The 57,671-nt window shown below is 36.9% G+C and carries 59 protein-coding genes, 1 tRNA gene and 1 pseudogene (2 of these 61 running past the window's edge); 15 read left to right on the top strand and 46 right to left on the bottom strand.

Going from position 1 to position 57,671, the window contains the following annotated elements:
• The 10 genes and pseudogenes from MUW56_RS19120 to MUW56_RS19075 all read right to left on the bottom strand — a co-directional run.
• Positions 1-452: the 5' portion of an SDR family oxidoreductase gene (locus tag MUW56_RS19120; protein ID WP_292014688.1), read on the bottom strand. 337 nt of this gene lie to the left of the window's left edge; the window shows 452 of its 789 coding nt (coding positions 1-452); the start codon lies at positions 450-452; the stop codon falls past the left edge of the window.
• Between the two features lie 93 nt (positions 453-545).
• Positions 546-935 carry a RidA family protein gene (locus MUW56_RS19115; protein ID WP_292014687.1) on the bottom strand — a complete coding sequence of 130 codons (390 nt, stop codon included), beginning with the start codon at positions 933-935 and terminating at the stop codon, positions 546-548.
• Between the two features lie 100 nt (positions 936-1,035).
• On the bottom strand, positions 1,036-1,599 hold the full coding sequence (locus MUW56_RS19110) for a Crp/Fnr family transcriptional regulator (RefSeq protein WP_292014686.1): 564 nt from the start codon (positions 1,597-1,599) through the stop codon (positions 1,036-1,038).
• A gap of 57 nt (positions 1,600-1,656) precedes the next feature.
• A complete protein-coding gene (locus tag MUW56_RS19105) occupies positions 1,657-2,106 on the bottom strand; it encodes an AraC family transcriptional regulator (protein ID WP_292014685.1) in 450 nt (149 codons plus the stop codon).
• Between the two features lie 255 nt (positions 2,107-2,361).
• The gene (locus MUW56_RS19100) at positions 2,362-4,176 is read right to left on the bottom strand and encodes a hypothetical protein (RefSeq protein ID WP_292014684.1); all 1,815 of its coding nucleotides are present in this window, start codon (positions 4,174-4,176) and stop codon (positions 2,362-2,364) included.
• A 119-nt stretch (positions 4,177-4,295) separates the two neighbouring features.
• On the bottom strand, positions 4,296-5,345 hold the full coding sequence (locus MUW56_RS19095) for a hypothetical protein (protein ID WP_292014683.1): 1,050 nt from the start codon (positions 5,343-5,345) through the stop codon (positions 4,296-4,298).
• Positions 5,346-5,430: 85 nt separating this feature from the next.
• Positions 5,431-5,760: a helix-turn-helix domain-containing protein gene (locus tag MUW56_RS19090; protein ID WP_292014682.1), complete on the bottom strand. Its 330-nt coding sequence runs from the start codon at positions 5,758-5,760 to the stop codon at positions 5,431-5,433.
• 87 nt (positions 5,761-5,847) lie between these two features.
• Positions 5,848-6,279: a transposase gene (locus tag MUW56_RS19085; protein WP_292014681.1), complete on the bottom strand. Its 432-nt coding sequence runs from the start codon at positions 6,277-6,279 to the stop codon at positions 5,848-5,850.
• A 486-nt stretch (positions 6,280-6,765) separates the two neighbouring features.
• On the bottom strand, positions 6,766-7,368 hold the full coding sequence (locus MUW56_RS19080) for a TlpA disulfide reductase family protein (protein WP_292014680.1): 603 nt from the start codon (positions 7,366-7,368) through the stop codon (positions 6,766-6,768).
• 46 nt (positions 7,369-7,414) lie between these two features.
• Positions 7,415-7,663 (bottom strand): annotated as a pseudogene (locus MUW56_RS19075) (serine hydrolase); the annotation flags it as partial.
• 498 nt (positions 7,664-8,161) lie between these two features.
• Between MUW56_RS19075 and MUW56_RS19070 the strand changes: the two are divergent.
• From MUW56_RS19070 to MUW56_RS19060, 3 genes are all read left to right on the top strand, one after another.
• Positions 8,162-10,492, top strand: a complete 2,331-nt coding sequence (locus MUW56_RS19070; RefSeq protein ID WP_292014679.1) for a TonB-dependent receptor — start codon at positions 8,162-8,164, stop codon at positions 10,490-10,492.
• Positions 10,493-10,495: 3 nt separating this feature from the next.
• Positions 10,496-11,296, top strand: coding sequence for a DUF4249 domain-containing protein (locus MUW56_RS19065; RefSeq protein ID WP_292014678.1), 801 nt, complete (start codon positions 10,496-10,498; stop codon positions 11,294-11,296).
• A gap of 191 nt (positions 11,297-11,487) precedes the next feature.
• Positions 11,488-11,883 (top strand): VOC family protein, encoded by a 396-nt coding sequence (locus MUW56_RS19060; RefSeq protein WP_292014677.1) that lies wholly within the window; start codon positions 11,488-11,490, stop codon positions 11,881-11,883.
• Between the two features lie 124 nt (positions 11,884-12,007).
• Here the strand turns inward: MUW56_RS19060 and MUW56_RS19055 are convergent, their stop codons facing one another.
• The 10 genes from MUW56_RS19055 to MUW56_RS19010 form a co-directional block, all read right to left on the bottom strand.
• Positions 12,008-12,901: a hypothetical protein gene (locus tag MUW56_RS19055; protein WP_292014676.1), complete on the bottom strand. Its 894-nt coding sequence runs from the start codon at positions 12,899-12,901 to the stop codon at positions 12,008-12,010.
• Positions 12,902-13,329: 428 nt separating this feature from the next.
• Positions 13,330-13,647: a hypothetical protein gene (locus MUW56_RS19050; protein ID WP_292014675.1), complete on the bottom strand. Its 318-nt coding sequence runs from the start codon at positions 13,645-13,647 to the stop codon at positions 13,330-13,332.
• Between the two features lie 60 nt (positions 13,648-13,707).
• Complete coding sequence (locus MUW56_RS19045) at positions 13,708-13,866, bottom strand: ACT domain-containing protein (protein ID WP_292015445.1); 159 nt, start codon at positions 13,864-13,866, stop codon at positions 13,708-13,710.
• A gap of 14 nt (positions 13,867-13,880) precedes the next feature.
• On the bottom strand, positions 13,881-14,105 hold the full coding sequence (locus MUW56_RS19040; protein WP_292014674.1) for an ACT domain-containing protein: 225 nt from the start codon (positions 14,103-14,105) through the stop codon (positions 13,881-13,883).
• A 573-nt stretch (positions 14,106-14,678) separates the two neighbouring features.
• Complete coding sequence (locus MUW56_RS19035) at positions 14,679-15,335, bottom strand: response regulator transcription factor (protein ID WP_292014673.1); 657 nt, start codon at positions 15,333-15,335, stop codon at positions 14,679-14,681.
• The gene (locus MUW56_RS19030; protein WP_292014672.1) at positions 15,316-17,016 is read right to left on the bottom strand and encodes a HAMP domain-containing sensor histidine kinase; all 1,701 of its coding nucleotides are present in this window, start codon (positions 17,014-17,016) and stop codon (positions 15,316-15,318) included. Before MUW56_RS19030 ends, MUW56_RS19035 begins: the two co-directional genes overlap by 20 nt.
• 804 nt (positions 17,017-17,820) lie before the next feature.
• Complete coding sequence (locus MUW56_RS19025; RefSeq protein WP_292014671.1) at positions 17,821-18,585, bottom strand: PoNe immunity protein domain-containing protein; 765 nt, start codon at positions 18,583-18,585, stop codon at positions 17,821-17,823.
• Between the two features lie 28 nt (positions 18,586-18,613).
• Complete coding sequence (locus MUW56_RS19020) at positions 18,614-19,984, bottom strand: PAAR-like protein (protein ID WP_292014670.1); 1,371 nt, start codon at positions 19,982-19,984, stop codon at positions 18,614-18,616.
• A gap of 3 nt (positions 19,985-19,987) precedes the next feature.
• Positions 19,988-20,866 carry a hypothetical protein gene (locus MUW56_RS19015; protein WP_292014669.1) on the bottom strand — a complete coding sequence of 293 codons (879 nt, stop codon included), beginning with the start codon at positions 20,864-20,866 and terminating at the stop codon, positions 19,988-19,990.
• On the bottom strand, positions 20,866-23,043 hold the full coding sequence (locus tag MUW56_RS19010) for a phage baseplate assembly protein V (RefSeq protein WP_292014668.1): 2,178 nt from the start codon (positions 23,041-23,043) through the stop codon (positions 20,866-20,868). Before MUW56_RS19010 ends, MUW56_RS19015 begins: the two co-directional genes overlap by 1 nt.
• A gap of 670 nt (positions 23,044-23,713) precedes the next feature.
• On the opposite strand from MUW56_RS19010, the gene MUW56_RS19005 reads away from it, so the two are divergent.
• Both MUW56_RS19005 and MUW56_RS19000 read left to right on the top strand, forming a co-directional pair.
• Positions 23,714-24,853, top strand: coding sequence for a VWA domain-containing protein (locus MUW56_RS19005; RefSeq protein ID WP_292014667.1), 1,140 nt, complete (start codon positions 23,714-23,716; stop codon positions 24,851-24,853).
• A 5-nt stretch (positions 24,854-24,858) separates the two neighbouring features.
• The gene (locus MUW56_RS19000) at positions 24,859-26,313 is read left to right on the top strand and encodes a sigma 54-interacting transcriptional regulator (protein ID WP_292014666.1); all 1,455 of its coding nucleotides are present in this window, start codon (positions 24,859-24,861) and stop codon (positions 26,311-26,313) included.
• Positions 26,314-26,462: 149 nt separating this feature from the next.
• Here MUW56_RS19000 and MUW56_RS18995 read toward each other — a convergent pair whose 3' ends face one another.
• A complete protein-coding gene (locus MUW56_RS18995) occupies positions 26,463-26,690 on the bottom strand; it encodes a hypothetical protein (RefSeq protein ID WP_292014665.1) in 228 nt (75 codons plus the stop codon).
• A 1,029-nt stretch (positions 26,691-27,719) separates the two neighbouring features.
• Between MUW56_RS18995 and MUW56_RS18990 the strand changes: the two genes are divergently transcribed.
• Genes MUW56_RS18990 through MUW56_RS18975 form a run of 4 tightly spaced genes read left to right on the top strand, consistent with a single transcriptional unit; the run spans position 27,720 to position 29,078 of the window.
• Complete coding sequence (locus MUW56_RS18990; protein ID WP_292014664.1) at positions 27,720-27,908, top strand: hypothetical protein; 189 nt, start codon at positions 27,720-27,722, stop codon at positions 27,906-27,908.
• A gap of 9 nt (positions 27,909-27,917) precedes the next feature.
• Entirely contained in the window at positions 27,918-28,292 is a 375-nt protein-coding gene (locus MUW56_RS18985; RefSeq protein WP_292014663.1) for a hypothetical protein, read from the top strand.
• Complete coding sequence (locus MUW56_RS18980) at positions 28,279-28,710, top strand: hypothetical protein (RefSeq protein ID WP_292014662.1); 432 nt, start codon at positions 28,279-28,281, stop codon at positions 28,708-28,710. Before MUW56_RS18985 ends, MUW56_RS18980 begins: the two co-directional genes overlap by 14 nt.
• Complete coding sequence (locus MUW56_RS18975) at positions 28,701-29,078, top strand: hypothetical protein (protein ID WP_292014661.1); 378 nt, start codon at positions 28,701-28,703, stop codon at positions 29,076-29,078. Before MUW56_RS18980 ends, MUW56_RS18975 begins: the two co-directional genes overlap by 10 nt.
• Before the next feature lie 184 nt (positions 29,079-29,262).
• Here the strand turns inward: MUW56_RS18975 and MUW56_RS18970 are convergent, their stop codons facing one another.
• The 5 genes from MUW56_RS18970 to MUW56_RS18950 all read right to left on the bottom strand — a co-directional run bounded on the left by MUW56_RS18970 (position 29,263) and on the right by MUW56_RS18950 (position 34,049).
• On the bottom strand, positions 29,263-31,932 hold the full coding sequence (locus tag MUW56_RS18970; RefSeq protein WP_292014660.1) for a hypothetical protein: 2,670 nt from the start codon (positions 31,930-31,932) through the stop codon (positions 29,263-29,265).
• A gap of 94 nt (positions 31,933-32,026) precedes the next feature.
• Positions 32,027-32,707: a GLPGLI family protein gene (locus MUW56_RS18965; protein WP_292014659.1), complete on the bottom strand. Its 681-nt coding sequence runs from the start codon at positions 32,705-32,707 to the stop codon at positions 32,027-32,029.
• A gap of 93 nt (positions 32,708-32,800) precedes the next feature.
• Entirely contained in the window at positions 32,801-33,088 is a 288-nt protein-coding gene (locus tag MUW56_RS18960) for a hypothetical protein (RefSeq protein ID WP_292014658.1), read from the bottom strand.
• Positions 33,089-33,240: 152 nt separating this feature from the next.
• Entirely contained in the window at positions 33,241-33,387 is a 147-nt protein-coding gene (locus tag MUW56_RS18955) for a hypothetical protein (protein WP_292014657.1), read from the bottom strand.
• A gap of 577 nt (positions 33,388-33,964) precedes the next feature.
• Positions 33,965-34,049, bottom strand: a tRNA-Ser gene (locus tag MUW56_RS18950).
• Positions 34,050-34,288: 239 nt separating this feature from the next.
• On the opposite strand from MUW56_RS18950, the gene MUW56_RS18945 reads away from it, so the two are divergent.
• Entirely contained in the window at positions 34,289-35,143 is an 855-nt protein-coding gene (locus MUW56_RS18945; protein ID WP_292014656.1) for a hypothetical protein, read from the top strand.
• Between the two features lie 406 nt (positions 35,144-35,549).
• Here MUW56_RS18945 and MUW56_RS18940 read toward each other — a convergent pair whose 3' ends face one another.
• From MUW56_RS18940 to holA, 3 genes are all read right to left on the bottom strand, one after another.
• On the bottom strand, positions 35,550-35,927 hold the full coding sequence (locus tag MUW56_RS18940; RefSeq protein WP_292014655.1) for a VOC family protein: 378 nt from the start codon (positions 35,925-35,927) through the stop codon (positions 35,550-35,552).
• 820 nt (positions 35,928-36,747) lie between these two features.
• Positions 36,748-37,692, bottom strand: a complete 945-nt coding sequence (gene trxB, locus MUW56_RS18935; protein WP_292014654.1) for a thioredoxin-disulfide reductase — start codon at positions 37,690-37,692, stop codon at positions 36,748-36,750.
• A gap of 236 nt (positions 37,693-37,928) precedes the next feature.
• A complete protein-coding gene (holA, locus tag MUW56_RS18930) occupies positions 37,929-38,966 on the bottom strand; it encodes a DNA polymerase III subunit delta (RefSeq protein WP_292014653.1) in 1,038 nt (345 codons plus the stop codon).
• Between the two features lie 7 nt (positions 38,967-38,973).
• Here holA and MUW56_RS18925 point away from each other — a divergent pair, with 7 nt between their 5' ends.
• From MUW56_RS18925 to MUW56_RS18915, 3 genes are all read left to right on the top strand, one after another.
• Complete coding sequence (locus tag MUW56_RS18925; protein ID WP_292014652.1) at positions 38,974-39,402, top strand: type I restriction enzyme HsdR N-terminal domain-containing protein; 429 nt, start codon at positions 38,974-38,976, stop codon at positions 39,400-39,402.
• 131 nt (positions 39,403-39,533) lie between these two features.
• On the top strand, positions 39,534-40,145 hold the full coding sequence (locus MUW56_RS18920) for an HAD family phosphatase (RefSeq protein ID WP_292014651.1): 612 nt from the start codon (positions 39,534-39,536) through the stop codon (positions 40,143-40,145).
• A gap of 129 nt (positions 40,146-40,274) precedes the next feature.
• Complete coding sequence (locus MUW56_RS18915) at positions 40,275-41,018, top strand: dienelactone hydrolase family protein (protein ID WP_292014650.1); 744 nt, start codon at positions 40,275-40,277, stop codon at positions 41,016-41,018.
• 111 nt (positions 41,019-41,129) lie between these two features.
• Here the strand turns inward: MUW56_RS18915 and MUW56_RS18910 are convergent, their stop codons facing one another.
• The 9 genes from MUW56_RS18910 to MUW56_RS18865 form a co-directional block, all read right to left on the bottom strand.
• Positions 41,130-41,510: a PEGA domain-containing protein gene (locus MUW56_RS18910; protein ID WP_292014649.1), complete on the bottom strand. Its 381-nt coding sequence runs from the start codon at positions 41,508-41,510 to the stop codon at positions 41,130-41,132.
• Positions 41,511-41,681: 171 nt separating this feature from the next.
• The gene (locus MUW56_RS18905) at positions 41,682-42,053 is read right to left on the bottom strand and encodes a cupin domain-containing protein (protein WP_292014648.1); all 372 of its coding nucleotides are present in this window, start codon (positions 42,051-42,053) and stop codon (positions 41,682-41,684) included.
• Positions 42,040-42,576, bottom strand: coding sequence for a GNAT family N-acetyltransferase (locus MUW56_RS18900; RefSeq protein WP_292014647.1), 537 nt, complete (start codon positions 42,574-42,576; stop codon positions 42,040-42,042). Before MUW56_RS18900 ends, MUW56_RS18905 begins: the two co-directional genes overlap by 14 nt.
• Positions 42,576-43,181 (bottom strand): DUF2911 domain-containing protein, encoded by a 606-nt coding sequence (locus MUW56_RS18895; RefSeq protein WP_292014646.1) that lies wholly within the window; start codon positions 43,179-43,181, stop codon positions 42,576-42,578. The genes MUW56_RS18900 and MUW56_RS18895 overlap by 1 nt, the downstream gene beginning before the upstream one ends.
• Before the next feature lie 532 nt (positions 43,182-43,713).
• Positions 43,714-44,757 carry a bifunctional transcriptional activator/DNA repair enzyme AdaA gene (locus MUW56_RS22885; RefSeq protein WP_367118539.1) on the bottom strand — a complete coding sequence of 348 codons (1,044 nt, stop codon included), beginning with the start codon at positions 44,755-44,757 and terminating at the stop codon, positions 43,714-43,716.
• Positions 44,744-45,523, bottom strand: a complete 780-nt coding sequence (locus tag MUW56_RS18880) for an isocitrate lyase/phosphoenolpyruvate mutase family protein (RefSeq protein ID WP_292014645.1) — start codon at positions 45,521-45,523, stop codon at positions 44,744-44,746. Before MUW56_RS18880 ends, MUW56_RS22885 begins: the two co-directional genes overlap by 14 nt.
• Positions 45,524-45,651: 128 nt before the next feature.
• Positions 45,652-46,164, bottom strand: coding sequence for a methylated-DNA--[protein]-cysteine S-methyltransferase (locus tag MUW56_RS18875; RefSeq protein ID WP_292014644.1), 513 nt, complete (start codon positions 46,162-46,164; stop codon positions 45,652-45,654).
• Between the two features lie 43 nt (positions 46,165-46,207).
• Positions 46,208-46,756, bottom strand: a complete 549-nt coding sequence (locus tag MUW56_RS18870) for a DinB family protein (protein WP_292014643.1) — start codon at positions 46,754-46,756, stop codon at positions 46,208-46,210.
• A gap of 54 nt (positions 46,757-46,810) precedes the next feature.
• Positions 46,811-47,329: a Crp/Fnr family transcriptional regulator gene (locus MUW56_RS18865; protein WP_292014642.1), complete on the bottom strand. Its 519-nt coding sequence runs from the start codon at positions 47,327-47,329 to the stop codon at positions 46,811-46,813.
• A 65-nt stretch (positions 47,330-47,394) separates the two neighbouring features.
• Between MUW56_RS18865 and MUW56_RS18860 the strand changes: the two genes are divergently transcribed.
• Together MUW56_RS18860 and MUW56_RS18855 are read left to right on the top strand one after the other, a co-directional pair.
• Positions 47,395-48,249 carry a hypothetical protein gene (locus tag MUW56_RS18860; protein ID WP_292014641.1) on the top strand — a complete coding sequence of 285 codons (855 nt, stop codon included), beginning with the start codon at positions 47,395-47,397 and terminating at the stop codon, positions 48,247-48,249.
• Between the two features lie 18 nt (positions 48,250-48,267).
• The gene (locus tag MUW56_RS18855) at positions 48,268-49,296 is read left to right on the top strand and encodes a hypothetical protein (RefSeq protein ID WP_292014640.1); all 1,029 of its coding nucleotides are present in this window, start codon (positions 48,268-48,270) and stop codon (positions 49,294-49,296) included.
• 206 nt (positions 49,297-49,502) lie between these two features.
• Here the strand turns inward: MUW56_RS18855 and MUW56_RS18850 are convergent, their stop codons facing one another.
• From MUW56_RS18850 to MUW56_RS18815, 8 genes are all read right to left on the bottom strand, one after another.
• Entirely contained in the window at positions 49,503-50,555 is a 1,053-nt protein-coding gene (locus tag MUW56_RS18850) for an alpha/beta hydrolase-fold protein (RefSeq protein ID WP_292014639.1), read from the bottom strand.
• Complete coding sequence (locus MUW56_RS18845) at positions 50,539-50,817, bottom strand: PepSY domain-containing protein (RefSeq protein WP_292014638.1); 279 nt, start codon at positions 50,815-50,817, stop codon at positions 50,539-50,541. The genes MUW56_RS18850 and MUW56_RS18845 overlap by 17 nt, the downstream gene beginning before the upstream one ends.
• Positions 50,804-51,814, bottom strand: a complete 1,011-nt coding sequence (locus MUW56_RS18840; protein ID WP_292014637.1) for a PepSY domain-containing protein — start codon at positions 51,812-51,814, stop codon at positions 50,804-50,806. The genes MUW56_RS18845 and MUW56_RS18840 overlap by 14 nt, the downstream gene beginning before the upstream one ends.
• A gap of 251 nt (positions 51,815-52,065) precedes the next feature.
• Positions 52,066-54,216, bottom strand: coding sequence for a TonB-dependent siderophore receptor (locus tag MUW56_RS18835; RefSeq protein ID WP_292014636.1), 2,151 nt, complete (start codon positions 54,214-54,216; stop codon positions 52,066-52,068).
• A gap of 167 nt (positions 54,217-54,383) precedes the next feature.
• Positions 54,384-54,881: a hypothetical protein gene (locus MUW56_RS18830; RefSeq protein ID WP_292014635.1), complete on the bottom strand. Its 498-nt coding sequence runs from the start codon at positions 54,879-54,881 to the stop codon at positions 54,384-54,386.
• A 201-nt stretch (positions 54,882-55,082) separates the two neighbouring features.
• Positions 55,083-55,508, bottom strand: coding sequence for a DUF1801 domain-containing protein (locus MUW56_RS18825; protein WP_292014634.1), 426 nt, complete (start codon positions 55,506-55,508; stop codon positions 55,083-55,085).
• 163 nt (positions 55,509-55,671) lie between these two features.
• On the bottom strand, positions 55,672-56,355 hold the full coding sequence (locus MUW56_RS18820; RefSeq protein WP_292014633.1) for a hypothetical protein: 684 nt from the start codon (positions 56,353-56,355) through the stop codon (positions 55,672-55,674).
• Between the two features lies 1 nt (position 56,356).
• A protein-coding gene (locus MUW56_RS18815) for a hypothetical protein (RefSeq protein ID WP_292014632.1) crosses the window boundary here: on the bottom strand, positions 56,357-57,671 show its final stretch. 1,697 nt of this gene lie beyond the right edge of the window; 1,315 of the gene's 3,012 nt are visible here — the last part of the coding sequence; its start codon lies beyond the right edge, outside the window; the stop codon is at positions 56,357-56,359.

Genomic DNA, 57,671 nt, shown 5'->3' with positions numbered 1-57,671 from the left:
ATGGGCTCTTTCACAGATAATGAAGATACGTTGATGATACGCCCGTTTCTCTGTTCGATCATATAAGGTAAAGCCAGTAAGGTGGTTTCGCAGACTGTTTTAAAGAGCAGATCAAATGCGTGCTGATAGTCATCCACTTTTTTATCAAGGGCTAAGCCCGGTTCCGGACCATTCGTATTGTTAACCAGAATATCAACTGAATGGGTGCTAAAATAAGCTGTAATTATTTTTTTATAACTTTCAAAATCAGAAAAGTCAGCTACCAGATACTGATGTTTTTGGTCCGGATGCAGTACAGGCAGTACCGACACCATATTCCGAAGTTTTGTTTCATTACGGGCCATTACAGTGACATTGGCCCCGCATTTTGCCAGTTCAACAGCAATTCCGGCTCCTATACCTTGCGTCGCAGCTCCTACTAAAGCATTTTTTGAGAAAAGTTGAATATTCATAAGTTCTGTATTGATTACTGATTGCTCATGATAAATGTAAGAAAAAACCTTCAATATACTTTGAAGGTCTATGTTTGAACGGATCATCAATGATCATTTAACAACAGTAGCTTCCAGCTCTACTTTTAATGTTTCAAATAAGCCGTTTACTTCCAGCATGGTTACAGCCTGTTCGATCTGGTGTTTTGCAATCCATTCCTGAAGAATCGGGAAATAAGGCCATAGTTCTTCGGTAGAAGTGGTATATATATTTAATCTTACGATTCCACGACAGTCATAGCCGGCTGTATGAATCACTTCTTCAAGATTGGCAATCGCCTGTTCGAGCTGGGATTTCATGTCTTTATCACTTGATGTTCCGTCGGGATCAACAGCAGCCTGCCCCGAGCAGTATAAAGTGCTTTCCACATTTTTCACCTCAACAGCCTGGGAATAGCTTCTTTCATCCTGCCATTTCCATGGGTTTACAGTTCTTTTTTCCATTGTTTTTCGATTGTTTTACGTTACCTTGCAAAATTGCTGAACGGGTACGGCAAACCTGTGTGATCCGGATCACGATTTTGAAGTGAGGAACATCACAGTTTTACAGGGGTAGCCGGCTTAATGTTTCCCTGGAAACGCCCAAATAGGCGGCAAGAAGTGATTTGGGAACACGCTGGATCAATGCAGGATATTTTTTCAGCAGCTGTTCGTAGCGTTCTTTTATTCCTGTCGTCATGGTAGAAATGATACGCTGCTGTGCTGCAATAAATCCCATATAGGCTTTCTCCAGAAAGAAATGTTCCAGCTTTGGAAGCACAGAGCACAGCGCTCTGTAATCTTCTAAGCCAAGACATAAAACTTCGGTATCTTCTATACATTCCAGTGACATCGTGGCTTTAGTCTGCTGATAGTAAGCAGGAAAATCAGTTTCCCACCAGTCCTCCATGGCAAACCCTACTATGTGCTCCTTCCCTGCCTCATCTGTATATACTAATTTCAAAAGTCCCTTCACTACAAAATAATTGCAGGGAACATCTTCTCCTTCCTGTATTAAGAACTGATGTTTTTTGTATTTTTTACCGGTAAAAAAAGATGATACCTTCTCAAATTCATCATCGCTGAGAGGAATAACTTTTTCAATGTGTGCTCTTAACTGATCCAGCATACTTTATTTCTTAAACCATAAAAATACTATTTTTCCGGATGCAGGTTCCCATTCATCCTATTTTAGCGAACTGATATAAGAAGAAGGAGTAGCACCTGTGATCTCCCTAAAGGTTCTTGTAAATGCAGAATGTGTTGCAAAGCCCGTCTCATCTGCCAGGTAGCTGATTTTATATTTTCTGTATTCAGGATCGTCTGCCAGTTTTTCTACAACATAACTGATCCTTAATTTATTGATGTATAGATTGAAGTTTTCAGCTTTATAATTTTTAATGACCAAGGACAAATATTTGGTATTGGTCTGTAACCGGGTAGCCAACTTCCCCTGTGTAATCCCTTTCTCCCTGTACTGTTGCTCTTTTTCAAACAACTCGAGTCCTTCCAATATCTGAATTACAGCCTCTTCACTTATCGTGACAGCCGCATGAACTGCGGATTCTCTTTCTTTGTTTTCAAAGTATACTTCTTCTTTTTTTGGAAACGGCGTTGAAGAATCAGGAAAATTCAACTCCTTTCTCTTTTTTTTATCCCTGAAATACAATACAGTACAAATCAGGCAAAACAAAAACAGAAGTATTGTGAGTGCTATAACTAAACAAGGAAAATAAAAACTACTTTTCATCTACATAGGTGTAACAACAAAATCTATATTTATTTCTGATTTACAATCTCATTTTCAGACGTAAAGCAATGTACGCGAAAAGTTCGGTAAAGCCCACCAGACTTTTTAAACAATATAGAATCTTAATCTATGATTATAAAATTAGTGAGGATTTATCCCTGCTGTAGCTGCTTTTTTAATCGCCCATGCTACTGCATTCAATTCTAATGCCGATGCATAGACAAAAGGAGAGCCATTATTATCGCCATTTCCATATTGTTTTGATAAAGGTACTCCTGCAGAGGTAAAGTTAGAAGGATAAGATCCAAAATCTGTATTATTGGCTGCAGCTCCTATGGAATCTCCAAACATGAAGAAATTATAATCATTATTATACCAAACCACTGAAGAATCAGGATTCACATTGGTATGCCCCCAGTTATTATTAGCCGAAGCCACCTGTACAGATCCTCCTGGAAGCGAACTCAATATTATTGTTCCGGTGGTAGTATCATCTTCTCCCCAATATTTCCCGGCCAGGTTACCAAAAGGGCCATTTACAACAGGATCATTGGATAATGGGTTTATTACATAATCATTATCATCATTAGGCCAGCTTGAAGGACAGTTTGCAGAACAATTGGTTTGCCAGTTTACAGCTGAACCGGGTAAATTGAAGATTTCTGTCAATAAAGTTCTTGTGGTAGTCAGTCCATCAGTATTAGAAGTGCTGGAATAGATCAAAACACCTCCTTTTTTTACATAATTTGTCAAAGCTGTTATCAATTGAGGACTGTTTGGGGCTGCATTGGCAAAATATAAAATAATATCCGGAGGATTATTGATAATATTCGCAGCTGCTGTTGTGGCATTGTCGGTCGCCCATGCCTGGCTCAATCCTAGTGTTTTTACAATTCCGTTAGGACCAAAGTTGGCTCCATTGCTAAGGGCGGTTTGTCTTATATTGGACCATGAATAAACACTATTGGTTCCAATCATTCCGTAGGTCATGGCCGGAAGTACAACAGGTACAGTGGTACTGCATGAAGCATTGCCGGAGATGGTGTTTGCATTAATGTCTAACGAAAAATCACTATTTACAGTGGGTGTACCGCTTCCTACTAATGTTATTTGCTGAGATCCTGTTCCTGAAAAAGTTCCGCTCGCAGAAAAGCTGATGCCTTTGGTCTCCGGAGTTGTTATGCTATAGGACCCCGGATTGGAAACACTGACACTCAATGTAATCGTATTGGATGCATTAAGTGCCTGTCCTTTTGCATACTGCCCGTTTACGGCAACACTTGAACAGTTCAGGGCGTAAGCGGACACAGCAGGTTTTACGGCTACAGAAAAATCACATACCGGATTGGTTGTAGTCCCGGATGAAGTCACCTGAAAATTATCTGCAGCAGCAGCAGCAGCGGGCTTCCCCTGACCTGTGAGCTTGATTGTTGTATTTCCGGCAGAAGTAAAAACTCCCTGCGCAGAAAAAGAATATCCATTCACTGTGTTGGTCTGCATAGAATACAAACCGGGCTTTGTAACGTTTACTACTGTATAAAGAACATAATTTGAATCATTCAGGCTATTGCCTTCTATATAATTTCCGTTCACAGAGACTGTATCGCAGTCCATTGTGAACTTTGCATTTCCCATTGAACCGCAGAGGCTTTTCCATGAATTTTCTTCGCTGTTGTAATAATTGAAACACTTCTCATCTGTGTTATAGATCGTTAGCCCTTCATCGGCAGCTCCCAATGCATTGGCAGACAGGTTCCACTTATGATCTCTTTCAGTAGTGGTAACCCTTGGAATAATAAGTCCTTTTATAGTTTTTGTTTCATTGTAAACTTCAGAGATGTGGAGAAGAGCATTGGTATTGGGCGCTGTTGTATTAATTCCTACTTGGGATTTCATAGAATAAACAACAAATAAAAACATGAAAATACCTAAACGTTTCAGGAAATAATTTTTCATTGTCAAGTTAATTTTTTTATTATCGCTGCAAAAGTAATCTGAGTATGAAAATGTAACTATTTTTTCACCCCTACACATACCCTGCACACCAGATAATCTACCGAATTACAAACACTTAGTCAAAATCCATTGATCCAATCCATAATGTCTTTTCCGGGAGGAATATTATATTTTTTCCTTAACCTGTACTTTTGAGATTCTACCGTTTTGATCTCAATAGATAAATATTTTGCTATTTCTTTGTTACTAAAGTTAAAATACAACAGGGCACATAGTTTGAAATCTTTGTCGGAAATATTAGGAAAAGAAGTATTTATTTTTTGGGTTCTTTCAGGATATACTTCCATAAACCGTATTGTAAATCTTTCATCATTGTTTTTGGCCAGCATCACCACCTCTTCAAAGGCATCATTGATCCGGGATTTTAATACCCGGAATTCCTTGTCTGTTTCCTCTTTCTCCTCATGCAGTCTTCTGTAAAGCTCCTGCTTTTCAAAGATAAAGTAGGATATGAGAATAATAAATAACCCTACATTCACAAAGTTTTTCGTCTGATTAATTTTAACAAATCCTCTGATATCGTTATTATAAAACAGAGAATGATCGGTTAGGAAAGTGATCACTAACTCGACAATAATGCAGGCCAGGATGATAAGAATATATTTTCTTACTGTTTTAAAATTAAATATAAAAATAGTAGTCAATACAATAGGAATATAGTATATTTCTACAAATGTTTCGGGAAACCCATTCCCGGCATGCAGAAAAATCAGCACAGTCAGCTGGACAAAAAAATAGGTTACAAATGCTTTATTGAACCTGGCAACCGAAAAAAAACTGGCTGTAACTTCAATGATCAATAAAAGAAATATCCCGGCAGATAAATACTGCTTAAAATACAACTCGCTTACGCCATTGGCAGCACAAGCCAGGATAATAAAGTAACTATAAAGATTGATCCGTTTTACATAGTACGCTTCAGTAGCTGTAAATTGAGAACCCAGATACAACATCCGTTCAAAAAAAGAACGATTAGGATCCGCTGAAGCCCTGTATTCTTTTGTTATTCTTGATGATTCCCTATAGTTCCTGATAAAAACTATAGCATTGATAAGCAAATTAATACCTAAAAATAAACTTTCTATATAATATAAATTATTTTCTTTCATTTTTATAAAAATTCAAAAAACGAAAAATTATCACTACCCATGAAAAAAGGAGACCAACGTCTCCCTTCTATATTGTACAATAAAATTAAGTCAAAAAGACTTTCTTCCACTTTGATATGGTGTTTCGGCTTAGCTTATAATGATTGGCCAGCTGGATATTACTTAATTTATTCTGTTTTTGATAGTCCAGTATTTTCAGAATAGTAGATTTATCATAAGATCTGAATTTCTGGCTGTTCTCACCGGGATTATCATTTTTTCCAAAAATCATTTCATTGAGTTGGATAACATCCGTCACTGAAAGATTTTCTTTGGATAAAAGCATTTCACATTTCAGCATTTTTTCGGGATATTTTGCAGCAATGATATCTGTAAATATTTTTTTATAGTTAGGTCCTTTATTTTCGTGTGCCATGATATCTATTCATTTCTGTTTTATGTCATTATCTATTAAAAAAAACCAATATACCCCTATTGAGCAATCGATTTATTACACTGATTTCTAAGTATTTGAATACTTTTTCAACCATTTATACAAGGTAGAGTTGGGTATTTTATAAATCTCTGTGACCTGCTTCCTGGTCATTGCTCCTGAATTGATCTCTCCCAAAATAAAATCTATGATTTCCTTCGTATAAAGATGTTTGCGAAACTGTGGCAATACTGATTTTGCATTGCTTTCTCCCTTACAGTTATCATGACTTGCCGGCGGAGCATACAGGATAAGATGCTGGCTGTATATCCTGAAAAAGTCATATTCTAAAAGTTTGCTCCACCTTAGTAACAGATGGGTATCCAAGCTTTCGGCTTTATACATTTCATCTATTTCTTCCACATTGCATTTCAAAAAGTTACAGATACGTGAAATCTCTACATCAACTTCTGCAGCTTTTGTCCTGAGCATTTCTCCTATATGTATGTCTTTGAATTCCATAAAGAACAATTATTTGCATACAAAAATCAAAAAAACAGACACCTGGCAGAAACCTGGCAATATCCGGTTTCAGAAATAGACGATAAAAAACAAGGTAAATTAATATGTGCTAAACAGTTAACACACCATAGAAATACTATCCAAATTCAGAATTGAAACAGATAAAAATAAGCAATGACTCTATTTTTTTGAATAGAGTAACACGATCATTTTTCTGACATATTGGCCAATAAACGGCCAACAGCACATAATAGTAATTTATCACGGAACTCAAAAGTAACTGTGAAATTCTTGCTCATGAAAAACGAGCCTTTACTTGCGTGTCCATCCCATTACCACAAAATATGGTATTGTACTGGGAAATAACAGTGTTTTTAGAAAGAGCTTTGCAGCTCTGCTCTCTCTTAAAATTCAGCTTCTATTTTTAATCAACTGGTAACGGAACCTAGCCGGTTCTATCCTCTTTTATTTGAAATTTTCTCATGATTACGGCTTCTGCTTTAATAAAGCATCTATTTGGAAATAAAAGGAGTCTTTACTGTAATCTGCCAGCCCCGAATGGTGAAGACGAATCTCTCCTTTTTTGTCAAGAACCACTGTAGTAGGCAGAGATCCGTTAAAATACTCCCTGGGAATATTTCCTGCAGAGGTCAGAAAAGGAATGGTAAATCCTTTTTCTTTTATATAGTTTTTTCCAAGTACAGGATTTTCATCGAGATTGACCGTAAGAAATACCATTTGGGGATGATTGCTGTACCGGTTATAGAATTCCTGGATAGAAGGAAACTCTGCCCGGCAGGGAGGGCACCATGAAGCCCAGAAATTAATAAAAACGACTTTACCTTTTAAAGCAGATGTACTGAGCACTGCTCCTTCTTCATTTCTTACGATAAGATCAGCATAACGAGCAGATGATGGACCGCCCTCTTTTTCTTTGGGCTCCGAGATGCTGGAATTCAGGATTCCCGTTGAAGCGATTTGCCTCATCAGCCAGGCTCTTGCATCCGTATTGATTAACAGCACAATAAACAAAACCACCAAAATGGCAGTAGCCCCATTATTTCTGATCCACTTTTTCAGATATTCCATATTTCTTATTTAAAATAAAAGTACTCCCTCTAAAAGCAGTTTTACATTACAATGTTTTCAAAATCTCAGCTGCATTTTCATTTTCAGGGTTTATTTCCAATACTTTCTGATCGCTCTGCTTTGCTTTATCCTTTTGTCCGGCTTTCAGGTAGGCAGCGTAAACACTTACCGGTGTAATTGATGCTGCCTGAAACAGTGTCCTGGAATTAACCGGTGTCTTAGATTCCACATCTGCAAAACTGTATATTTTATTCCAGATCACTCTGGAATTTTTGATCACGGCAGTACTCACCCCCGGAACATGATGCTATTTCATCCGGGATTCCAAAGTCCACAGCGGTTTACCTTCGAATCTCATAGCAGACATTAGCCCTGATTCTACTTGAGCTATTTCTTTGTCCAGCTGAGATGCTGTCCGGGCAGATACGGGATTTGTCATCATTATGAAAATGAATGCACTGCAAAGAACTGTTTTGGTCTTCATGGTATCCTAAATATCCTGGATCAAAAGTAAGACTTTTATCATGATTAAATAAAGTTAATTTTATACAAATATTAATTTTTTAAAAATAAAAAAAACAATAAATAGTTTATTATAGTATTTTTTACAACAATTTCCTGTTTATCCTTGCCACCGGAGTTTCCGGAAGGTCCGTTCCGCATAAAGGATTTTATTTTTTTACTGATTTATTTAAATTAACGCTTTTATGTAACTAATTCCTTATTTATCCCACTAATCAGACATCATAAACTACATTCCTATAGAAGAGATCTACTCCTTTAAACAAAACTAATGCAAACATCCTTTTTTAAAATTACGGCAGCCACCGCTGCTCTCTGTCTCAGTACCTTTGCGGTAGCCCAGCAGAAATACTCCGTAAGCGGAACTGTTAAAGACAAAAAAAACGGTGAACTGCTGATCGGAGTTACCGTAAAAGTCAATGAAGATCCTTCGGTTAATGTAGTGGCCAACGAATATGGTTTCTACTCTTTATCCTTACCGGAAGGCAATTATACGATCATTATTTCCAATCCGGGATACAGAGATTTTGAACAGCAGATCAAGGTTGATCAGAATATGAAGCTCGACCTTCCTCTCATTCCGCAGGAAGTAGAATCAAAAGCCATTGATGAAGTAGTCATCTCAGGGATTAAAAAAGACAAAAATCTTTCTACCGCCCAAATGGGAACTGAAACGTTAAGCATCAAAAATATAGAAAAACTACCCGTTTTATTTGGAGAAAAAGATGTTATGAAAACCATTCAGCTGCTACCCGGGATCAAAAGCAACGGTGAGGGAAGCAGTGGTTTCAGTGTAAGGGGAGGCGCTACAGACCAGAACCTGATCTTGCTGGATGAAGCTCCTGTGTATAATGCTTCGCACCTTCTTGGCTTTTTCAGTACCTTTAACAGTGATGCTTTAAAAGATGCCAGTATCATCAAAGGAAACAGCCCTTCCCAATATGGCGGACGTCTTTCTTCCGTACTGGATGTCAAAATGAAAGACGGGAATAATCAGGATTATAACGTCAACGGCGGAATCGGACTCATCAGCAGCAGGCTGAGTGTGGAAGGGCCTATCCAGAAGGAGAAATCTTCATTCATTGTTTCAGGGAGAAGAACGTATGCCGACCTGTTCTTAAAGGCTAATAAAGACTATAAAGACAACAAATTATACTTTTATGATCTCAATCTGAAAGCCAATTATCAGCTCAATGAGAACAACCGTCTTTACCTGTCTGCCTATTTCGGAAGAGATGTGTTGGGATTAGGAAATACATTTTCTACCGACTGGGGAAATACAACGGCCACCTTGCGGTGGAACAGTATCATCAACAGTAAATTGTTCTCCAATACCTCGTTTATTTACAGCAATTATGATTATAAAATCAGCCTTAAGAGCAATGATAATGTATTCGATTTAAATTCAAAGATCCAGGACTGGAATCTTAAGCAGGATTTTACCTGGTTTGCCGGGAACAAGCATTCCGTACGTTTTGGTCTCCAGTCTATTTATCATACCCTTACCCCAAGCAGCGCTTCAGGGACAAGCGTGAGCAGCTTTCCGAGAAATCCGAGATATTCATGGGAGAACGCCCTGTATATCAATGATGACTTTAAGGCTGCAGAAAAGCTGACCATTAACTACGGACTGAGGCTTTCCATGTTCAGTGTATTGGGAGGAGATACCTTCAACACGTATGAAAACGGAGTGCTTGCAGAAAGCAGATTTTTAGAAAAAGGAAAATTCGGAAAAACCTATGTCAATCCGGAGCCCCGTATTACAGCCAATTACAGGATCAATGAAGTCAGCAGTGTAAAGGGAGGATATTCCCGGAACACTCAAAATCTTCACCTTTTAAGCAACAGCAATAGCGGAAATCCTACCGACCAGTGGATTGGAAGCAGTTATACTGTGAAACCGGAAATTGCAGATCAGATCAGTGTGGGCTACAGCAGGAATTTCAACAACAATAACTATGAGCTGAATGCAGAGGTTTATTATAAATCTATGCAAAACCAGATCGACTTTAAAAACGGAGCTGAAATCTCATTCGACACCGGAGCGGATGTGGAAAATGAATTGCTGTTCGGGAAAGGAAGAGCTTATGGCCTGGAACTTATCGCCAAAAAGAAAAGCGGTAAGCTGACGGGATGGATCTCTTATACCTTATCCAAAACGGAAAGAAAGATCGATGGAATCAACAATAATGAATGGTATAATGCCAGAATGGATAAAACTCATGATCTTTCTATAGTAGCCACTTATCAATTCAATGAAAAATGGTCAATGTCCGGGCTTTTCCTTTATAGTACTGGAAATGCGGTGACCTTCCCTACAGGAAAATATGAACTGAACGGGCAGACGGTATTTCAATACAGCAACAGAAATGCCGACAGAATGCCGGCGTATCACAGAATGGATCTGAGCGCTACGTATGAACCAAGCACTAACAAACGCTTCCGTGGATCATGGACTTTTGGTATTTACAATCTGTATGGTCGTGAAAATGCCTATACCATCACTTTTGAAGATAATCCCAATAATCCGGGAACCACCCGCGCTATGCAGACCTCATTATTCCGTTGGGTACCTAACATCACTTACAATTTCAAATTTTAACTCATGAAAAATACATTTTTAATCATATTATCCTTGTTTGCAGTCACTTCCTGCCAAAAAGAGGTCGACCTGGATCTGGCCGATCAGAGCGGAAACATTGTCATCGAAGGGAATGTAACCAATCAGACCGGGCCCTACACAGTGAAAATAACAAAATCCGTAGGTGTTGCACAGCCCAATCAATACCCTGCCGTTACCGGAGCTAAGGTTATTTTAAGCGACAATACAGGACAAACAGAAATCCTGCAGTACATAGGCCAGGGAATGTACCAAACGTCTACATTTGTTGGGATATCAGGCAGAACCTACACCCTGAATGTACAGGCAGAAGGTAAACAGTATACCGCCCAAAGCACCATGCCTGAAGCAGTAGATTTTGAAGGGCTGGTACAGGATTCTTTTGTGTTTGGAAATACAACCACCTATACGCTTTTACCGGTGTTTACCGATCCCGCAGCATTAGGAAACCGTTATCTTTTCAGCTTTACAGTAAATGATATTGCGAAAAAGGTATTCAATGTTTTCTCTGACAATGTCAATAACGGATTACCTAACCAACGTCCTTTGGTCCTTCCTAATGATGACAAAGACAATAACCATCAGGTAACAGCCGGAGATATCATTCATGTAGAAATGCAGTGTATTGATAATAATATCTTTACGTATTACAGCGCCCTTACCCAGATCTCCGGAGACAATGGCGGCGGCGTTACTCCTTCCAATCCTCCCAGCAATATCAGCAACGGAGCTTTGGGGTATTTCTCAGCCCACACCTCCAGTGAGCTTGATTATAAGATCAAATAATATCGTTTATAAAAACATCCCTATTTAGATCCTGACATTTTTTTGTCAGGATTTTTTATTGACACCCAAAATAAGATTCATAAAAAACAGGTTTTCATCTTTATAAAAATTCAGATCCATGCTGACACCCTGTTGTCATGACCCTCTCTTAACTTTGTGTAAAATTATTGATACTTAAAACCTAAGACATTATGAAACTGACCTCATTAAGAATGATTACAAAAGACATCAAGCCTATTGTTGAATTTTATGAAAACGCTGCCGGGCTGACCGCTCAATGGTATACAGAAGATTTCGCCGAACTTTCTACCAGTACCATCACATTAGCCATAGGAAGTACCCGGACAATGAAGCTTTTTGGCGAACATCTTACAGAATCAGCTGGTGGAAAAAATACCATTATAGAGTTTCTTGTCCCTGACGTAGATGAAGCCTATGAAAATATTAAATCCATCACCCAAGATATCATTCAGGAGCCTACAACCATGCCTTGGGGCAACCGGTCACTTCTATTTCGTGATCCTGACGGAAATATGGTCAACTTTTTTACTCCGGTGAGTGCAGAAGCGGTAAAGAAGTTTAGTTAAAGCTCTTGCTACATCAAAAAAACGGCTTCAAGGAGCCGTTTTTATAGTATATTTCTTCAGATAGAAGGTTATTGGATTCCAATGTTTCAACTTCATTTTATCAATTTTTTAATCCAGCTCAAAATTAATCTAATTTCTCGACAAATAGGGTTACAGATGAATTGGCTGCAGGTACAGATCCGCTGGCTGCTATACTGCCGTTAACATTAGCAGTTACCCTGTACACTTCTTTAGTATTATGCAGCACAATAATGGCATAGCCTATATCTCTGTTATTGGGATTAATATCTCTTGTAGCATTTCCTACTTCACCGTTAAAATTATACCAGGTTCCGGACTGAGAAGCTTGTCTTCCCCACTCTTCCAGCGACACACCTCCACTGCCGGCTTTATGATATAATATAGTAACATGATTAGGAACCGATAGATTATATTCTATATTAGCCGCGGAAGTGGTTGTCCCGTTAAACCTCATACTTATTGTTCCTATAGTGACCACAGAATTTGCAGGGGTATTGCTGTCTATAGGGGTAACTGTTTTTCGTACATAGGTTAAAGTTTTAATATTAACCGCTAAAGAAGCACCTAAAAAGGACAATTCCCATAAAGGTCCGGCCGCATTGGATAAATTATTTTTTACCACGTGGACATAAGCTCCGGGAGGAATGGTATAGGAAGATACCAGACCAGCTGCGGTCACTCTGATGAGCTGGGTTCCTCCAAACCCGGTAAGCGTGACATCCTGAGTGGAATTATTTCTAATTTGGTAGATCCTTCCGGAAAAAGAATTGGCTGCAGTACCGTCCGGTAGGGTAACGGTTAGCGCTGTTGATCCTGTTGCGGTTACGTATTGATCATTAATAGTTAAAGTCGTATTAGCCGTAATTTCTTTGTAAGCCCCTTCATAGGAACCTTCAACAACTAAAGTACTATTCGGGTTTACAGTGTTAATACCTACCTGCGAATTAAGCTTAGTGCTAAAGAACATTAGCACGATTAGAAACAAAATTTTTTTCATTTTTTATTTAAAGTTACAAAAAAACTGATATTTAATATAATATTCATTAAAAATTACATTCTTGTAATTAATTATCACTAAAAAACAAAATAAATTGAATATATACTAAATAATAAATATATTAATGTGTTTTTTAATAATTGAAGTAAAATTTAATAGTTCAAACCTGAAATGACATATTATTTTCACCCATAAAATATATTATTTTTGTTTTATACTCGTTTTTTATGGAGTCTGAAATGGCATCTGAACTCTTCATCAATCAACGTTAATCATTTACTTTATTTTTACTCAAACATTCGCCAGCCACTTCTGAGCTTCCAGCTTTTTGATCATAAAAACTGCTTAATTGAAGAAAACAGCAAGCATCAAGTAAAGCTTACTCATATACAGTAAGCTATACCTGTTTCTCTGCTAAGACCGGGATTCTATTTCTCTAAAAACGCCAATGCCTTTGCCACAAAAGCCTCATGATTCTGAAAGAAAGAAGTAATACTCTTTAATTCAGTCAGTGCATTGGCATCGGGTTGTGCCGAGCTTAAAACCGCGGTAAACGGTGAATTGGAGGTGGCATCACTTAGTGGAAGATCTCTGTCTGTGGTATAAAGCTGACTTCTTGCATAGGATGCTTTTCCGGCGGCAATGCTTTGGGCAGATCCCGTAAATCCGAACTTCAGGAAAGAATCTTCAGCGCTTAATCCGGCTGTTCCGGCAATAATATCGGGCAAGCTGGATAGCTGGGGCAACCAGACATTTTGAAAGCTGAAACCTAAAGTGATACTTAATTTTCCTTTACCATATCTCCTCTAAGCAGACTTTAGTGCACGCAAAGTTTTCAATGCTTTTTCAGCATCATCTTCAGATACAAAAATATGGTCATGAAAATAGGCAGCAATTACGTTACAGCTGCTATTCGCCTGTTTCAGTGCGTTGGCAAAAGCAGCTGTTAGACCCGCTGCTTCCAGTGAAGAATGAATGTTCAGGGTAATCCAGGAAGAAATATAAGTGTAATCAAGGTTCCATTCCTCCGCTGTATTTTTTTCGGGACTATGGTAACCGCTTCAGTTTCCCGGAAGAAAAACAGAATCTTAACCAAACCCGGAACCCGGCTCAGTTTTTCAATGGTACAAAAGACATATTCTCCGGGATTCAATACGGGTTCCATATCCTGAAGCAGCACGGCTAAGTCTTTTTCTCCTGACATGTTTTGGTATAAAACTAGGTGATAGATCACAGGATCTATTTATCATTTGATAAAAAATGAAATTTTCTTATACCTGTACCTACTGAAAGGGAAAAATCAAAATAATTATTTTCTTAAGATGAAGGTTTTGAATCACTAATACTTTGAAAGCAGAGCAAAAATGCGATAACATTTACAATTGATGATCAATATAAAAGGAGGCTCCTGCCTCCTTTTTTTGTATTAAATAACTTGAAAATACCTATTTGCCTTTTTTATATTATGTTTGTGTTTTTTGGGTAATAAGCTTGTCAAGAAGCCTATAGGTGTAGGGTTATTTATACTCTGACATTTAATTTCATCATTTGCTTTTTTTATAACTATAGTTTATCATTTGCATAGTTATATTCATTTACCGTTCTGTATAATCAAAAGCATTCTGATTAACCATTGGGTAAATTTTATAGTGCAAAGTAACAACATTAATCAATTAAATCTCTTATAATCCCCATCGATAGGCATCGAATACAATATCGATATTTATCGATATGTCAATTTTAATAGGAAAAAGCCAGAAAAGAGCTTTTCGAAATTCTAAATTTTGTGGTGCGTTTTGATCAAATCAATCAATTCCACAAGATTTTCAATTTTCAATTTTTCAAAGATATTTTTTTTAATCGTACTGACTGTATTTTGCTTGATATCCAGCTGATTGGAAATCTCCAGATTCCCCAATCCCTCTGCATACATTTCGGCAATCTGTAATTCTCTTTTCGTCAAACGGCTAAGCGGATTGATTAAGTCCGGGTTAAAAACAAACTGTACCAATAAATTCCGGGAAACAGCAGAAAAGTATTCCCCTTTCTTTATAAATTCTAAGACCGCTTCTCTCACTTCTTCCTCTTCACTCAGTTTACTAAGGTAGCCGTTTGCTCCTGCTTTAATAAATTTGAGTGCATGAAGATCCTCTTCAAGTCCTGTAAAAATCAAAATTTTAATATCAGGATTCACACTTTTCATTTGAGATAAAATATGAAGACTGTTCCCATCTGGAAAATGAGCATCTATGATGGCCATCGCTATTTCTTTGGATTCCACCAGCTCTACCAACTGCTTTAAAGATGAAGAATGATAGATGATAGCATTGGGAACAATATCACTGATGATAATCTCCATCCCCTGTCTTACAATACTATGGTCATCTGCTAAAAGAAATGTAATTTCTCTATTTTCAATTGGTGTTTCCATCATTATAACGATTTAAATTGATCCTGAATGTTATTTTTGTTCCTTTATATAATTTACTTGAAGCCGATATTTCACCGTCAAAAAGCTCTACAATTTCCTTCACTAAGCTCAGTCCCAGGCCAGCCCCAAGATTGTCAATTTCATCAGAAACCACGCCCTGGTAATAGGGTTCGAATATTTTTTTTACATCAGATTCTGATATTCCGATACCTGTATCCGTTACCGTTGTGATCAGCGAAATTTTGTTCTGATCTATAGGTTCGGTGATCATGGTAAGGTCTATCTGACCGTTTTCTGTAAATTTGTTGGCATTTCCGAGAATATTCATAAATACCTGATTGATCTTTATATTATCGGCACATACTACCAGTTCTTCAGGGATCATGTCTGTGACAACGAACTTATTATTCCGGGTTTCTATATAAGGAGTAATGACCTTTGCAATAGAATTAAGCTCATCTTTAAGATTAAAAACCGTATTGATCATTTTTTTCTCCGCTTCCTGATTCCTGGTGTATTCCAGGATCTGGTTAGACTGAATAAGCAAAGTACTGTTGGTAAACTTGATAGACTGAAGATAATCTTTTATGGTGTCATCTTTCGTCGTCCTGTGGATCTTGTCAATGAAAATATTGATAATTTTCAGCGGAGACCTCAGATCATGGCTCAGCATTCCTAATATCCTGTTTTTGAAATTCAGGTTCCTTTTAATTTCTTCATTCGCTGCATTAAGTTTCTTTTCGTAAATAAAGGCAACTCTTGTAAAATACATAATCAGAATGGATACGATAAACATCAGGATCATCAATCCAAGCACAAGATATGTTCTGATCCTGTTATTATCTGAACTTTGCTTATTATATTCTTTTTCTAATTCCGATTTAAAGTCTTTAATGGCATTTTCATAAACTTCGATCAGTCCGTTGCTGTATACCAAAAGCTTGCTGAAGTTACTGTAAAACTGCAGATTATTCCTTTGCTTTTGGGCAGCATACAGCTGAACTTTTTTCACCTCAGCCGCATAATGCTTGTCCATAGACTTCATCGCATTATTCATCTTAGATTTTACCTGAGAGAGGTCAATGGTCTTATTATTGGTTAAAGTAACAACGGTACTTTCTTTCTGAACATTCACTTTCCCCGTTATGGCATCTTTTAAACGCCCCATAAAACCTTTCTTTTTGATCGTATCCGCATACGTACGGGTCTGGATATTAAAATCCTCAAAGTCATTCTTATACTTTTCCGGCTCATATTCCTTTTCCTGGGCCTTCGTGGGCGGATTCAGCGAGGTCTGATATGCAGAATCGATCAAGGTCTTTAGCTTGGTCACTTTCAGGGTATCACTTTTGTGCTGCACCAGGCTATTTTTCAGTCTGGGACTTGTCTTTTCGTATTCACCGATCTTGTCAAAATTATTCTTAAGCTTTCTCAATGACTGGAAATAGAGCTGCAGATCCTTATCATCCTGGCTGATCATATATTTTTGAAGGTAGCCCTGCGCATCCATAAAATCTTTGCGGGAATTTTCCGTTAAACCTCCCAGCGCCCGGCTTTCTTCCAGCTGAGTCTTAATAAAATTCAGCTTCTTTTCATTGACAAACTCGGTATAAAAAAATATTGCTATAATGACCTGTATCAATAAAATACACAGGATCAGTGAATAATGAACAACTTTTCTCAATTTAAAATTTAAGAATTTATATTTCATATGTACTTATCGCCTATTTAATTTCGCGATTCCTATAAGTTCGTTTGGGATCTGTTTTCAAACAATACATTAGAGCCTCCAAAAGCTTCATAACTGCTGTATATCATTTGACTCACAAAGTTAAAGTAATTTTTTTCTTCTTAATAATATTGAATATCAGATCATAAACGGAGAATTTAATTCTTCCTTATACCAAAATACGGATAAAATTTTAAGATTTCATTAACATAAATCTCTTTTTTAAATAAGATGTAAAAAGTTAACGGTTCAATACCTTGTAATTATTTTTACATTCACATACAACATCCCTGTTCCAGCCTTTTTAGCCTTACCCTATTCCCGGGCTCTCATGAGCATCAGAATTTATGTTATCACGGAAGTAATTTTCAAAATAACAATCGGTCTTATCATACTCAGCCATTGATTATACAATCTATAAGCCAACTTCAGAAATTTAAAATACGGGAATCTCATGGCATCTGTTGTAATGACCGGACAGATGATCCGCCTGGAAAGCCGGATTATTAGTGAAAGATGTAGCCATACATGAAAAACGGATAGCAGATGAGCGCATTCCCATCGAGAAGCTTATCCTGATCAGCAAGATTGGGTGAAAGGGATTTTCTGTAGAAAAATGATTCAGGAACATTCAGGGCTGGATTGTCCCTTCCGGCTCAGCCCTGATTATTATTTGGAATGGCAGACCTTACCTCATTCAGAATAAGGAATAATATAAATACAGCTCGGGGGGCTTTGTATGATGACGTGTTCAAGTCCTTATTTCCAGTGCACCATATCATACGGATAATAGGGATTGTCTTTAAAACTGTTATCATTCAATCCCATCCTTTTCACTACCGCTCCCACTTCCCAGGCCCAATATCCACTATACCCCCAGTCTCTTAAATGAGAGTTATACCATGCATCTTCCTGATGCAGGTTATACCAGTCTTCTAAATATTTCTTTACTGCCTCTTCAGCTTCTTTGGTGGAAAGGCTTGTAATATTCTCCAGTAATATAAAGGGAGGATAATCATTAGTGCTGGTACTGTCATTTGTAGCTTCCATTATAAAGTAAAGAAGCGGTATCGGTTTAAATTCAGAAGCTGTACTTTCCTTTTGCCAAACACTGATAAAGTTTTGTATTTCTGATTTATATTCCTGCTGTTTTTTAAGAAGGACCAGCAAGGAGCAGCATTTAAGAAAAAGGGAATTATCAGTAAATTCCTTGGGATCCGCTTGAAATAAAAAGCCTAATGCCTCATCTAAAACAGGAGATAAGACTTCTATTTTTTCACCTTTAGAATAGATATTCTGGATTTTTTGAAGTCTAATATTACAAGCTTCAATGTAGTGATGATTCTCTAATTTCCCATTTTTTTCTTTATAGACCTGAAAATCTTCTTCATCATCTTTCATCCACAGATCAATCCTCTCAATTTCCTTATTGAAGTAATTTATATCTTTATATTGTGCTCTTATTTTTTGTGAGGAACCGCTGTTTTCCTTATCCTCTCCGAATATCTTGTTGAAAAATCCCATAATTATATTTTGTTTCCACTAAATTAAGTTAAAATAACCAATCTACGATCTTAGATCCGGCCCCACTTCCTACCAGCCCGCCAACAATCCCTCCCACTACTCCTCCTACAACGGTTCCTATCCCCGGGCATATCGCAGTTCCTATAACCGCCCCGATTTCGGCACCCGCCCATCCTCCGGCTAATCCTCCGACAGCAGATCCTGTAGCCTGCTGGGTTTTGTCTCCAAACTCTCCTTCTTCCTCATAGGCGGAATAAATACTTGCAGCATCCAAAGCTACTCCTACTACAATTGCTCCCCGCCCTAATACCTTTCCCGTCGTTTTAAGAGCAGGGCTGGATTCTACCACCTGTGTAGCCTTCCATAAGGCATCATTGGCTTTCGTTGCTCCTTTGCTTCCTTGTACGGCAGCCGAAAATTTTGAATCTGCCAATGCCTTTACCGGTTTAGAATTACGAAGTGCTGACTGAGTTTTTTGTATAAACTGACTGGCTTTTGAGGTCGGTTTCATTTCCATCTCCGTAATGGCTCCTGCACCTTTTCTATAGGCATCATCATTCACAGGAATATTCCGCATATTTCCATCTGTATCCACGTGGGTAACAGCTCGTTGTAATGAGACGTTATTATTCGCTCTTCTCATTTGTCTGGCGTCTTCGGCACTTGTAATCGCTCCGTTGTCGATATGATCATTAGTCCATTTTACATCCAGCTCCCTATTTCCACTTCCTTTATTGGTTTTAAGTTTTGCCTGGTCATACTTCGCATCGGTTTCTTTAAACACACCGCCCTTTTCATAAGCACCATCAATACCTGATGCTGTGGGTTTGTCAATATCCATATTGGGTGCTTCCTTCCGGATATCGCGCCACCCCTGCTCTCTATGGTACACCTGGTCTTTCATTTCACCATAGTTTCCTTTTCTATGCTGAGATCCGGAATCAACAGTTATTGACATTTTCCCTTTTTCAATGTCATAGATCACGCCTCTCTGGTTATAATCCAGGACTCCGTTATAATTCATCCATTGCCCTGCCATAGCCACACCGCCATATGAAAACCAGAACCCTGAACTGGATGAGGGAGCATTGAAGTCTACAGCTATCTTCCCCCCTTGCTGGCAAAGCAAATGGGCATCTTCAAAGACCAGCTTATACCCGTTCACTTTTACCCCTTCATTACATTTATCCCAATAAATGGGTGCAAATTTGCATGGTCCTCCTATAACAGAGCACACTCCCAACGGTTGAATATTCTCTCCGGGAATCATGTCCATTTCATTGGCCAGAAATTCTCCGTATATCTTGGAATTATTGTGATGGGTAACTTTAAGCTGTACCGGTACGGAGCCTTTATCACAGGTAAGCCAGCTGTTATCCGGTATATATTTCTTAGCCATGGCCTAGTCTTTTATTGTATTTTCCAAAGCAGGTAAGACAAAAGAAAAATGATTATCCGGAGATATATTTTTCAATGACCTTGCTACGGTATAACTGTAAATGGGAGATTCTATAAAAGATAGATAGGTCTCCGCTTCCTGAAGAACATCATGGATATCAAACACATAGGACTCTTCATAATCAAAGGAATAATCAATTTTCAGATCATATTGATTGACCAGTTCCTTTACATTTCTGGTGTAGCTCTTCCGGTCAAATTTTTCTGGATCAACCTCTCCTGTAACCTTTACCAGTTTGGCATTTGTATCAGGAATTGCAGTTGCTTCCCATTCTTTTTTGATGAATAAGTCTACTCCCAGAATTAACGTGTCAAATACCTGATTTTCCTTTACAGGCATAGAATAATCTTTATAATAGCCGGCAAAGAACAGCTGATGAAACCCGCTATTATTTAACTGTCTTACCAACCTACCTTTATCATTAATAAAACGACGGATCTGCTCGGCAGTCTGCTTCACCAGTTCTTTATCCTCATAACTTTTGCTAAGCTTTCTTTCCAGTTCTGCCCATTTTTCTTCCCAATGAGGAATCACCACATCAATACATTTCCCTTCTTGATCAGGCAAAGCAAGGATTTCGTTTAAGAGTGAATTGATAAGACTGGTAAAGCTAAAAAAATCAGGGTGAGAGTTGTCAAAGGAAATATTCTTCACCTTCATTTTCACCACAGGATCTTTATTGGCGTTTAACAGGTAACTGAATTCCACTTCGACATCTTCGATCATTTTAACGGTATAGGTTCCCAATTGTATCTGCATCGCGGTGGAAATCTGATACAACTGAGGAGATGTTACAGGGATATGTAAAACGATATTTTCCATTATGACTGATTTATTTCTACTTCATTTCCTGAGATAAGTACCATATCACCTCCGGAAACATTTACTTTGGTCGCTCCGTCTATACCCACTTCGGCGGCACCGCTTTTTATCGTTACGGGCCCCGTAGAGGCAATTGTTTCTACTTTTCCATCGCTTACCGTAGTGATTATTCCTTCAGGGGAAATGGTAATCGAATTATTTCCCACCTTAAATACAATACTTGTTTTTCCTTCCAGAATAATATTTCCTCCTGCATCCATTTGCAGTAATGATTGGGGCGGAGCGCCTTTTTCTCCTCCCACATTGATCGAGCTGCTGCTTCCCGCATTGATCGTACTTGCTGCCCCTGCATTGACCATATGATTGCTTCCCGCATTCGTTGTGTGATTCACATTAGCATTGGCAGTTGCATTCCCGGCACCATCGAAGAACATACTGGCACCTCCCTGATCCTTCAGATTCATGGAACCGGCACCATTATCGTATTTCAGTTCCGCACCGCTTCTTCCGCTGAAGCTCATAATATTATTTCCTGAGCCGCCACCTGAGCCAATACCTCCATGATACATTCCGCCCATCACAAATGGTCTGTCGGGATGAAGATGTACAAAATTTACAATCACCTGGTCCCCAACCTCAGGAACGGACATAAAGCCCCGGTTTTTGCCGACTTTTTCACTGCTTCCCGCATCGGGAGACATCACCCGGATAAATTCTGTGGTATCCTGCCCGTTCTGCCAGTCAAGCTGAACCTGAACACGCCCCTGATTAAGCGGATCCGTATTGGAAATAACATTTCCAAACTGCGGTTCTGCAATGGGAACCGCAAATTCCGGTCTAGGAATAAAGCCTGTGTCTGAAGCAATTGCATCAAAAGAGCCCTCATAATATCCTCTGGCATCCACTTCATGAATCACTTCTATGAGCATTAATTTGGTAAAATAAGAGGTATCATTGCTGTCTTTTTTTCGCATTTCAACATCTACAATACAGCCGGGATATAGGAAAGGAACAGTGGTACACCCCGACGTAACAAATACTTCGGAAGCTTTACTTCCGGCAGTTCCCTTTTGAGAAGCATCGATATCCATAAAGGAGGATGCCTTTATTGGAGCTATCCGCAGCGAAGGAGTTGAAAAGGTTTTTTCCGATATCTCATAGGCACGCTGTGCAATATCAGAAGTATGATTGATCTTTGAGCTTCCTCCTGTAAATTTCTCATTCTTACTGCTGCTGTAGCCGTAAAAAGTAGGATTGACATGTTGGGCTCTCATTTTTATTGCAACATCGCTGAGATTGCTGCCATAGGTAAGTTTGACCGGTTGTTCCTGAGGGGGTAGCTGCCCGAAATGCAGTACCTCTCCATCATAGAAAAACTGCTCACCATAAGCTTCTGCCAGCCTTGCAAGATAATTGTAATGGGTTTCTTCATATTGGGAGCTGTACGGAATATTTCCATGGCGGGCATCTACCCGAAAATCGAATTTCCCATGTCCAAGCCCTTCTTTTATAACATGATGGGCAATACTGTTCAGACTGATGGGCTGTGCACCGCCAAAACTTTGGATATGGGGCGCGGCATCCAGTAAAACAGTCGGGCTGGAGCCCTTCAAAACAAGATTTCCAAGGCTTCCTTTTTCCTGGCTGAAACCTACTTCTGTAATGACTCCCACAAAATTTCTTTCAGGCCCCTCCTCTACATCTTTGTATTTGAAAACCACAGTTATCCTTTTACCCAGAAATTTCTGGGCTTCTTCAAGATTATGGTTTTCTATTCCTCCGAGTGTATCATGAGCAAGTATCAGATTAAATTCATGGTGCCTCACCGCACTCTGGCTAAGCTTAAAATGCTTAAAAAACCTGATCGCTTCTCCCTCAACAAAAATGTCAAGCCGTACCACTCTGTTGATTCCAGCAATCACATTTTCCGGGATTGCCTTTGCATTAAAGATCTTTGAGGTAGGCTGTTTAGACCATACTTTATCCTGAATAGTGGCAGGGTCATTAGGGATGATGGGCTGATTCATAATTTTCTTTCTGCCATCTGCTATATTCTCAGGCAGTGATATCGCTTTTCCAGGATCGGTATCGTGGATATCTTTCTGGATTTTATTTACCATATCTGCCTTATTTGAATCTATTCTCTGCTTGGGAAAATTTTTTCCTTCTTTAAACATGACAACGTTTTTTGTATTGATTTTAATTGGAAATTATACCTTTTATTAAGGCAAGATTTTCAACCTGCGAAGACAGCCGGTAATGATGCATTTAATTTTGCAAAATTGACTTCAACTGCTCCCAGGTAAGTTTTCTAAAGAGTCAATATGGATTAAAAAATCTTCTCTATGAGCTTATCAGTAAAAGCTTTAGGGCTAGGTTTCTTTTCATACTTTTTTTTCTTGATTTGGTAATGCAATATATTATCTAAAAAAATCACCAACAAATGAATTGGGACTTATTTCAAAAATTGTAGTAATTCTACGACAGGAATTTTACTTCTGATGTCATTCCGGAAATAAATACCTATCGATTCAGAATGTTACGATAAGATCCTTTTCAGATTTTCAGAGATAGTCCCTTCGTGCAGGATTATATTTTTACAACTTATTTACATACGCTGTATTATATTCTAATTTCATATCATTACCATTAGTATTTTCTATTTTTCATTGAGAATCTTAATAGGATATTTTCCTAACTTTTCAGTTTGAAACAAAGCAAAGCATACAAAAATACTTGCAGATCATTCATTGAATAAAGACGTTTGAAACTAATGAAATGATCCAGATTCCAGCTTTCATCTCAAGTATTTAAAAGCAAATAACAGCAAAAAAGCTTCATCATCTTATGACAAATAAAGATTTTAATTCTCAGAAAGGCTTTACGTTCAGCAAACATGTCCCAGAAGAATTATCAAATTTTGACCGGGTCTTTGATATTTTCAAAGATTTACTTACCCATACTTCCGGAGATATTGAGGAAGCCTTCGAATGGCTCGACATGCTTGATAAGGAATATGACATTTTTAATGATGAATATTCTATTCAGGATTTTGAAGAAGATTTAAAAAAACGGGGATATATTAAGGAAGAAGATCCTGAAACCGGCGATTCAGGAAAAGGCAAAGGAAAAAATATACTCACGCCTAAGCTAGAGGCTGCCCTCCGCGAATATGCCTTAGACCAGATTTTTGGGAAACTGCAGAAAAGCGGTGCTGGAAATCACCGTACCCCGAAAACAGGGATCGGAGATGAACGGGACGGCGAAAACCGTTCTTTTCAATATGGAGATGACCTCTCTGCCGTGAATATGACTGAAAGTTTAAAAAATGCTCAGATCAATAATGGAATTTCAGACCTGCGTCTGACAGAAGATGATCTCATCGTGGAGGAAACCAAGCATAAGGCACAGATGAGCACCGTTCTTATGATCGATATCAGCCACTCCATGATCTTATATGGTGAAGACCGCATCACGCCTGCGAAAAAAGTGGCTATGGCCCTGGTGGAACTGATTAAAAGAAAATATCCCAAAGATTCTATAGATATTATTGTTTTTGGAAATGAAGCCTGGCCTATTAAAATCAAAGACCTTCCCTACTTAAAAGTGGGTCCTTATCATACCAATACAGTGGCAGGATTAGAACTGGCGATGGATATTCTCCGCAGAAAAAGAAATACCAACAAGCAGATTTTTATGATCACTGATGGAAAGCCGAGCTGTATCCAGCTTCCCACCGGAGAATTTTATACAAACAGCTATGGGTTGGATGAAATGATCGTCACCCAATGTCTCAACAGAGCTGCACAGGCAAGAAAACTGAAAATTCCTATTACCACTTTTATGATTGCCCAGGATCCTTACCTGCGTCAGTTTGTGAAGGCATTTACCGCTCAAAATAACGGGAAGGCCTTCTTAACAGGGCTATCAGGTTTAGGACAAATGATTTTTGAAGATTACGAAAGAAACAGAATAAAGAGAATATAAAAGAAATGAAAAAAGAGATCACATTCAAAGAATTAAAAGATTCAGGATATATTGATAAAACGATTAATGAAGAAATCCAGGCTAACTTAATTTCAAAAATTAAAGCTAAAGAACCTGTATTTGAAGGACTTTGGGGCTATGAAGACACCGTAATTCCCCAGCTGAAAAAGGCCATTCTTGCCGGCCACCACATCAATCTGCTGGGATTACGCGGACAGGCAAAAACAAGGATTGCCAGAAGTATGGTGAGCCTGCTTGATGAATATCTGCCTATCGTAAAAGGATCTGAAATTAATGACAGTCCTTTTCATCCTATCTCAAAGTTTGCCAGAGATCTGATTGCAGAACTGGGTGATGAAACTCCAATTTCCTGGGTACACCGTTCCAACCGTTTCTTTGAAAAGCTGGCGACTCCTGACGTGAATGTCGCCGATTTAATCGGGGATATTGATCCCATCAAAGCGGCTACTTTAAAACTGCCTTATTCGGATGAGCGGGTATTGCATTACGGAATGATTCCGCGTGCCAACCGATCGATATTTGTTCTCAACGAACTCCCGGATTTACAGGCCCGGATCCAGGTTTCTTTATTCAATATTTTACAGGAAGGCGATATTCAGATTCGTGGATTTCAGTTGAGAATGCCTCTTGACATTCAGTTCGTTTTTACGGCCAATCCGGAAGATTATACCAACCGTGGAAGTATTGTAACGCCTTTGAAAGACAGAATCGGATCCCAGATTTTCACCCATTATCCCAAAACCATTGCACTTGCCAGACAGATCACCGAGCAGGAAGCGATGATTTCATCTGAGGATCAATCACAGATACAAATTCCCGGTCTGGCAAAAGACCTCCTGGAGGAAGTTGCCTTTGCCGCCCGTGACAGCGAATATGTGGATGCCAAAAGCGGCGTCAGTGCACGTCTTACCATCAGCGCTATGGAAAATCTATTCGCAGCAGCCAAATTGCGCCTGATCGAATCGGGAGCTGAAAAAACGACAGTCCGCCTGCTTGATTTTATGTCGATTATTCCCTCTATCACTGGAAAAATTGAACTCGTCTATGAAGGAGAACAGGAAGGAGCGGATTATGTAGCCAAAATATTAATTGACAAAGCTGTCATGGCCCAGTTTGAACAGATATTCCCCCGTATTCCCAAGCTGGAAAAAGAGGGAATCAAAACTCCTTATACCGAATTAATCAGATGGTTCAACAAAAATCATCTGGAACTCAATTACAATGATACTGATGAGGAATTCTATGCTAAACTCAACAGTATCGCCCCTTTGGTAACTGTAGTTGAGGAAAATGCTTCAGAATTAAGCACGGAAGACCTGAATTTCTGCAAAGAACTGGTTTTATGGGCACTAACCATCAGCAGTAAAATCGATAAATCCGAAAACCGGTCTGCCTTTACCTTTGATTCCATAGGGATTGGCCAGTTTTTACGAAATTAGAGAGGTTCCATATAAAAACTTGGAATCTATTGATCACCTTTACCCGATCGATAAAAAATCAGCCCGTTGTTTTAGCAACGGGCTGAACTTTTTTCTGTAGGAGTTTGAATATACTTACTCCGCTATTTTTTACTTTAGATTTCTGGATTTTAATTCTTCTTCCAGGGCCTTATTGTTTTTTTCCATCTGCCAGCCATAAAAAGGGCAAAAAGCAATGGAAGAAATGTGAAAAGCCCAAGACCATGCTTTACCGTACTGTAAACGGCAATACCAATCAGTGCTCCCAAAATCGCAGCATTCATTATTTCGCCAGACTTGATCTTTTTCTTTTTCTCTAATAATTCCTGGTCGGTTAATTCAGTTAACTCTTTTTCCATGGTTAGTTTAAATTTTTTGGTTATTATTTTTAGTTTTTTTGTCGTGAAATTTCTGCCCGCCTCTATTGTGCCGAGATTGTATGGGGCGTTTTCTGCTGCCAGCCAAATTACAAAAAAAGCCGGAACAAAGAATATTGACTTTCTTTAATATTACAGAATCGCTTTACATACATCTGATGGCTAAAAGAAGTGACCCAGCATAAAGAAATATCTGATGCATTAAGCCGAATGCCTGCCGGAACAAAAGTTCAAAGTTCTTCTAACAGACCCGGTTTGGAAAAATCGTTTGAGTGGGAATCAATGTATGCTCATTAACCGTTAAGGTGTACTCTTAAAATGACATATTGCTGCCTTTCATGTATTAAGATATCTTGTCCTATTAAAAGTACTGGAAATAAAATAGATGATTTAACAATATGCTGTTGTAAACACAGTGACATAAAGATTTTTTTATTCATAGTAAAAAGCTGTCTCAAAAGTGCGGTTCCGAACGAAATATAATATGGTAAAGAATCTTAAATGTTTGATTTCCGGAGATTCTTTTCAGGTTCAGAATGACAAGGTCTAGTTTTGAGACAGCCTCTTATTATTGTTTTTATGAAATACGGTCAGCACAGAGGCTAACCTATTCCTATTAACTTTGTAAAATCCGTACAATAAACAAAACGAATACTACAATCCAGATCATCATCAATATAGCTCCACCGATAAAAAGTATGGGGTCTCCCGTAAAGTATGCTGACCAGTTTAAAAATCTCTCAAAAAAACGCTTCTTCATATATAATCTTGTAATGGTGTTTAAACTGTAATATTATTCCAACAGCGATCATCAAAATTGGCAAATCTGAATGATACAGATTATGACTGTAGTCAGAAAGGCTGTTTTATAGTAATCTTAATCAGCTGCAGCTGCAGTTCCACTTTTACAACCTTCTTTAGGGGATCAAAAAAATCTTCAGACAAAATCTGAAGGTTTTTTGAGTACTCTTTTTTATTTAGATAAAGAATAATAATTTTAAAATACTGAATATGAAAAAGTTATTATTACCTTTAACTTTGTTTACAATTCTGACAAATGCACAAACACAACAGGATTATTACAATCAGTCACCTTCAGCAATAGACCCCGTAATTGGAATGAAAGAGACTCAAAATGAGAGTGTGAGGGCTGTTGATGAGATTTTGAAAAACATAAACCCAGTAAAGGACAAAAATTAGAAAAAATCTTTGGAAAAGGTTGAAAATCTTGAAGTAGCAAAGTTTGAAGATATTTACCAGAGTACACCACTTCCTGAAAATAGAAACTATAGTCAGTCTGGAAACGTACAAGCCAATACTCAAAATAGTGATGTTGACCCGTTCAGTTCACCAGAGGATAAATCACCTTCGTTTCAAGGTGAAAGGGTTAATGTTGATGAACATTACACCCAGCAACCAGATGGAAGCTGTATTAAAAAAGATACTGGTTACCAAAAGCCCAGCAATGACGGTAGTAATAATACAATTTTAATTGTGGTTATCTTGATTGTTGGTGCTGGAATCATAGGTGCATTAGTTACAAATAGCCAGAAAAATACAAATAATAGTCATGACAGGGAATAGATTTCATAATAAGCTTAATAATTGGCTATTTCCAATAGATGAGAACGAAAGGGATATTATTACTGTTCCCCGTTATAACTATATTAACTCTGTGCCTTTTCAAAAGGTTGTATTAGATTTTCTGGCTTGGAACGGGATTGATAAAAAAGGGAATGTAACAAGTAACAGAGTTTATCCAACTCGTATTGAAATTCTGGAAACCCGAACAGCACTTGTAAAATGTGGTTTTTCTACTGGTAAATATATTGAAAAACTTGTAGTTTTTGTGTTTCTGGAAACGAAGAAAGAAATACCTGATTTGAATCCAGTATTGTTTGCTCATTTTTTTGAAGAAAAGTACAATAATTCTAAACTTGTCAAATTTACCACGTTAGAGGCTCAAAAATCGAACAAAACCACAAGAACATTATGTTTTTAATCGAAATTCAGGGCTTTTTAGAGGTTGGGGATTTAAGAACCAGAATCGAGTGCAATCATACTGAAACTCCAAACTTAGGAAACTGCTTTAAAATGGAGGAATTTATAACTCCTTTTGTAAAAATGGGTTTAAACTGTGATGAAACTGGACTGTTCAGTATAAACTATTTTATCAATCCTCACTTTAAAGAACTTATAGGTGAATCTTTGGGAGATACTGTGGAAAAAAGATTTGAAAAGCTGACTAACGGAGAAATCAAAGATTCTGTAAAAATGATTCCTTTGAATCGTAGGTATGACAAGTACTTTAAAGAGATTCAGACTTTTCCAAACTATAAAGTCAGTGTAACCGAGCAAAATTCTTTATAAATCGAAAGACAGGCATAGACCTTATACGAGGTTTAATATATAGAAATTCCCTCCAATTTTTGAGAGGGAATTTTCTTATACGTTTGCCTTGTAATAACACGAATAGGTTCTTTTCCATATTAAACATATGATTATCAAATGTTTATCAAAAACAAATGGCAGACTCAAGAAAAAAACAATTTTATTAAAAATTATATGTGATATTCAATAGAAAATACCTTGGAATTATCTGAGCATTGGTAGTGTTAATTGAGTAATCATTTATGTCAATCTCGGTGATGTTTCTTTTGTTGAGTAAGTTTTTTGCAAAAAAGGAAAGTTCCCAGCTCCTATTAACTGTATATTTTATTGTACTATCAATAAAAATATAATTTGTTTTCTTATCAATATTCGGAAGGAAATAATCCATTCCAGAAATAAGAGACACTTTCCTGAAAGGTTTTGCTATAATTTTAAAACTGTTATTAAATGATTTCAAAATATTCTTTTCACCCTCCTCAACTTTAATAGTATTGATATTGTAGGTGAATTTATTTTCAAAGTTTATTTTTAAGTCAAAAACTGTTCTCCATGAAAAATCGTTAGTTATTGAATTACTGTTTATTTTTCTAATCTGGGAACTGTTAACAATGTTTTCATAATTTGAAAATGACACATTAGAACCCAATTTAATTACACTATCTAAAAAAGAAAAATATTTGTCATAAGAAAAATCCAGTCCATAAATGTTTCTTGTATTAGGAGAATAAAAATACTTATAGCTTGTTAGATAAGGAGCAATATTTATTTCTGAAAAATAATTGCCTTTATCGTTAGTATAATATACTCCTAAATTAAAATTTAATTGCTTATATAAATCATTTATTACATAACTTAATCTACTATTAAATGTTTTTTGAATTTCTAAAGATGTTACGTTACTAATAACGTTTCTGTTACTTATAAATACAGGATTCATGATTAACTTATCCTCTGAAAATGGTTTTTGACTATAACTAACTATCCCATTAATTAAAGAAGTATCATTAATTTTATATTTTAAGTATAATTTTGGTTCGAATAAAAGCTTATTTTTTTCAATATTCGTAGCCTCTATGTTTTGTTTTTGGTAAACAAGATTATAGGAAGGCTGAATATAGAATTTTGAAAAGTTATAATTAATCTGTCCTGAGAAATAGTATGAGCTTCTATTATTAGTAAATTGGTTTAAATAAGTATTTTCAAAAGACTTTATATTTGTACCTTCAATTCTTGAATTATACTTGTTAGATTCGTTAATACTTCCTATAGAGAAAAGATATTTCACATTTTTATGCTTCCCTAAAAATAAGAGTTGAAAATCTAAGATGCTTTTTTTAAAGTTACTAAACTGTGTTTTAAATTGCTCATCATCAGTAATACTAAAATCTGGAAAAGAAGTTATGCTTTGAGGAAGATTATTCCATGAATAGTTTGTATTAAATTGAAGTGCAGATTTTTCATTCAATTTATATGTAAATTGAAGGGTTTGTTTAAAAAAGTTATTCTTTGTTAATAAATCTGTTTCATAATTTTTAACTCCATTCTGAACAATGGAACTGTATTGCTTAGTATTTTCATTGTATGCAGCTAGCTTATATTCTAAAAGAGATTTTTTTGAAGTATTAGTTTTGCTATCTATTTCTACCCTGTATAATTCAGGTGTTTTTCTTGTATTATAGCTGTCTGAAAGAGTAAGATTCTCACCCAAAATTATGTTTTCATTATAAACATCTTGAATAAGTTTATCTTTTAGATAGGAAATGTTAACTCTTGTGCTATTTTTTTTAACTGCTTTAAAAATTAAATTATAACTACTAAAAAAAGCATTGTTTCTATTAGCCCTATTATCATCTAAAAAGCTTCCGAAAGAATTATCAGGAATTACCTTATTAGCAGAGTAATTAGAATCTTTTTGTTGGTCAATAGAAAGACCGTTGGAGAAATAGTCATAGGGAGATTGATTAACCCCTATATTATTATATGAGAAATTTAGAAAGGATTTATAATTTTTTGCAACTTGCAATAAATTTGCATTGATGGCTTGCATTTGTTTAGAATCAGCATTGAAACCACTTGCCCAATCAATATTTCCAGAAAAATCTATTTTCCCTTTTTTGATTTTTAAGTTTAGAGCAACTTTATCCGATGATTCAATACCTTTTAATAGTGGATTGTCCGAATAATTTTCAATAGCTTCAACTTTTTCAACAATGTCTACATTGATATTTTTTGTACCAATAGTATAATTAGTGCCAAACAAATCATCTCCTTCAAGCTTAACAGCTTCTACAGGTTTTCCTTTATACTTTATTTCTCCTGTTTTATCATTTACAGTTATTCCTGGCATTTTTCTTAGAACATCCTGTATCTTTCTATCAGAGGGGTCTTTGTACCGTGAAACATCATATACTACAGTATCTTCTTTTACCTCAAAAGCATCTTTTTTTTGCTTAATAATAACTTCTTGTATTTCTCTTACTTTTTCTTTCTTCAATGTAAAATCCAAAGATATTTTTTCATTCTTATCGGTTACTTGTACTTCTTTTACTACAGTCTCATAATTTGTAGCATTTACAACAACAAATATTTTTTGATAAGCTTTTTTGAGGCTGATGGAATAGATTCCATTCTTAGCTAAAGTAAATTCACTTATTTTTTCTGTATTGGCACTTTCTTTAATGATGACATTGGCAAAAGGGATTCTACCTCCTGTTTCAGAAACAATACTCCCTGTCAAGGTTTGGGAAAAAGCAAAAAATGGGAATAGAAAAAAAACAAGGAACATAGTATATGCTCCCTTTAAATTATATTTTTCTAAAAATTGAAATTTCATTTTCTATTTAATCTCTGAAAATCCTAAATCTTCTATTGTATCACCCATTTTAATTGAACCTCCATTTCCATCTTCACTATCAGCACTCCATTTTTTAATGAGTTTTTTTTAAATAGTTTTTGTACTCAGTTTTATAACCTTCCCATGTAATGAATTTCTCTTTTTCAAAAGCATTTTTAACTTCTGTATTTTGCTCGGTAATTTTATATTCCTTTAATTCAAATACATATAAATTATCTGAAGTTTTAGCATACACCACAACACCTGGCAAACCGTAAAACTTCCAAGGAGCAACATTGAAGGGAATACTTGTGTCAAAATATACAGTCCATTTTTTTCCATGAAAATCAGAAGTTGCAACATTACACTTTTTTCCATTATAGTTGACTGTTTCCTCTGAAATTTTCCAGTTAAATTGGTCAAGATTTTCTTTGATATAGCATGCTTTTGTTAAATAAAAATTTCTTGAATATAAGCTGTTATTTTGTTCATCTTTATAATATTCAGGACTAGAGGCTGGTGTAATGTTTTTGTAATCATCTGAAACATTTTCAATAGTTACACCATCTTTAGTAACTTTCTCTATATTTGGGTCTGTCAATGACTCAAGCTTTGTTTCTACAAACCAAGTTTTATTTTGAGAATTAACTAAATTATTATAGGTTTGAGATGGAACAGCAGAATTAAATTTAAATATATATATCCCTGTAAAAGTCTGAGCTCTTAGAATACAAGTCAGAAATATAAGTAATAAAACAAGCTTTCTATTTATCATTTGGTTAAAATATTAAAAAAACAAGTTGTTCATTGAAGTGTAAATAACTTGTTTGATTTTGATATAAATTAATTTAAAAGGTTAAATTATTTATTAAGCATTAGTATTCATTGCCATGTCTAAAACTTTGCTCATTAATTTTTTTGTACAATTGGTAGCAGCTGTTTCACAACTTGTAAAAATACTTCCAGCAGTAGATGTTATTGTTAGTGTGTTCATTCCAATTTGAACTTGTGTTGAACAAGATACAGTGCAAACTGTTTTAGTTTCAGCTTTTTTTGTCAAATTCTTTTTTACAGAAGGGTCTGTGCCTTTTGAACCATTTGCAGCACTTACCATTCCTGCTGCTAAAAACATTGTTGTTAAAATAATCTTTCTCATATCATGTTAAAATTAAAGTTCATATCCTGTTGGTTCCATACCTAAAGTAGCCTTCATTTTTGAACTACACTTTTGCTGAGCTGTTGCACAACTTGTAAAAATGTTTCCAGCAGTCATAGTATAAGTGATACTTGCTCCGGTACTTGGGTTGGTTACTGTTGCACTACAGCTAACGGTGCATGTACCTTTACTTTCTTTTTCTTTAAATTCTCATCTTTCTTGGATGGTTTGCTATTTCCTGCGAATACTAATCCTGTACCCAATATCATAAATAAGGAGGCAATAATTGTTTTTCTCATAAGTGAATTTTTTAAAATCTTCTTTCAAATATAAATAATAATTCATTGATGAAAGAAAAAAAATATTATGTTAATTCGTTGATTAAAAGCAGTTTGAGTGATTTTAATACATGTGAGTAAATTTTTTAATGATATTTCTAATAAAGATGAAATGTTTCAACAGTATCGGGTCGTCTGTAGAATTAAAATAATTTTTATTAGTCTACTCTACTATATTTTGAGAATGTTGGTTTTATCCAGAATGTGAAGACCCATTTTAACTGTTGAACCTGCTTTTTATATATGCTTCAAGCTACTATATAAATAACAACCCCGTCCCTTCGTTTTAATTTTGGTAATGCCGCCTCTCTTTAAAATCAGGCTTTTTTTATTTATTTAAAAAAGATAAATTATTTTTAGTTTCGATATTTTTCAGGAGATATAGCTTTAGTTTGCACCTCCAAATATTTGTAAAACATGGAACAGAAAGTAAAAATCATTATTTTTACTTGTTAAGAAATGTGGGTAAAATGTGGAACAAAAAAGTCTAATAAAAACAAAAACCTACTGGTTTTCAGTAGGTTGTGATTAGTATTCGCGGAGAGTGAGGGATTCGAACCCCCGGACCTGTTACAGTCAACAGTTTTCAAGACTGCCGCAATCGACCACTCTGCCAACTCTCCCTAAACTCCGGCTATACCGTTGTTTTCAGTGGTGCAAATATAGAACGATTTTTAATTTCTGCAAAACTTTTGCAACACAAATTTTAACAAAACTTAATAATGAACTAAAAATCAGGTTGATTATTTTTATCGGATTTAGCATCTCCCCCTATTTCCTCACTTCATCCAAAGGAATACAGTATATTTGCAGGGTTCATCCATTGATGAAACACAACTAAAAACCATAACTCTATTTTCAGATGTTTACTCAATCATTTATTAAAAAGTCGGTGCTTACCGCCTCAGTACTTCTATATTCTTCCATTACATTTGCACAGAAAGCACCCCTGAACATACTGCCGTCCGGCCACCTTATTGTACAGGCCGAAGTGGAAGGTAAAAAAGGAAATTTCATTTTTGACACGGGAGGCGGAATCAATCTGTTTTTAGGAAGCTTTTCCAAAAACCTAGGACAGAAAGAATCCTATAATTTCCTGACTGCTTTTCGTGCAACCGGTGAAAAAATGACCGTTCCGATATTCAGATCAAAAGAGATTATTTTTAATGGTAAAAAGTTTAAAAATACATGGTATGCCACCCATGATACAGAGATCAAGGGAATTGACGGATTAATTTCCCTGCCAATGCTTTATGATACCGAATTCATCATCGATTACGCCAACAGGGAAATTGTATTTCCAAAAGAAAAACTAAGTAGCAGTAAGGTGCTGGATATCCAGCTGTCTACCAATGCAGACCAGTCTATGGACATTACTACATACGTGTTGTTGAACAATACCTATAAGATCAATGTGCTTTTGGATTCCGGAGCCGGCAATGATTCTTTCTGGCTAAGCGAACGCCTTATAAATACATTAAATATCAAAAAAGAAGATCTTCAGCCTGTTGAAAAGAAAAGTGAATTTGATCCTGCAGTCATCACTAAGTTTTATAAAGGGAATATCACCTCTCTTTCTAATCCGTTTGCAAAAGTGGAGAAACCCAATGTCTTTTTTGTTGAGGGATTGATCTACGAAGGAAAGACAAGTATTAACTGGCTTGGTAAAAAACTGGGATTCAATCTTAAAGAAAAGAAAATATATATTTTAGATTAAAACTCCAACTGTAAAAATAAAAACAGCTTCCGTTCGGAAGCTGTTTTTATTTTATTATTGCTAAACCTTTTACCTACTTCCATAGCCCCTTGAACTACTTTCATAAGGGTCGGGAGCCTCAGCGGTTCAGGAACGGCCTACAGGGACCTTGGAAAGTACCCGCAGATTTCATAAGTATCTGGTGGTGGTTGCAGACTGGCTGGCGTGATAACCACCCCGTCAAAAATTCTTTGAATTTTCGCCACCCCTCCAAAGAAGGGGAATTCTCCCCTCTTCAATGGTGATATTCCGGGGAACCTAAAGATTTTCAAAAGCTTATATGTACTTTTATACCCAAAGCAGATCACTTCAAACAGGTAAAGCATTTTAAAAATTTTTGTGACTTTTGTGGTTGAAATCAGGCAGACTACTCTTCTGCCGGTTCAAACAATTCGATTTTATTTCCCTCCGGATCCAGAATGTGTACAAACTTTCCGTATTCATAGGTAGCTACCTCATCCAGCACCGTCACACCTTCTTTTTTCAGCTCTTCTACCAGTGTTTCAATATTCTCTACATGGTAATTGATCATAAATTCTTTTGTGGAAGGCTCAAAATATTGCGTAGACTCTTTAAAAGGGCTCCAAAGCGTGTATCCTTTCTTCCCGGAATCTGCTTCTTTCCAGTCGAATTTAGTACCGTATGGACTCGTTTCCAATCCCAGGTGGGTCTTATACCATTCGTTTACTTTTTCAGGTTCTTTACACTTAAAGAAAATTCCTCCGATAGCGGTTACTCTTTTCATTTTTATTCGTTTTTGTTTAGTTTATATACAATGGAATGCAAATCCGGATCGTTTTGCAGTTTCACAAATATATTAATGTTTTTATAGGATTATGATACTTTATACGAATTTAATTTAATCGTGGTTATGGATCGAATGCTTTGCGTTTTAAAAACTGAGAATCTTATTATGTTTTTAAAACGCAAAGGCGCGAAGGATATTAAAAACAAACGGCTTTAGGGCGCAAAGATTGTATCTCCGATAAAATTGATAACGTTTTATCCCTGCTGAAAATCTTTGATTTTCTTGCGCCTTAAAAATTATACATCAGGATAAAAAAACCTTGTGCCTTCGCGATTATCCAAAAATAAATCCATGAAAAAATGACAGCTTATTGGAAACGCAAAGGCGCGAAGGATATTAAAAACAAACTGCTTTAAGGTGCAAAGATTGTATCTCCGATAAAATTGATAACGTTTTATCCCTGCTGAAAATCTTTGATTTTCTTGCGCCTTAAAAATTATACATCAGGATAAAAAAACCTTGTGCCTTCGCGATTATCCAAAAATAAATCCATGAAAAAATGACAGCTTATTGGAAACGCAAAGGCGCGAAGGATATTAAAAACAAACTGCTTTAAGGTGCAAAGATTGTATCTCCGATAAAATTGATAACGTTTTATCCCTGCTGAAAATCTTTGATTTTCTTGCGCCTTAAAAATTATACATCAGGATTAAGAAAACGTTGCGTCTTTGCGCTTTACCAACAAAAAAATTGCTATAATAGCTGAAAAAGAAAAAGCGCACCCACCGGGCACGCTTCGTATTGTATAAACTGAATACTATCCGTGTAATTCAGCTAAATATTTTTCTGCATCCATAGCCGCCATACATCCGCTTCCGGCAGCAGTAATGGCCTGTCTGTAGATATGATCCTGAACATCACCGGCAGCAAATACTCCCGGAAGATTTGTTCTTGAAGACCCTTTTTCAGTAAGGATATATCCGTTTTCATCAAGATCTACCTGACCTACAAAGATATCCGTATTAGGCTTATGCCCGATCGCGATGAAGATTCCCTCAACGTCTATTGTAGAAGTCTCCTGAGTCTGGTTGTTGATCACCACAGCTCTTTCTACCAAGCTGTTCTCCCCTTCAATTCCAATTAACTCATGGTGGAATTTCACTTCGATATTCGGAGTGCTTTCTACTCTGTGTACCATTGCTTTTGAAGCTCTGAAAACGTCTTTTCTCACCAATAGTGTTACTTTTCTGCATAATTTGGCAAGGTAAGTAGCCTCTTCTGCTGCCGTATCTCCTGCTCCCACTACGACAACGTCTTTTCCTCTGTAGAAGAACCCATCGCATGTCGCACAGGCAGATACTCCGCCTCCTGCATATTTTTTCTCGTCTTCAAGACCTAAATATTTTGCTGTAGCTCCCGTAGAGATAATTACTGTTTTTGCCAGGATCTCTTTGTTTCCTGCATACAGTTTGTGAACACCGCCTGCTTCTTTGGAAAATTCAGCTTTAGTGATCATTTCATAATGAACCTTTGTCTCAAATCTTTCTGCCTGTTTCTGCAGATCCATCATCATTTCAGGACCTGTAATCCCGGCTGGATACCCTGGAAAGTTGTCAACTTCTGTAGTGGTTGTTAATTGTCCGCCCGGCTCCAAACCTGTATACAATTCAGGTTTTAAGTCTGCTCTTGCTGCATAGATAGCAGCTGTGAAACCAGAAGGTCCAGATCCAACGATCACACAATCTAAAATGTTTTGCTCCATAATTTACTTTGTTCGAAAAAGATTGAATTAAATTAAGACCGCTAATTTCGTAATTTTTACTGTCTTTTAAAGTTATTTTAATGATACTTGTCAATATCTAATATGTCAAATGTCGATTGTTGTTGCGGGGTGCAAGGTTCAAGATTCGGGACTCATGGGTTAAAACTTTCGGGGTATTATTTCTAACAGCTCATACCCAAACCTGTATCTATAACTCGCTACCTCATATCTCCACCTCACACTTTCATCTTAATCTTATCTACATTAATAATTTTGTAAACCAATTCTTTGATCAGTTCTGCCTCTCCCATATTCACCGCCCCAAGTCCTTTTCCTTTCATATCGAATTCTCTTAAGATGGAAATGACTCTGGTTGCATGTTTTAAGGGATACAGCCTGGCACTTTCTGCGTAATCTTTTACAAAATACGGATTGACTCCCATCTGTGAGGCAATGACCTGTGGCGGCTGACCTGCCATGGTCTGGTAGATAATAACATTTGAAAAATAGTTGTAAAGACTGGCCAACAACATCACGAAAGGGTTGTTTTTCGGATTCTTACCCATAAAATGGGCTATTTTGAAAGCTGCATTGGCATTTTTCGTTCCCAAAGCCTTTTGAAGTTCAAAAACATTGTACTCCTTACTGATTCCGATATGGTTTTCGATAATGGTTCCGTCCAATACCTCGCCTTCTTTAAGGATGATCTTTAATTTATTCAGTTCGTTGGCAATCCTTGAAAGATCGTTTCCAAGATATTCTGCCAAAAGATGGGAAATATTGGGGGCTGTTTTAATGGTAAGCTTTGTGCATTCATCAGCGATCCATTTCGGAAGGTTGCTTTCCTTTACCGATTCGCTCAGGAAAAGAGCTTTGGCCTTATCTAAGGCTTTGGCCGCTTTCTTTCTGCTGTCCAGTTTCTTATGTTTATGAGCAAAAACCAACACCGTAGAAGGCACCGGATTTTCTACATACATTTCCAGAATTCTGTTTTCCTCCTCACCGAATCTCAGATCCTGAGCTTCTTTAACGATGATCACCTGCTTGTCCCCCATCATCGGAAACTGTCTTGCCAGAGAAAGAACTTCCTGGTATGAAGTATCTTTTCCGTAGGTAACCGTTTGGTTGAAAGCTTTTTCATCTTCCTCCAAAAAGTTGTGTTCAAGGGCTTTTACAGCGACATCAATAAAGTAGGCTTCTTCTCCATGAAAAAAATAAATAGGTAAAACTTCTTTATTTTTAATATTTTTGAGGATTAAATCTAATTCTTTCATCTTATAAATGGAACTTCCAAAACTGAATTTTCAGGAAACTTTTGATTTTAAATTCAAGAAAGACAAAGATAAGTTTTTTATTTATGATTTGGTTCGTAAAACTTATCTTCTGCTCACTCCCGAGGAATGGGTCAGACAGCACTGGATACATTATTACCTTACTGTAAAATCCTATTCTGCATCGGCATTGATCACCGAGAAAAAGATCATTTTAAACGGCTTAACGAAAAGAATCGACCTTCTTATTACAGAAAAAACAGAACCTGTCATCCTGATTGAATGCAAGGCTCCCCAAATCAAATTAACAGAAAAAACATTTGAGCAAACGGCCCGCTACAATTCCATTATCGGAGCTAAAGAAATTATTCTGACGAATGGACTCCAGCATATCAATGCGTATTATGAAGACGGACAGTATCAGTTTTACAGACCATAGTAAAGATTCTTTAAAGCATTAGTGAGTACCATTCGGCTTCTTCTCATTTTTTACGGATGAGCTTCCCGGGGAATATCAAAAGCTATAACAATCACACTACAATTAACTTAATTCAAAATATAATAATTAATATGAAAATTAAGAATATCATATTCGATTTCGGAGGAGTGCTGATGGATTGGAATCCCAGATATTTTTTCAAAGAATATTTCAAAGACAATGAAAAAATGGAATACTTCCTGGAAAATATCGCTCAGTCTGAATGGAATGAAGAACAGGACAGAGGAAGAAGCCTTTCGGAAGGAACAGAGATTCAGATAAAGAAATTTCCTGAATGGGAAAAGGAGATCAGAGCTTACTATGACAACTGGACGGTGATGCTTAAAAGTGATATTCCTCAAAATGTGGAAGTACTGAGAAAATTGAGAAATACGGAATATCAAGTGTTTGGGCTAACCAACTGGTCTGCAGAAACCTTTCCCTATGCTCTTGAAAATTATGATTTCTTTCAAATCTTTGACGGTAAAATTGTCGTTTCCGGAATAGAAAAAATGATCAAACCTGATCCGAAAATATGGCATGTATTGCTGGAAAGATATCATATCCATGCTAATGAGTCGGTTTTCATTGATGACAATCCTAAGAATATTGAAATGGCACAATCTTTAGGCTTTCATACGATTCACGTCCTGCCGGATACAGATCTTGAACAGGAATTAGCGGGCTTAGGGGTAAAAATTTAATTTACGGCATAATCATATATCAAATCCTCAATTAAGTTATTTTCATTAATTTAGTTGAGGATTTTTATTAATAATCATTTTCTTAGATTTTAAAAATATATCACCTTAATCATTGCTAAATTATAAAATATGATACGTTCAATCTTATTAACTACATTGATCATGGCTTCAGGAACATTTTTCAGTCAAAAGCTTAAACCGGTTTCCTATCAGGACGGCTCACAAAAGCTGAACGGCCTGGTTACGTCTAATGCAGGAAAAAAACTTCCGGGAGTTCTGATTCTTCCGGCCTGGAAAGGAATTGACGAGGAAGCAAAAACAGCAGCTCTTGAGCTTGAAAAGCAAGGTTACATCGCGTTTATTGCTGATATTTACGGCGAAGGAAAAATTCCTGTTGACAATGAAGCTGCCGCAAAAACCTCAGGCTATTATAAGCAGAATTATAAAGAATATCAAAAACGGATTTCTTTAGCCCTGGAACAATTGAAAAAAAATGGGGCAATTTCTGATAAAACAGCTGTTATCGGCTATTGTTTTGGAGGTACCGGAGCTTTAGAATCAGCCAGAGGGAAATTACCTGTAGCAGGAGTAGTTTCCATTCACGGAAGTTTGGCCAAGGACCAGACCAGAAAAAATGAAAGTTTACCCGTGAAAATTCTGGTTGAAAACCCGGCGGATGATAAAAGTGTCAGCCAACAGGACTATGACAACCTCATCAAAGAGATGAATGAGGGAAATGCTGACTGGCAGATCATTACATATGCCCATTCAAAACATACGTTCACAGATCCCAAGTCCCCGGATTACAATGAAACAATGGCCAAAAGAGCGTGGAATCATACCTTACTATTTTTAAAAGAAATTTTAAAATAAAATTCAATCCGGCACTCCGAATGATAAGTTTAACAATGTATCTATCATGATCTGTACAGAGCCATTGAGCCATTGATACATTGTTAAACTATTATATTGTTAAATGGTTAACTACTGCTTAGCCTCTAATTCAACGTCATATTTCTTTGGAGAATATTTAGTCAGAGATCCTGTGGCAGCATCAATTCCGATACCTATTGCTCCCCCGAGAATAATGTTTAGCAATGATACCGGATTAAAAGTTTTTGTAAGCTTCACCTCTTTCTTATTAAAACCTTCTTTTTCAAACGTAACCGTTTGTTTGCCTAATGATCTTGTGATTTCAGCAGTACATGGAGTACTACATTTCTCAACTCCCTTATGGAATACCACAGCTCCCTCAGGATTTGAATTGAAAGCTATTTTATCTTTGGTCCCGGTAAAGATCGTTGCACATGAGGTGGCAGAAAGCGCGATGCCCAGTAATAATACAATAGATAGATTGTTTTTCATGTTTAAAAGTTATTTTTCAGCCCGCGAACTTACAAAATAAATTCAAACAATGAGTATTAATATATCCACAAAATCATTCCGCCTTAACATTTCCTCAACAATACATTACAAAAAAAGCAAATTTGCTGATTCGCGAATTTGCCTTTTTTTAATCTTTAATAAAAAATAATCTTAGTCTACTCCTTCCTCTTCCCTGTTGACCAGTTCCATAGAAAATGCGGGAATGCAAATGGCAAGATATTCACAAGCTTCTGAAAACGGATTGCTGTACCGTATTCTGGCTCCTTTTTCAATCAGGATGCTCTGTCCTTTTTCAAGAACGACGATTTCGCCGTCAATTTCAAATTGTTTTTTTCCTGAAATAATATAGGTAAACTCATCAAACTCCGGTGTCTGATGCGGTTCGCTCCAATCAGGAGGAGCTACCATATGAGCAATGGAAACATTGGAATTTCCGGTAGAGTTTCCCCAGTGTTCTTCGATCAGTTTTCCGTCTGTCGTAGGAACGATAAATGGAGACTGCTGGATTTTATATTTTTTCATACCAATCTTCTTTTTTGATTTCGTACACAAAATTAGTTCTTGCGGGTTCTGCAAAATAGGCCACTTCTTCTTCAGCAATCTTTTTACCGCCCAATCTTTCCAAAGCGGTCTGTGAACGGAAATTTTCTTTTCCGATATGGAAATGAACCTTATCTACAAACTGGAAGATATAATCCAACATCAGTTTTTTAATCTGTGGATTGATCCCTTTTCCCCAGGATCTCGTTCCGTAAAAAGTATAACCGATGAAAATATGGCTGTCATTTTCGTCAAAATTATAATAACGGCTGCTTCCCAATACATCTCCGGTCGCTTTCTCAATAATTTTAAAAGCTCCTCCACTTTCCATAGCTCCCAAAAAGAAGTTTTGGAATACCTCTTTCTGATAACGGTCTTTGTTGGGATGCTGTTCCCAGACCTTCGGATCTGAAGCTACTTCATATAAAGATTCAAAATCCCCTTGCTGTAAGGGGATTAATTGAAATTCTTCATTCTCTAAAACAGGCTGAACAGAAAAATTCATTATTTAGCTTTTTTAGAAGAATCTGATTCTATTTTCTTGATCTCTTTCAACTTATCAGAAATCTTGATCACGGTATCCAGTTTTGACGGCTTCAAAGGAACTTCCGCCTGCATATAATCCCACTTTAATACTAAATTGGCTGAGTTTTCATCTGTAGGATTCAAAGTGATTTCAAACCACTCCTGCTTATCTGCCAATTTATTGACCGGTACTGTAACGTCTACTACATCCTGTTTCGGATCATACGTATAAGCACCCCATTGCTGAAAATCCTTGTTCAGGATAACTTTCCATTCTTTTTCTGTAGGGATGATAAACAATCCGTACGTTCCTGCAGGAACAATTTTTCCTCCAAAGTTAATGGCCTGTCCGAAAGTAACTTTCGTGGATGAGTTAGCTCCCGCTCTCCAAACCTGACCGTAAGGAACCAGGTCTCCAAAGATCTTACGTCCTTTCACTCCCGGTCTTCCATAGTCGATGGAGATTTTAGACATTGAAAACTGCTGTTCCACCTTCTGACGCGGGCTCGCTGCCGGTACGGAATAATCCTGTGCAAAACTGAATGCTGAAACTGATAGGCAAACTGCTGCTAATAACTTTTTCACGTGTAAATTTTTGTTTAAAATTACAAAAATCAAAACAAAATAGCTTTCTCCAATTCCAATAATTTTTGTTTTTTCCGGATTTTTCTGCCATCACAAGGGCTTCCCATAACCGGCAACAGGGTATTATAAATGCATACTTCATTGATCAATCCTTCATGCTAGCTGTTAAAAATTTTGCTTTTTTTAATAGGCTTTCCCTGTCTGAGCATTATGGAATGGTAAACCGTTGGCACATCATGGGTCCAGTCTTTCAGGATCAACAGTAGAACCCTGACGTCTGAGTTTCTGAGTTGAAATATGAAGATGTCTTGCTATATTCCATCAAAAATATCAGTCAATAATCCTATGGATAAAAGAACGACAGCAATTGTCTGATAATTTTCTATTTTAATAAGACTTAAAGAAATGATGATAAGCCCAATAATAAGTCTCGAAAAAATTAAGATCAGCGGAATTTTTGATTTCATAAAAATGGGTAAACTTTCTTCAGAGGATAAAGATCATCTATAAAAATCATTTTTTGAAGAGATTTCTAAAAAAGAATGGCCTGCTCCAGTTCCAGCAGCTTTTGTTTTCTCCACATTCCGCCGCCATAGCCCGTCAGCTGGCCGCTGCTTCCAATAACCCGGTGACAGGGGATGATAATAGAGATCTTATTGAAGCCGTTGGCATTGGCCACCGCCCTTACTGATTTTGGATTCCCTAAAATATCAGCCTGTTCCTGATAGTTTCTTGTAGCTCCATAGGGAATTTCCTGCAGAATCTTCCAGACTTGTTTCTGAAAAGCCGTCCCTACAGGGGAAAGAGGAACTGTAAATATTTTTCTTTTCCCTTCAAAATATTCGGAAAGCTCATTTTCCAACGTTATAAAATGAGGGTTTTCTCCCTGGACAATATTGGCATTATAATGTTTTGATATCCCTTTCAGTTCTGTAGGAAGTGCTTTCCTGTCAGAAAATTCCAGGAGGCAGATTCCGTTTTCATCAGCACAGGCTATCATGGTTCCAAGCTTTGTTTCAATCCTTTTCAGGTCAATGATTTTCTCTATTTTACTATTCTTGGGGGATGCTCCAAAAATATTTTTAAAACTTTCATTGAACCCGCTAAGGCTTTCATATCCTGTATCCAGGGCTACATCGGTAACAGATTCCCCCTGCCGGAGCTTTTTAAAAGCTGTATTCAGCTTAAACATTCTCTGGAAAGCGTGAAAAGTGATGCCATGATGTTTCAAAAACCATCTGCGGACCGTTGCCGGTTCCAATCCCCTCTTTACAAGATCATCATCTTTGAGTTTCAGTGACGGATCTTCAGAGATCTCCTGCAATAATTCTTTAATAGACTGAGGAGTGACATTAAGGTTTTCCAGTGGTTTGCATACCTTACAAGGCCGGTATCCCTTCATCATAGCATCTTTTGTATTGGAAAAAAACTCTACGTTTTCAAATTTGGGTTTGCGTGCCGTACAGGTCGGTCTGCAGAATATTCCGGTGGTCTTTACACCCATCCAGAATATGCCTTCAAACGAAACATCTTTAGTATAAGAGGCTTCGTACATTATTTTTTCAGTAAGTTTCATGGGTACAAAAAAGGGTTGAAAAACTTCTGTTATTGATGATCTCTGTGCTTATTATTTCCAGCTCATTGTAAATATGCCGGTTTAAAAAGCCTCCTGAAGTAATTCTTTTCACTCCTAATGCAGTAAGCGTATCAAAATCAGGCAAATCTGGCAGCCCCATTACATTGACCGGAAGAGAAGTAGCATTCACAACTGTTTTGATATCATTGTCAACAGTCATTCCCGAAACAAAGATTCCGTCAGCATTAAGTTTTTCAAAAAGTTCAGCTCTTCTTAAAGTTTCCTCCAGTGCATTGTCAATACCCAGTAAAAAAGGATCTGTTCTTATATTGATAAAAATGTCACCCCGCCTTTCTTTCAATCCCAAAAATATCTTTTCAAGTTTCTCATAGAAAGCTTCTCTGTCCATGAGCTCTCTTTTACCCTCCACCACATAAGTATCTTCCAGATTGATCCCTGCAACACCTATGTCCAAAAGCTTTAGAATATTGGATACAATGATATCATCTGCAGGGCCATATCCTGCTTCTAAATCAACAGACAGAGGAATTGAAACTGATTCTTTAATTCTTTTAATCATATAAAAATACTCTTCGAAAGTCATCTGCTCTCCGTCCTCATATCCCAAACTCAGGGCTACTGCCGAACTTGAAGTTGCCAACGCTTTATATCCTGACTTTTCAAAGGCTCTTGCACTTTGTGCATTCCATACATTACCTAATAATAAAGGTTCTTTTCCCTGATGTAAACTTTTAAAACTGATCATTATTATTTTTTTCAAAAGTAGGAGTATTGTTGGGCACTGAGCAACCGAAAAATGAACAGGTATTTTTGAAGGATATGTAACAGCCTTTTTGCAGAGGAAACCCGCAAGATGGTGTAGAGAATTTCCGTTTAAAACAAAATAGCCTTTTCCAGTTCCAGTAACTTTTGCTTTCTCCAGATTCCGCCGGCATAGCCTACCAGCTCACCGTTTGAGCCAATAACCCGGTGACATGGGATTAAAATAGCAATCTTGTTGATTCCATTGGCTGTTCCCACCGCCCGAATCGCTTTCGGGTTCCCCAAAAATTCGGATTGTTGTTTGTACGTTCTTATTTCTCCCATTGGAATTTCGCGGAGAAGCTGCCACACCTTTTCCTGAAACTCAGTTCCTGTAATAAATAAAGGAACATCAAATTTCCGCCTTTTTCCTTCAAAATATTCTTCCAGCTCTTCTTCCAGCTGATTGAAAAGCATATGCTCTTTTTCTATTATCTCAGCATTCAGAGCTTTAGACAACGAGGTAAACTGCCTTGCCATATTTTTCCGGTCTGTAAATTCAAGCAGACAGATACCCTGATCTACAGCACAGGCTATCATTTCTCCAAGCGGAGTAGATATGGTTTTTTGATAGATGATTTCCATTAGATTAAAATTAATACTTTTTGGGAGTTCAGAGCTTCAATTCTCAGAAGTTTTTCAGAATCTGTTCGGTTTGTGCCATATGCCTCAGATTGTGATAAATCACAAAACGAAGGGTGTCCCCCAGTTTCAGGTTGATCCATTTTGAAATACTGATCCGGGTTTTCGTTTTTTCCAAATCGATATGTCCGGCTTTTTCCAATAGTTCAAGCAATTGCTGCTGCTGGCCCGCAAATTCATTTACCACCTCTTTATTGAGCCGGCTGTGAATCGGATTCATGGTTCTAAGGGTCTTCATCTTATTTAATTTTTCTTTAGGAAGCATGCTTTCAGCAAAATAATTCCCTAAAAAACCAGGGGTAAAAACAGGTCTTGGAGATGATTTGGATGAGGAAATTTTACGGCTGATCTCAGGAATATAAAAATTACCGTAACGGTTAAGATGTTCCAGGCATTCCAGTATACTCCAGCTGTCTGCTGAAACCCTGAAGTTCAATTCATGATCAGGTTTCTGTAAAAAAGTGTCTGCAGATTGTAAATGCTGTTCGGTAATACGCTTTAGCTCATCTAATAATTGTGAAGTTAAAATTTTCATGGAAGCTTTTTGTGCAAATGTCAGAATCATTTTATTCTTAAATATTGATTGCGCTCAAGATTTTTTAAGTCTCGATAAGGTTTCCGGTGACATCCGGAGATAATTGGCAATATATTTATTGGGAACTTCCTGGAAAAGCTGTGGGCTCCTTTTTAAAACTCTTTCAAAACGTTCTCTCGGGGAATGGATCAGAAGGTCTTTTTCTCTTTCCAGCTGCTGTAAAACCACATCTTCGAGAATATTTATCCAGAATTTCATATTTTCCTCACCGGAACAGATCAACTCATAAAAATCTTTTTTTGAGGCTATTTTTACAGAGGATCTCTTAATAGCCTGTATACAAAGATCTGACGGCTTTCCTGACAGAAATGAATCTAAAGAAACAATCATATTTCCGGTATAGCCAAACCGGATAATCCTTTCTTCCTTTTCATCCGTCATAAAGATCCTGAGACTTCCGTTTTCTATAAAATAAATATGAGTATCCGTACTTCCCGGAATCTTCAGAAACTCATTCCTCCTGAATTCTTTCTTTTCCCAATGAAGTCCGCTCTGAAGCAATTTATCTACCATTTCATTTTGTTATTTGTCATTCCAAAGATAATGGGTAAATTTAAAGTTTTAACACCATCACATCAATGCTCAAAAAAACAGGTCTTTCGCTGCTGCTTTTTGCCGCTGTTTTCAGTATAAAAGCCCAGCAAACCATTCCCTTCAGACTTACCAAATACAATAACATTATTGTAAAAACTCTTGTCAATAAAAAAGATTCACTGGATCTGATGTTCCAGATCGCCATGAAAGACGGATCTCTTTCTCCTGAACGACAACGGAAAGCAGATCATATCATTTTCAATAAAAACGAAATAAGCGATCATAATACAGTTGATATAGGAAAACTGACGTTGAAAAATGTCCGTTTTTTTGATAATGAGCTGTCCGGCTATGAAGCTGACGGAAAAATAGGCACCGGGCTTTTTGAAGGAAAGACGTTTAAAATTGATTATGATCACAACCAGTTTGTTATTTACGATCAGAAACCGGATCTCAAAGGATATCAGCCTGTTAAGATTATCTACGATCATGAGGCGTTTTATATTTCCGCCGATAATGTTATTGACGGTGAAAAACAACAGGAATCTTACTTTGCCCTTCAGTCCGGATATTCCGGCGGCGTGTTATACAGTAACGAATTCACTGAAAAACAGGACCTGAACCAGAAACTCAAAATAACCGGAGAAAAGATACTGAAAGATTCCGGAGGCGAAAGCCTGATTATCAAGCAGGGAGTTCTTCCTTTTTTGAAACTGGAACATTTTGTTTTTAAAGATATTTCGGTAGGATTTTTTACCGGAGAATTGAAAAATCAAAATGTCAGCTATTTTGGAGCAGATATGCTACGGAGATTTATCTGGATCTTTGATGCCGAGAGAAAAATGGCTTACATCAAACCCAGCAAATACTTTTCAGAGTCTTATTACAAAATGAATTAGAATATTATAAACACCTTAATGTTAAGAATGATAATAAAGATCAAAACTGCCGCAGCACTTTTATTTTTTCAACTGGTTATTTTGAGCTGTCAGAAAGAAGAGAAGAAAACGGTTGCCACAGAAACAAAAACCACGAAGGATACTATAAAAACAGTAAAAACTGAAGAGAAAATAGATGATACAAACTTTAATATTTTCAGCCTGTCTATCATTTCATCAGCAGAAAAAGAGGCTGATATGAATATTTTTATTTCTGTTTCAGATATCTATAAAGGAGTGCAGCCTATTCCTGCAGATATTATTAAAAATCATAAGCAGATGTCTTTTGAAGAACTGCAGCATTTTGAACTGGATGCTCCCAGCAGAAAAAAAATGCTTAAGGGCATTCATCTTACGGAAAATGACTCATTATATATTTATGAGTATGAATCTAACAAGCTTCAAAGAATGCCGCTCAGCCAATTAAAAGCTGTAGCTTATTTAAGTCCTTATTCAGATAGTGATGAAGTAGATCCGGAATCTTATATGATGGGATTTCAGGTAGCCACCCACCGAAAAACAACAGACTACGACCGATATAATAATGCCATCGCTTATTTTGGGAATAAAAATCCTTTCGTAGAAAATAAAATGAAAGCAGTGAAATGGCAAAAAGCCACTGCTGATATTTCAAAAAAATATTTTACCCATTCAAAATTTACCCAGGGAAAAACCTACCAGTCACAGTATGAAAATTTGACCTATTATCTGCAGGATTATCTTGAAGAAGGAAATACTGTAGAACGCAGACTGGTAGTCATTGATGATCATAAAGAAAAGATTACTGAGAAAACATTCAGCCTTGCAGGAAGTGATGGCGGAGAATTCTTGCCTCTTTATGGAATAGATGCTGATGAAGCCAATGTTTCCCAATGGACAGGTCTTCTTTTCAAAGGAAAACCTCCTGTTATTTTTGGATTTCTTGCACAATCTTTTGGCTGTCCCTCTATTAGTTTTTTAGATAAAAAGGAGAAGGATTTTCTGATAAATTGTGATAACAGGCATTAAGAAAAGCTCTTGAAAAGAATCTGCTGTGGATAGGCTTTTAAAATAAATCTGCTCAATCAGCAAAATCTGCGAGAGAACATTCAATAGGAACGGGCTTCCGCCCGTTTTTTTAATCAACAACCCATTTAGCCAAAACTTAATTTTAGCATTATAATGCAAAAAAAGCAAATCGGTTCATGAACCGATTTGCTTTTTTATTTCAATTATTATTTCTTAGAATAATATTTGTCTTTCAGATTCATAAAATAGGTTTCGGATTCTTTGAAACCATTACTCTTCATGAATTTGATGACCACATTCAGATAATCTTCCGAAGGAGTAAATTCCGCACCCATTCTATCCGATAATTTTTTATAATCTTCTTCTAGCAATTCCGGATTTTTGGCCAACTGCTTGATATCCGTTCTGAAGCCATTAAATATAAACTTCAGCGCTTCATAATTTCCCGGGTAAGAAACCGTACCGTGGACTTCTCCTTCAAAAAAACGATGTTTATAATTCAGAGATCCGTTTTTCTCTACAATTTCTTTAAATTCTTCAATCGCTTCCGTCATATCAGAGTTCCAGTTTTTTTGCCGTTCACCATTATCAGCCTGAGAAACATATAAAGATTTCTTTGCCGGGAATTTTTTATTCTTTTCTACATATGCTTTCGTTCTGGAAATTAAAACCTTGTTATCCCACCATAAGCTCGGATCATTCGCCACATAAGCATTGAAGTAATCAGGGTGATTAAGAAGTGTATTAATTGCAAACAGTCCTCCGAAAGAATGTCCTGCTAAAACAGAATACTCCTGTGTTCTATAATTTTTATTGATGAATGGCTTTACCTCTTCCTGCAGGAATTTTACAAAATTTTCGCTTCCGCCGCTGTCTGCAAAAAGACTAAGATTTGGGTTTACAGGGCTTTTTTTCTGAGATTTTGTTGGAGTAAGGTCTCTTGTTCTTTCCGTATTTTTGATCCCCACCACAATACATTCCGGGATATCAGCATACGGTGTCCGGGCCAGGAAATCGGTCATCCCAGCATAATATTCAAAGTTGATTTCTCCGTCCAAAAGATAAATCACAGGATATTTTGCAGGGCTAATGGTATGGTCTCCGTACGTTTTTGGAAGATGAACCCAGATTTCTCTGTTTTCATTTAAAACTTTTGAAAATAGCGTTTGCTTCTCTCCTATATTTATCTTTTCCTGGGCTTTTCCGGATAAAAAGAATAAAAATACGGGCAGATATAAAAATTTAAACCAGTTGTTCATGATGTGAATCTTTTCTGTGTTGATGAATATTTTTGATTTCTTTATTTTTTTTAGGAGCCTTATTTCTTCTTCCCCACCAGATCAGGAATCCTGTAACCGGAAGGCTTGTACAGATCATCCCGATAATGAACGTGAAGATCTTTCCAAACATTCCGCCCCAATACCCTACGTGAAGGTCAAAATTCATATGTTCAATCACCTCATGCATCTGAACTTCTCTGGGATAAACAATTTCATTTCCCGTGTATTTATTGGCTTCCATACTTTTTCCCTTTGACAAGGCTTTTAAGTCCTATAAATTTAGCGGCGACCACATTATAAACTGTAGATGAATCATTCCTGGGAATACTCATTCTGATCTGTTTTGCTTCAGGGAATGCTTTGAAATTTTTGTCTACAAAATCAGCATAGGATAAGGTTTTCTTCTCAGGATCAAATTCAGGCTTATACTTTTCTGCAATTGTATGAGCATCAGCAACCCCTCCAAAAGCTTCCTGGGTAAGATCTGTTAAAACCTTGTAAGCCATAATCAATCCTGTAATAGTAATAAATACCGCCGGCAGCAAGGAGTAAAAACCAAAAACATTATGAAAATCGTAGTTCTTTCGTCTCCATTTTGTCCCTGATTTTATTTTAAATGCTGCAGTTCTTGTCGTCCTGTTCCATTTTTTAGGCCACCAAAGAATCAGGCCGCTGATCAATTGTATGAAAAATATAATTGAAGCTACTCCCACGACTGTTTTCCCAAACTTTCCGGCCAATAACTGAGCATGGATGTGAGCCACTACATAGAAAAATTCGTAGCTTTTTGTAGAACCCATCACTTTTCCGGTATAAGGATCAAGATAATGGTAGGCAAATATTCCTCTCGGACCGCGGCCTTTGCCTTTAGGCTTTTTGGCGTTCCCAGCGTTCTTATCCTTAGGCGGTTTCGTTGCAGAAGCTACTCTGAAGGTTCTGTCCGCTTCTTTATAGGTATCAAAATAAAATGCTTTCCTGTCCGGAACCTGCTGATGGAACTGTGCAAGCAGCTCCTCAGGAGACCTCTTTTTTGCATGGGCCGGAGCCTGCACATATTTGGCACTCCCGCCACATAGATCTATAATTTCGTCACAAAAGACAAATACCGTTCCCGAAAGGGTCACCGTCAGTACAATAATCCCGGAAACAAGCCCGAGCCAGAGATGCAGCCATCCTGTGATTCTCTTCGTCAGGGATTTCCCTTGTTTTTTCTTTGGGTTAGTTTTTTTATTTTCCATATCTGTAAAAGGATGATCTCTTGAGATAGCGTGTTGGACAAACGCAAGGAAAGATTTTATCTTTAAAATTTGATACTTGTTTCTTAGCACGCAAATTCCAAGCAGACTTATAATCTCCCGCGAGATGATTGCTGAAAATCTTTGCTTTTCTTGCGCCTTAAAAACAGGATGCGTGATAACACTTTGTGCCTTTGCGTTTTCCAACAAACTTTAATCTAAGCTTGAGATCACTTGTTTTTTGTTTTTAGGTTTTAAAATTTAAATGCGAAACTGGCGAGGATCTCTCTTGGTTTTTGTGGCTGCCCATAGAAGTTCCAATACTTTTCATCCAGGGCATTATTCATTTTCAGACCGATCCTGTATTTTTTCTTATCATAGAACACAGTGGCTCCTACCGTTGTATAGGCTGGTGCAAGGAAATGATTAATAATATTGATGTAGGTTTGATCTACAAAATTAAATCCTGCCCCAAAGCCAAGTCCTTCACAAACTCCATCCATGATCTTATAACTTGTCCAAAGGTTGGCAACATGTTTAGGTGTCCATGCTATTCTTTTCCCGCTGTCTTTACTGCGGTCATCATATTTATTGTCATTATAACCATAACCGGCCACGATATTCCATCCTTTGAACGGGTTGGCAATAAGATCGATCTCCAATCCCTGGCTTTTAATATTTCCGTCCTGAATACTTCCTATTCCGCCAGGATCAGCAACAAGTCTGTTTTTAACATTGATGTTATAATAACTTACCGTTGTCAGTAATTTTTTATTAAAAAGATCCAGTTTGAAACCTCCCTCAATCTGGTTTCCCTGCTCGGGATCCCATTTCGTCAGAACTCCTGCTTCGTTGAGGGAGGGAGCGTAGTTTTTAAAGCCATTCACATAATTGGCAAAGAATGAAATTTGATCCTTCACTATTTCATACACCAGTCCAAACTTGGGAGAAAACTGGGTCTGTTGATACCCTGCCACTTTATTTTCAGGATAGCCGTTCTGCGTTGAAATTTCCACTCCATTAATAACGGTATCGTCATTTTTATAGCTGTCTACTCTCAAGCTCGCCATGATCAGGAGGTTATCTGTAATATTCAAAACATCAGAAACATACGCGCTCAATGTTCTGAATCTGGTAATATCGGATTCTGTAGATTTTCTCTCCGTAGTCATAAACTTATTTCTTGAAATCGGATCCCATGCTGAAGAACTGTCAAGGTTTACTTTATCATAAGGCATGAAAACATTGCTGTATCCATTGGCTGCATAATAAGGGAACTGGTATTTGGAAGTCTGCTGGAAGTAATCGAATCCTACAACCAGCCGGTTTCTTAAATTTCCTATTTTAAAATCTCCGATAAAGTTCTGCTGAATGTTATCAGTAGTAATTTTATAGCTGTCAAAAGGGCGGATCATTCTTTCCACCTGATTATTATTCAGGTACCTGAGTACCAGAAAGATGGATTCATTTTCATTAGCCTCTCCTCTCTGATAGGAAGTTCTGGAGGTCCACTGATCATTAAATTGGTGGGTCACTTCAGCCATTGTTACAAAATTGGTCCTTTTAGATCCGATATCATTACTCGTAAATGCCCTTTTATAAGCTACTTCCAGATCTTTCATCGAATGATAATTCAGCTTTTCCGAGTTTCTTACGTAAGCATTAAGGGTTTTATTTGGAGCATGGAATTCAGTATCCAGCGTTACGGTAGTTTTATCACTTACTTTATACAAAACGCTTCCTGAGAAAAATACCCCTTTACTGAAACCTGCATCCTGGAAGGAGTCCTGGGAATAGGCAGCGACATTGAATCTGGCCAAAGCTGTTTTTTCTTTATTCAATGGAGTGTTGATGTCTGCGGTGATTCTGTTCATCCCCCAGCTTCCTGTCGTATAGTTGATGATTCCCCCAAAGTTTTCCTGCGGTTTTTTGGTCACTACATTCACTACTCCGCCATAATTGGCCAGTGTTCCTCCAAATAAGGTTCCTGAGGGTCCTTTGATGATTTCTATTCTTTCAATATTGGCAATTTCCGACTGTACTCTCGGATTTTGAGTCAAACCATTCCTGAAGCTCGCATTGGAACTGAATCCTCTCAGGAAAATATCATTTCCGCTATCATTCACACTGTTGTTCACTACGACTCCCGGGGCAGAAGCCATTGCCGTATTGAAATCTATGGCATTCATTTCACTGATGATCTCTTTGGGAACCAGATTGTAAACGGTAGGATTTTCGAGGTTTTCCAAAGGAAGCCTTGCCACTGATTCTGATTTCTTGGTTCTGTAATTGTGTGTTCCCTGAAGGGATACCGCCTGGATTTCAGCCACTTTAAGGGTGTCTGCTTCCTGGGCACTCAACAGTGAAACCGTCAACAGTGCAGCAGAAATAATTGTTCTTTTCATTCTATAATTAAGTTTAGTGCTGCAAAATTATTTTATTTTTATTAATTCTAAATAAAAACATGATACAAATCATAAAATTCTTTGAACAAAAACAAGCATGAATAGAGGGTTTCCAGAAATCCGGAAACCCTCTATTTCATCAGAAGATGATATGTAATGATATTTAGCTATACTACTGCCGATGCCATCATCGACATATAGTAATTGGCACAATGCAAGGAATTGATCAGTAGTATTTCTTTATTAGAAAGCATTTCAAATTTTTCAGCAGTGGTAATATGATATTCGTAATTCATGGAGGTCCATTTCAGATGAGGCTTCATGACAAAGAGTTCATCTCCCTGCTGATCAGCAAGTACAAATGATTCTTTAAATATTCCCCGGTGTTTAAAAAGAAAACCCTCCTTTACACCCTCAAAATAAGTCTGTATCACAATTTCCCCGTTCCAGTTCATCCGGAACTTCAAAAGGACTCTTTCATTATCTTTCAGCTCAATAGTAGTTCCCCAGAAACCTTTCGGTTCAACCAGATAAAAACGGTTTCCAATCTCTATTTCAGCATTAAATTTAAACCAGCTTTTATAGATAAGCCTTCCTATGAATTGACTGTCTTTCGTTACCTCAAAAGATAAGGAATGGGTTGATTTTGCGTAATATTCTGCCATGGCTGTTTTTAGTTTTGAGGGATTTTATCAATTTTAAAATATCAATAATGCAGTTCATTTTTTGCCCCTCTAATTTATACAATCTCTTAAACAGAAAAAAATTTAACCTGATTTTTAATTGATTAAATAAAAAAAAACTTAATACTTATTGTTTAAGCACAAAAGATCCAAAGCATTCAAATCATAATAGCCAATAAAAAATTAATGATCTTGCCCAGCTCCATCCCGTATTGCAGCTTCAAGTATTTCAATATTGATATCTTTCAATGTTTTGAATCTAATACAATATCCGCTTACACTTGCCTTTCCTATTTTTTCACCATAGGTTTGGGCTAAGTAGGTTTTGTCTTTAATCCCCATGATATAGACTGAAATCCCTGTTGTATTGGCGCTCAGACCGATCCGGTAAAATGCTCTGGTTGTGCCGTCAGTATATTTCAGGGTGTATGATCCATATCCTATGTTTGGATTGGAAACCGTTTTATTTTCTTTGTTTTTACCCTCCAAAAACCAGAGCTTACCATTGGGCATGGTCTGTAATATGAGCAGGTGAAGCTCTTGCATATCATTACGTTTGGGTTCCGCTTGGCTGGTAATGTAATTTTCGATTTGTTCTTGTATGCTCATATAAATTATTTATTATCACTATAATCCTAGTTTAAATCAGACAAAATTAGGAGGCTTTTAATTTCAAAGATAAAAAACCCCGTAAGTTTTCTTACGGAGCCCGGCTTATTTTATTTCTGATTAGTCTTACTCACCAATAGGATCATAACAGGATCGCTTACAGTCAGGACAATGGAATATTTCCAGAACAATTTTCAGTCCTATATCGATTGATCGAGTCTTTTAAGGATTTAATCGAGTCCATATCATTTTCCATCATTTTAAGCTGACTAGAGCAGCCATTGACTTGGTTTTCCAAATTTTTCATAAGATTTTTGTAGTCATTAATAAAGGCTTTGACTTCGCCTTCATTTTTAATGGTATCTTGTATTAATTGATTCATATTGTCGGCAATGACATACAAGGGCTGATATTTTCCCAGCAGGTCAACGTATTGATCTTTTATATGGCTGGGAACCTCAAAATCATTCGGTTCCATATTCTTTGAACCAAAAACAGCATCTATTATATCATAAATATAATTTTGAATCGTACTCAATAATTTTGCTTCCGGTATTAATTCAAGGGTCATCTTGGAAAGGGTTTTTGAAATGGTCATAAGGTACAATAACGCTTCTCCATTGCTTGACGCAAAAAACTTCTTATTCTCTAATTCTTTTTTGATTTTCAATAAATCATTTTGGTAGTCTTTCTTTAATTTATATTGTTCCAGCACTTTACGATACCGAAACTGAAGTTCATTGTAGTCCAGACCTGCTAAGAACGCACAAAATTGTTCATTATTTAATGTTAAACTTGGATAAGTTAAATTCTTCTTATCGGGATAACTTAGTGGAGTTGGAAGCATCTTAGTGGAGATATTTAATGACCAGATTTTTACATACAATTTCAAGCTTTTGTTCCAGCTCCTGCAAGCATGGAACTTCGTTATCCCAGTGAATTATTACATAATATTTGTCTTTGCTCAGTTTAATATTACAGCTAACCAGGTGGTCGTCCACATACACTTTAAAGTGTTTTGAACAGTTACAGAATACAGGCAGAAAACATTTACACTTTAATTTTACTGAAAGATGAATAATGCTTCTATTCTTTTCTTTATCACTAGATATTTTGGTGATATAGGGCAACTCATTTTGCAGCAAAAGGTTTTTAATTTTTTGCTCATTATTTTTATCCTTAACCCTTTCTTTTTCCAGATTTCTCATATCGTCTGAATAAGGCTCAGTGGCAGGATTAATTCCAACTAATGAATCTATATAAAATGCTCCGGAATTTATTGTAAAGTAAGATTCCTGTTTCAGTTCTTCGAGTTCAAATAAGTTTTTATTTATTAAAGATTTTGTCTTCAGCGTATTGGAATATTCTTTTGTATTATTGTAAAATATTGATTTGCTTTCATCTAATATTGATTTATTTTCATCCAGCTTATCTTTCTCTTTTTTATATTTTTCCGGATTATAATATTTACTTTTTTTATTGTTATAAATTAGATTTGCCCGTTTTTCTTTAAATATGTCTTTTATTTTATCATCGTTATCTATTTTTTTTAATTGGGTATGATCAACAGGCTCAATACTTATCACGTTGCTTTCTTCAGCATATTCCTCATGAATAAGATCATTAATAATTTTAGCGAGCCGTTCCGAAATTTCCGCTTTTTCACAACAGCAAACCTCCTCAATAAGCAAAGGATTAATGCTCTCAATGATGTTTTCTATATACAGTTCCAAATTGTGAAAATTATAATACTTAGCCTCATATAATCCCGAATTAGGAATAAGCTCGGTTGTTTTTGTTATCGACATTTGGAGTTCATCCAGGAACAGTCCGCTTTTAAACCGATTATTTATTTGATAGATCATTAAATTCAAAGTGGAACCCTGGTTGATATTGGAAATATTTGATGTTCTGCTGGAAGATTGATTAACGGTTATAGATTGTGAAGATGATTCATTTACTTCTGAAACCAGCCTACGATTAATAGAAGCACTTGTTTTTCTGGCCAGCTTGCTCATATCCCGGGTAAATGTTTTCACCGTTGAAGTCGTACTACCGCTGGCACCTCCTGATACTACACCGCCATAACTTCCACTGACATTCGCACTGAACGAATCGGTTTTCGAGATTTCTTTGGTAGCTTCATTCTGTAACTCTGTTGAC

Source organism: Chryseobacterium sp., from assembly GCF_022869225.1.
Taxonomy (GTDB): domain Bacteria; phylum Bacteroidota; class Bacteroidia; order Flavobacteriales; family Weeksellaceae; genus Chryseobacterium.
The sequence above is the reverse complement of the archived record's forward strand: the minus strand, read 5'-3'. Positions and strand labels throughout refer to the sequence as shown.

Excerpts from the sequence above, each read along its gene's own strand:
- MUW56_RS18840 (WP_292014637.1), bottom strand. The coding sequence starts at position 51,814 with ATGGAAAATAAAAAAACTAACCCAAAGAAAAAACAAGGGAAATCCCTG.
- MUW56_RS19000 (WP_292014666.1), top strand. The coding sequence starts at position 24,859 with ATGAAAAAAGAGATCACATTCAAAGAATTAAAAGATTCAGGATATATT.
- MUW56_RS18995 (WP_292014665.1), bottom strand. The coding sequence starts at position 26,690 with ATGGAAAAAGAGTTAACTGAATTAACCGACCAGGAATTATTAGAGAAA.
- MUW56_RS19040 (WP_292014674.1), bottom strand. The coding sequence starts at position 14,105 with ATGTCAGGAGAAAAAGACTTAGCCGTGCTGCTTCAGGATATGGAACCC.
- MUW56_RS18860 (WP_292014641.1), top strand. The coding sequence starts at position 47,395 with ATGCTCAAAAAAACAGGTCTTTCGCTGCTGCTTTTTGCCGCTGTTTTC.
- MUW56_RS18905 (WP_292014648.1), bottom strand. The coding sequence starts at position 42,053 with ATGAAAAAATATAAAATCCAGCAGTCTCCATTTATCGTTCCTACGACA.
- MUW56_RS18880 (WP_292014645.1), bottom strand. The coding sequence starts at position 45,523 with ATGATCAGTTTTAAAAGTTTACATCAGGGAAAAGAACCTTTATTATTA.
- MUW56_RS22885 (WP_367118539.1), bottom strand. The coding sequence starts at position 44,757 with ATGAAACTTACTGAAAAAATAATGTACGAAGCCTCTTATACTAAAGAT.
- MUW56_RS19015 (WP_292014669.1), bottom strand. The coding sequence starts at position 20,866 with ATGGAAAATATCGTTTTACATATCCCTGTAACATCTCCTCAGTTGTAT.
- MUW56_RS19065 (WP_292014678.1), top strand. The coding sequence starts at position 10,496 with ATGAAAAATACATTTTTAATCATATTATCCTTGTTTGCAGTCACTTCC.
- MUW56_RS19035 (WP_292014673.1), bottom strand. The coding sequence starts at position 15,335 with ATGATGGAAACACCAATTGAAAATAGAGAAATTACATTTCTTTTAGCA.
- MUW56_RS18835 (WP_292014636.1), bottom strand. The coding sequence starts at position 54,216 with ATGAAAAGAACAATTATTTCTGCTGCACTGTTGACGGTTTCACTGTTG.
- MUW56_RS18875 (WP_292014644.1), bottom strand. The coding sequence starts at position 46,164 with ATGGAAATCATCTATCAAAAAACCATATCTACTCCGCTTGGAGAAATG.
- MUW56_RS19100 (WP_292014684.1), bottom strand. The coding sequence starts at position 4,176 with ATGAAAAATTATTTCCTGAAACGTTTAGGTATTTTCATGTTTTTATTT.
- MUW56_RS18965 (WP_292014659.1), bottom strand. The coding sequence starts at position 32,707 with ATGATAAATAGAAAGCTTGTTTTATTACTTATATTTCTGACTTGTATT.
- MUW56_RS18960 (WP_292014658.1), bottom strand. The coding sequence starts at position 33,088 with ATGAGAAAGATTATTTTAACAACAATGTTTTTAGCAGCAGGAATGGTA.
- MUW56_RS18970 (WP_292014660.1), bottom strand. The coding sequence starts at position 31,932 with ATGAAATTTCAATTTTTAGAAAAATATAATTTAAAGGGAGCATATACT.
- MUW56_RS18980 (WP_292014662.1), top strand. The coding sequence starts at position 28,279 with ATGACAGGGAATAGATTTCATAATAAGCTTAATAATTGGCTATTTCCA.
- MUW56_RS19055 (WP_292014676.1), bottom strand. The coding sequence starts at position 12,901 with ATGAAAAAAATTTTGTTTCTAATCGTGCTAATGTTCTTTAGCACTAAG.
- MUW56_RS19090 (WP_292014682.1), bottom strand. The coding sequence starts at position 5,760 with ATGGCACACGAAAATAAAGGACCTAACTATAAAAAAATATTTACAGAT.
- MUW56_RS18900 (WP_292014647.1), bottom strand. The coding sequence starts at position 42,576 with ATGAATTTTTCTGTTCAGCCTGTTTTAGAGAATGAAGAATTTCAATTA.
- MUW56_RS19020 (WP_292014670.1), bottom strand. The coding sequence starts at position 19,984 with ATGGCTAAGAAATATATACCGGATAACAGCTGGCTTACCTGTGATAAA.
- holA (WP_292014653.1), bottom strand. The coding sequence starts at position 38,966 with ATGAAAGAATTAGATTTAATCCTCAAAAATATTAAAAATAAAGAAGTT.
- MUW56_RS18945 (WP_292014656.1), top strand. The coding sequence starts at position 34,289 with ATGTTTACTCAATCATTTATTAAAAAGTCGGTGCTTACCGCCTCAGTA.
- MUW56_RS19025 (WP_292014671.1), bottom strand. The coding sequence starts at position 18,585 with ATGGGATTTTTCAACAAGATATTCGGAGAGGATAAGGAAAACAGCGGT.
- MUW56_RS18910 (WP_292014649.1), bottom strand. The coding sequence starts at position 41,510 with ATGAAAAACAATCTATCTATTGTATTATTACTGGGCATCGCGCTTTCT.
- MUW56_RS18920 (WP_292014651.1), top strand. The coding sequence starts at position 39,534 with ATGAAAATTAAGAATATCATATTCGATTTCGGAGGAGTGCTGATGGAT.
- MUW56_RS18975 (WP_292014661.1), top strand. The coding sequence starts at position 28,701 with ATGTTTTTAATCGAAATTCAGGGCTTTTTAGAGGTTGGGGATTTAAGA.
- MUW56_RS19110 (WP_292014686.1), bottom strand. The coding sequence starts at position 1,599 with ATGCTGGATCAGTTAAGAGCACACATTGAAAAAGTTATTCCTCTCAGC.
- MUW56_RS19070 (WP_292014679.1), top strand. The coding sequence starts at position 8,162 with ATGCAAACATCCTTTTTTAAAATTACGGCAGCCACCGCTGCTCTCTGT.
- MUW56_RS19010 (WP_292014668.1), bottom strand. The coding sequence starts at position 23,043 with ATGTTTAAAGAAGGAAAAAATTTTCCCAAGCAGAGAATAGATTCAAAT.
- MUW56_RS18940 (WP_292014655.1), bottom strand. The coding sequence starts at position 35,927 with ATGAAAAGAGTAACCGCTATCGGAGGAATTTTCTTTAAGTGTAAAGAA.
- MUW56_RS18850 (WP_292014639.1), bottom strand. The coding sequence starts at position 50,555 with ATGAACAACTGGTTTAAATTTTTATATCTGCCCGTATTTTTATTCTTT.
- MUW56_RS18925 (WP_292014652.1), top strand. The coding sequence starts at position 38,974 with ATGGAACTTCCAAAACTGAATTTTCAGGAAACTTTTGATTTTAAATTC.
- MUW56_RS19080 (WP_292014680.1), bottom strand. The coding sequence starts at position 7,368 with ATGGAATATCTGAAAAAGTGGATCAGAAATAATGGGGCTACTGCCATT.
- trxB (WP_292014654.1), bottom strand. The coding sequence starts at position 37,692 with ATGGAGCAAAACATTTTAGATTGTGTGATCGTTGGATCTGGACCTTCT.
- MUW56_RS19005 (WP_292014667.1), top strand. The coding sequence starts at position 23,714 with ATGACAAATAAAGATTTTAATTCTCAGAAAGGCTTTACGTTCAGCAAA.
- MUW56_RS19060 (WP_292014677.1), top strand. The coding sequence starts at position 11,488 with ATGAAACTGACCTCATTAAGAATGATTACAAAAGACATCAAGCCTATT.
- MUW56_RS18955 (WP_292014657.1), bottom strand. The coding sequence starts at position 33,387 with ATGAGAAAAACAATTATTGCCTCCTTATTTATGATATTGGGTACAGGA.
- MUW56_RS18845 (WP_292014638.1), bottom strand. The coding sequence starts at position 50,817 with ATGGAAGCCAATAAATACACGGGAAATGAAATTGTTTATCCCAGAGAA.
- MUW56_RS18825 (WP_292014634.1), bottom strand. The coding sequence starts at position 55,508 with ATGAGCATACAAGAACAAATCGAAAATTACATTACCAGCCAAGCGGAA.
- MUW56_RS18820 (WP_292014633.1), bottom strand. The coding sequence starts at position 56,355 with ATGCTTCCAACTCCACTAAGTTATCCCGATAAGAAGAATTTAACTTAT.
- MUW56_RS19095 (WP_292014683.1), bottom strand. The coding sequence starts at position 5,345 with ATGAAAGAAAATAATTTATATTATATAGAAAGTTTATTTTTAGGTATT.
- MUW56_RS18990 (WP_292014664.1), top strand. The coding sequence starts at position 27,720 with ATGAAAAAGTTATTATTACCTTTAACTTTGTTTACAATTCTGACAAAT.
- MUW56_RS19085 (WP_292014681.1), bottom strand. The coding sequence starts at position 6,279 with ATGGAATTCAAAGACATACATATAGGAGAAATGCTCAGGACAAAAGCT.
- MUW56_RS18915 (WP_292014650.1), top strand. The coding sequence starts at position 40,275 with ATGATACGTTCAATCTTATTAACTACATTGATCATGGCTTCAGGAACA.
- MUW56_RS18870 (WP_292014643.1), bottom strand. The coding sequence starts at position 46,756 with ATGAAAATTTTAACTTCACAATTATTAGATGAGCTAAAGCGTATTACC.
- MUW56_RS18830 (WP_292014635.1), bottom strand. The coding sequence starts at position 54,881 with ATGGCAGAATATTACGCAAAATCAACCCATTCCTTATCTTTTGAGGTA.
- MUW56_RS18855 (WP_292014640.1), top strand. The coding sequence starts at position 48,268 with ATGTTAAGAATGATAATAAAGATCAAAACTGCCGCAGCACTTTTATTT.
- MUW56_RS19115 (WP_292014687.1), bottom strand. The coding sequence starts at position 935 with ATGGAAAAAAGAACTGTAAACCCATGGAAATGGCAGGATGAAAGAAGC.
- MUW56_RS18865 (WP_292014642.1), bottom strand. The coding sequence starts at position 47,329 with ATGGTAGATAAATTGCTTCAGAGCGGACTTCATTGGGAAAAGAAAGAA.